Origin of the sequence: Pseudomonas sp. 20P_3.2_Bac5, assembly GCF_025466035.1 — a bacterium.
In the GTDB taxonomy this organism is placed as follows: Bacteria; Pseudomonadota; Gammaproteobacteria; order Pseudomonadales; family Pseudomonadaceae; genus Aquipseudomonas.
This window is the reverse complement of record NZ_JANLOA010000133.1, coordinates 1-54,312: the sequence shown is the minus strand read 5'-3', so window position 1 is coordinate 54,312 and position 54,312 is coordinate 1. Positions and strand designations below refer to the sequence as shown.

General features: G+C 62.5%; 55 protein-coding genes, 5 tRNA genes and 1 pseudogene (1 of these 61 only partly in view). 25 read left to right on the top strand and 36 right to left on the bottom strand.

The window, feature by feature from the left end:
• From lpxK to NTD88_RS26595, 4 genes are all read right to left on the bottom strand, one after another.
• Positions 1-170, bottom strand: the beginning of a protein-coding gene (gene lpxK / locus NTD88_RS26610; protein ID WP_262155422.1) for a tetraacyldisaccharide 4'-kinase. Its footprint begins 838 nt before the window's first position; the window shows 170 of its 1,008 coding nt (coding positions 1-170); it begins with the start codon at positions 168-170; the stop codon falls past the left edge of the window.
• Complete coding sequence (locus NTD88_RS26605; protein ID WP_095155603.1) at positions 170-601, bottom strand: ExbD/TolR family protein; 432 nt, start codon at positions 599-601, stop codon at positions 170-172. The genes lpxK and NTD88_RS26605 overlap by 1 nt, the downstream gene beginning before the upstream one ends.
• On the bottom strand, positions 598-1,236 hold the full coding sequence (locus NTD88_RS26600) for a MotA/TolQ/ExbB proton channel family protein (protein ID WP_175653649.1): 639 nt from the start codon (positions 1,234-1,236) through the stop codon (positions 598-600). Before NTD88_RS26600 ends, NTD88_RS26605 begins: the two co-directional genes overlap by 4 nt.
• A gap of 64 nt (positions 1,237-1,300) precedes the next feature.
• Positions 1,301-3,526, bottom strand: coding sequence for a DNA internalization-related competence protein ComEC/Rec2 (locus tag NTD88_RS26595; protein ID WP_262155423.1), 2,226 nt, complete (start codon positions 3,524-3,526; stop codon positions 1,301-1,303).
• 140 nt (positions 3,527-3,666) lie between these two features.
• Between NTD88_RS26595 and NTD88_RS26590 the strand changes: the two genes are divergently transcribed.
• Positions 3,667-4,206, top strand: coding sequence for a DUF2062 domain-containing protein (locus NTD88_RS26590; protein ID WP_095155600.1), 540 nt, complete (start codon positions 3,667-3,669; stop codon positions 4,204-4,206).
• On the opposite strand, the gene NTD88_RS26585 is transcribed toward NTD88_RS26590, so the two are convergent.
• The 3 genes from NTD88_RS26585 to NTD88_RS26575 form a co-directional block, all read right to left on the bottom strand.
• Complete coding sequence (locus NTD88_RS26585) at positions 4,174-4,953, bottom strand: ABC transporter permease (protein WP_095155599.1); 780 nt, start codon at positions 4,951-4,953, stop codon at positions 4,174-4,176. The two genes, NTD88_RS26590 and NTD88_RS26585, sit on opposite strands and share 33 nt — an antisense overlap.
• Positions 4,950-5,882, bottom strand: coding sequence for an ABC transporter ATP-binding protein (locus tag NTD88_RS26580; RefSeq protein WP_095155598.1), 933 nt, complete (start codon positions 5,880-5,882; stop codon positions 4,950-4,952). The genes NTD88_RS26585 and NTD88_RS26580 overlap by 4 nt, the downstream gene beginning before the upstream one ends.
• A 145-nt stretch (positions 5,883-6,027) precedes the next feature.
• Entirely contained in the window at positions 6,028-6,651 is a 624-nt protein-coding gene (locus NTD88_RS26575) for a glutathione S-transferase family protein (RefSeq protein WP_262128064.1), read from the bottom strand.
• A 186-nt stretch (positions 6,652-6,837) separates the two neighbouring features.
• Between NTD88_RS26575 and NTD88_RS26570 the strand changes: the two genes are divergently transcribed.
• Both NTD88_RS26570 and NTD88_RS26565 read left to right on the top strand, forming a co-directional pair.
• Positions 6,838-9,285, top strand: coding sequence for an acyl-CoA dehydrogenase (locus tag NTD88_RS26570; protein WP_262155424.1), 2,448 nt, complete (start codon positions 6,838-6,840; stop codon positions 9,283-9,285).
• 76 nt (positions 9,286-9,361) lie between these two features.
• A complete protein-coding gene (locus tag NTD88_RS26565) occupies positions 9,362-9,772 on the top strand; it encodes a PA2817 family protein (protein ID WP_095155595.1) in 411 nt (136 codons plus the stop codon).
• A 180-nt stretch (positions 9,773-9,952) separates the two neighbouring features.
• Here NTD88_RS26565 and NTD88_RS26560 read toward each other — a convergent pair.
• The 4 genes from NTD88_RS26560 to NTD88_RS26545 form a co-directional block, all read right to left on the bottom strand.
• Positions 9,953-10,028 (bottom strand) — tRNA-Gly (locus tag NTD88_RS26560).
• A gap of 4 nt (positions 10,029-10,032) precedes the next feature.
• A tRNA-Glu gene (locus NTD88_RS26555) sits at positions 10,033-10,108 on the bottom strand.
• 106 nt (positions 10,109-10,214) lie between these two features.
• A tRNA-Gly gene (locus NTD88_RS26550) sits at positions 10,215-10,290 on the bottom strand.
• 2 nt (positions 10,291-10,292) lie between these two features.
• Positions 10,293-10,368, bottom strand: a tRNA-Glu gene (locus tag NTD88_RS26545).
• A 332-nt stretch (positions 10,369-10,700) separates the two neighbouring features.
• Here NTD88_RS26545 and NTD88_RS26540 point away from each other — a divergent pair.
• A complete protein-coding gene (locus tag NTD88_RS26540; protein WP_095155594.1) occupies positions 10,701-11,468 on the top strand; it encodes a hypothetical protein in 768 nt (255 codons plus the stop codon).
• A 63-nt stretch (positions 11,469-11,531) separates the two neighbouring features.
• Here NTD88_RS26540 and NTD88_RS26535 read toward each other — a convergent pair whose 3' ends face one another.
• Positions 11,532-12,014: a GAF domain-containing protein gene (locus NTD88_RS26535; RefSeq protein WP_262155425.1), complete on the bottom strand. Its 483-nt coding sequence runs from the start codon at positions 12,012-12,014 to the stop codon at positions 11,532-11,534.
• Positions 12,011-12,901, bottom strand: a complete 891-nt coding sequence (locus NTD88_RS26530; RefSeq protein ID WP_262155426.1) for an ATP-binding protein — start codon at positions 12,899-12,901, stop codon at positions 12,011-12,013. Before NTD88_RS26530 ends, NTD88_RS26535 begins: the two co-directional genes overlap by 4 nt.
• Before the next feature lie 124 nt (positions 12,902-13,025).
• Between NTD88_RS26530 and NTD88_RS26525 the strand changes: the two genes are divergently transcribed.
• Positions 13,026-15,344 (top strand): response regulator, encoded by a 2,319-nt coding sequence (locus tag NTD88_RS26525; RefSeq protein ID WP_262155427.1) that lies wholly within the window; start codon positions 13,026-13,028, stop codon positions 15,342-15,344.
• Here the strand turns inward: NTD88_RS26525 and NTD88_RS26520 are convergent.
• Together NTD88_RS26520 and msrB are read right to left on the bottom strand one after the other, a co-directional pair.
• On the bottom strand, positions 15,337-15,822 hold the full coding sequence (locus NTD88_RS26520; protein WP_095155590.1) for a glutathione peroxidase: 486 nt from the start codon (positions 15,820-15,822) through the stop codon (positions 15,337-15,339). The genes NTD88_RS26525 and NTD88_RS26520 overlap by 8 nt on opposite strands.
• Before the next feature lie 32 nt (positions 15,823-15,854).
• Positions 15,855-16,247, bottom strand: coding sequence for a peptide-methionine (R)-S-oxide reductase MsrB (msrB, locus tag NTD88_RS26515; RefSeq protein WP_095155589.1), 393 nt, complete (start codon positions 16,245-16,247; stop codon positions 15,855-15,857).
• A gap of 167 nt (positions 16,248-16,414) precedes the next feature.
• On the opposite strand from msrB, the gene NTD88_RS26510 reads away from it, so the two are divergent.
• On the top strand, positions 16,415-17,626 hold the full coding sequence (locus NTD88_RS26510; protein ID WP_262155428.1) for a pyridoxal phosphate-dependent aminotransferase: 1,212 nt from the start codon (positions 16,415-16,417) through the stop codon (positions 17,624-17,626).
• Between the two features lie 213 nt (positions 17,627-17,839).
• Positions 17,840-18,727 (top strand): protease HtpX, encoded by an 888-nt coding sequence (gene htpX, locus NTD88_RS26505; protein ID WP_095155587.1) that lies wholly within the window; start codon positions 17,840-17,842, stop codon positions 18,725-18,727.
• 56 nt (positions 18,728-18,783) lie between these two features.
• Here the strand turns inward: htpX and NTD88_RS26500 are convergent, their stop codons facing one another.
• Entirely contained in the window at positions 18,784-19,437 is a 654-nt protein-coding gene (locus NTD88_RS26500; protein WP_262155430.1) for a thiopurine S-methyltransferase, read from the bottom strand.
• Positions 19,438-19,541: 104 nt separating this feature from the next.
• On the opposite strand from NTD88_RS26500, the gene NTD88_RS26495 reads away from it, so the two are divergent.
• Positions 19,542-20,309 (top strand): DODA-type extradiol aromatic ring-opening family dioxygenase, encoded by a 768-nt coding sequence (locus tag NTD88_RS26495; RefSeq protein WP_262155431.1) that lies wholly within the window; start codon positions 19,542-19,544, stop codon positions 20,307-20,309.
• Positions 20,310-20,385: 76 nt separating this feature from the next.
• Here NTD88_RS26495 and NTD88_RS26490 read toward each other — a convergent pair.
• Positions 20,386-22,081: pseudogene (locus tag NTD88_RS26490) on the bottom strand (DEAD/DEAH box helicase).
• Between the two features lie 319 nt (positions 22,082-22,400).
• The gene (locus tag NTD88_RS26485; protein WP_095155584.1) at positions 22,401-23,153 is read right to left on the bottom strand and encodes a spermidine synthase; all 753 of its coding nucleotides are present in this window, start codon (positions 23,151-23,153) and stop codon (positions 22,401-22,403) included.
• A 138-nt stretch (positions 23,154-23,291) separates the two neighbouring features.
• Here NTD88_RS26485 and NTD88_RS26480 point away from each other — a divergent pair, with 138 nt between their 5' ends.
• Positions 23,292-24,638 carry a class II 3-deoxy-7-phosphoheptulonate synthase gene (locus NTD88_RS26480; RefSeq protein WP_262155432.1) on the top strand — a complete coding sequence of 449 codons (1,347 nt, stop codon included), beginning with the start codon at positions 23,292-23,294 and terminating at the stop codon, positions 24,636-24,638.
• On the opposite strand, the gene NTD88_RS26475 is transcribed toward NTD88_RS26480, so the two are convergent.
• Positions 24,619-25,860 (bottom strand): winged helix-turn-helix domain-containing protein, encoded by a 1,242-nt coding sequence (locus NTD88_RS26475; RefSeq protein ID WP_262155433.1) that lies wholly within the window; start codon positions 25,858-25,860, stop codon positions 24,619-24,621. The two genes, NTD88_RS26480 and NTD88_RS26475, sit on opposite strands and share 20 nt — an antisense overlap.
• An 80-nt stretch (positions 25,861-25,940) precedes the next feature.
• On the bottom strand, positions 25,941-26,690 hold the full coding sequence (locus NTD88_RS26470) for a sulfite exporter TauE/SafE family protein (protein ID WP_262155434.1): 750 nt from the start codon (positions 26,688-26,690) through the stop codon (positions 25,941-25,943).
• 110 nt (positions 26,691-26,800) lie between these two features.
• Here NTD88_RS26470 and NTD88_RS26465 point away from each other — a divergent pair, with 110 nt between their 5' ends.
• The 3 genes from NTD88_RS26465 (at position 26,801) to NTD88_RS26455 (ending at position 28,861) form a co-directional block, all read left to right on the top strand.
• Positions 26,801-27,763, top strand: a complete 963-nt coding sequence (locus NTD88_RS26465) for a LysR family transcriptional regulator (RefSeq protein ID WP_262155435.1) — start codon at positions 26,801-26,803, stop codon at positions 27,761-27,763.
• Positions 27,764-27,810: 47 nt separating this feature from the next.
• Positions 27,811-28,272 (top strand): MarR family winged helix-turn-helix transcriptional regulator, encoded by a 462-nt coding sequence (locus NTD88_RS26460; protein WP_095155579.1) that lies wholly within the window; start codon positions 27,811-27,813, stop codon positions 28,270-28,272.
• A gap of 169 nt (positions 28,273-28,441) precedes the next feature.
• Positions 28,442-28,861 carry an organic hydroperoxide resistance protein gene (locus NTD88_RS26455; RefSeq protein WP_095155578.1) on the top strand — a complete coding sequence of 140 codons (420 nt, stop codon included), beginning with the start codon at positions 28,442-28,444 and terminating at the stop codon, positions 28,859-28,861.
• A gap of 60 nt (positions 28,862-28,921) precedes the next feature.
• On the opposite strand, the gene NTD88_RS26450 is transcribed toward NTD88_RS26455, so the two are convergent.
• Together NTD88_RS26450 and earP are read right to left on the bottom strand one after the other, a co-directional pair.
• A complete protein-coding gene (locus NTD88_RS26450) occupies positions 28,922-29,491 on the bottom strand; it encodes an elongation factor P (protein ID WP_095155577.1) in 570 nt (189 codons plus the stop codon).
• Positions 29,492-29,539: 48 nt separating this feature from the next.
• Positions 29,540-30,667, bottom strand: coding sequence for an elongation factor P maturation arginine rhamnosyltransferase EarP (earP, locus tag NTD88_RS26445; RefSeq protein ID WP_262155436.1), 1,128 nt, complete (start codon positions 30,665-30,667; stop codon positions 29,540-29,542).
• 136 nt (positions 30,668-30,803) lie between these two features.
• Between earP and NTD88_RS26440 the strand changes: the two genes are divergently transcribed.
• Together NTD88_RS26440 and NTD88_RS26435 are read left to right on the top strand one after the other, a co-directional pair.
• Positions 30,804-31,241, top strand: a complete 438-nt coding sequence (locus tag NTD88_RS26440; RefSeq protein WP_262155437.1) for a hypothetical protein — start codon at positions 30,804-30,806, stop codon at positions 31,239-31,241.
• A gap of 1 nt (position 31,242) precedes the next feature.
• Positions 31,243-31,725, top strand: coding sequence for a GreA/GreB family elongation factor (locus NTD88_RS26435; RefSeq protein ID WP_262128052.1), 483 nt, complete (start codon positions 31,243-31,245; stop codon positions 31,723-31,725).
• 3 nt (positions 31,726-31,728) lie between these two features.
• Here NTD88_RS26435 and NTD88_RS26430 read toward each other — a convergent pair whose 3' ends face one another.
• Positions 31,729-32,655 (bottom strand): LysR family transcriptional regulator, encoded by a 927-nt coding sequence (locus NTD88_RS26430; RefSeq protein WP_262155439.1) that lies wholly within the window; start codon positions 32,653-32,655, stop codon positions 31,729-31,731.
• A 123-nt stretch (positions 32,656-32,778) separates the two neighbouring features.
• On the opposite strand from NTD88_RS26430, the gene NTD88_RS26425 reads away from it, so the two are divergent.
• Complete coding sequence (locus tag NTD88_RS26425) at positions 32,779-33,528, top strand: 3-oxoacyl-ACP reductase family protein (RefSeq protein WP_262155440.1); 750 nt, start codon at positions 32,779-32,781, stop codon at positions 33,526-33,528.
• 4 nt (positions 33,529-33,532) lie between these two features.
• Here the strand turns inward: NTD88_RS26425 and NTD88_RS26420 are convergent, their stop codons facing one another.
• Positions 33,533-34,420, bottom strand: coding sequence for a LysR family transcriptional regulator (locus NTD88_RS26420; protein WP_095155723.1), 888 nt, complete (start codon positions 34,418-34,420; stop codon positions 33,533-33,535).
• Positions 34,421-34,527: 107 nt separating this feature from the next.
• Between NTD88_RS26420 and NTD88_RS26415 the strand changes: the two genes are divergently transcribed.
• The 3 genes from NTD88_RS26415 to NTD88_RS26405 all read left to right on the top strand — a co-directional run bounded on the left by NTD88_RS26415 (position 34,528) and on the right by NTD88_RS26405 (position 38,590).
• Positions 34,528-35,715 (top strand): MFS transporter, encoded by a 1,188-nt coding sequence (locus NTD88_RS26415; RefSeq protein WP_262155441.1) that lies wholly within the window; start codon positions 34,528-34,530, stop codon positions 35,713-35,715.
• Between the two features lie 96 nt (positions 35,716-35,811).
• The gene (locus tag NTD88_RS26410; protein ID WP_110969332.1) at positions 35,812-36,195 is read left to right on the top strand and encodes a hypothetical protein; all 384 of its coding nucleotides are present in this window, start codon (positions 35,812-35,814) and stop codon (positions 36,193-36,195) included.
• A 241-nt stretch (positions 36,196-36,436) separates the two neighbouring features.
• Positions 36,437-38,590 (top strand): TonB-dependent siderophore receptor, encoded by a 2,154-nt coding sequence (locus NTD88_RS26405; protein ID WP_262155442.1) that lies wholly within the window; start codon positions 36,437-36,439, stop codon positions 38,588-38,590.
• Between the two features lie 49 nt (positions 38,591-38,639).
• On the opposite strand, the gene NTD88_RS26400 is transcribed toward NTD88_RS26405, so the two are convergent.
• Entirely contained in the window at positions 38,640-38,993 is a 354-nt protein-coding gene (locus NTD88_RS26400; RefSeq protein WP_095155568.1) for a hypothetical protein, read from the bottom strand.
• A gap of 265 nt (positions 38,994-39,258) precedes the next feature.
• Positions 39,259-39,348 (bottom strand) — tRNA-Ser (locus NTD88_RS26395).
• A gap of 289 nt (positions 39,349-39,637) precedes the next feature.
• Between NTD88_RS26395 and NTD88_RS26390 the strand changes: the two genes are divergently transcribed.
• From NTD88_RS26390 to NTD88_RS26380, 3 genes are all read left to right on the top strand, one after another.
• On the top strand, positions 39,638-40,327 hold the full coding sequence (locus NTD88_RS26390) for a crotonase/enoyl-CoA hydratase family protein (RefSeq protein WP_262128520.1): 690 nt from the start codon (positions 39,638-39,640) through the stop codon (positions 40,325-40,327).
• A 124-nt stretch (positions 40,328-40,451) separates the two neighbouring features.
• Positions 40,452-41,174, top strand: a complete 723-nt coding sequence (locus tag NTD88_RS26385; RefSeq protein WP_262155443.1) for a lysophospholipid acyltransferase family protein — start codon at positions 40,452-40,454, stop codon at positions 41,172-41,174.
• A gap of 66 nt (positions 41,175-41,240) precedes the next feature.
• Entirely contained in the window at positions 41,241-42,212 is a 972-nt protein-coding gene (locus NTD88_RS26380) for a magnesium and cobalt transport protein CorA (protein ID WP_262155444.1), read from the top strand.
• Here NTD88_RS26380 and NTD88_RS26375 read toward each other — a convergent pair.
• On the bottom strand, positions 42,190-42,918 hold the full coding sequence (locus NTD88_RS26375) for an amidotransferase (RefSeq protein WP_262155445.1): 729 nt from the start codon (positions 42,916-42,918) through the stop codon (positions 42,190-42,192). The genes NTD88_RS26380 and NTD88_RS26375 overlap by 23 nt on opposite strands.
• Positions 42,919-43,452: 534 nt before the next feature.
• On the opposite strand from NTD88_RS26375, the gene NTD88_RS26370 reads away from it, so the two are divergent.
• On the top strand, positions 43,453-44,253 hold the full coding sequence (locus tag NTD88_RS26370; RefSeq protein WP_262155446.1) for a cytochrome c: 801 nt from the start codon (positions 43,453-43,455) through the stop codon (positions 44,251-44,253).
• 3 nt (positions 44,254-44,256) lie between these two features.
• Here the strand turns inward: NTD88_RS26370 and NTD88_RS26365 are convergent, their stop codons facing one another.
• The 6 genes from NTD88_RS26365 to NTD88_RS26340 all read right to left on the bottom strand — a co-directional run bounded on the left by NTD88_RS26365 (position 44,257) and on the right by NTD88_RS26340 (position 50,629).
• Complete coding sequence (locus tag NTD88_RS26365; RefSeq protein ID WP_262155447.1) at positions 44,257-45,051, bottom strand: transglutaminase family protein; 795 nt, start codon at positions 45,049-45,051, stop codon at positions 44,257-44,259.
• Positions 45,048-45,998, bottom strand: coding sequence for an alpha-E domain-containing protein (locus NTD88_RS26360; RefSeq protein WP_095155561.1), 951 nt, complete (start codon positions 45,996-45,998; stop codon positions 45,048-45,050). The genes NTD88_RS26365 and NTD88_RS26360 overlap by 4 nt, the downstream gene beginning before the upstream one ends.
• A 3-nt stretch (positions 45,999-46,001) precedes the next feature.
• Positions 46,002-47,411, bottom strand: coding sequence for a circularly permuted type 2 ATP-grasp protein (locus tag NTD88_RS26355; RefSeq protein ID WP_095155560.1), 1,410 nt, complete (start codon positions 47,409-47,411; stop codon positions 46,002-46,004).
• 200 nt (positions 47,412-47,611) lie between these two features.
• Positions 47,612-47,941 (bottom strand): ribonuclease E inhibitor RraB, encoded by a 330-nt coding sequence (locus NTD88_RS26350; RefSeq protein ID WP_095155559.1) that lies wholly within the window; start codon positions 47,939-47,941, stop codon positions 47,612-47,614.
• 207 nt (positions 47,942-48,148) lie between these two features.
• Complete coding sequence (locus tag NTD88_RS26345) at positions 48,149-48,385, bottom strand: hypothetical protein (RefSeq protein WP_095155558.1); 237 nt, start codon at positions 48,383-48,385, stop codon at positions 48,149-48,151.
• A 159-nt stretch (positions 48,386-48,544) separates the two neighbouring features.
• Positions 48,545-50,629: an LTA synthase family protein gene (locus NTD88_RS26340; RefSeq protein ID WP_262155448.1), complete on the bottom strand. Its 2,085-nt coding sequence runs from the start codon at positions 50,627-50,629 to the stop codon at positions 48,545-48,547.
• Positions 50,630-50,841: 212 nt separating this feature from the next.
• Between NTD88_RS26340 and NTD88_RS26335 the strand changes: the two genes are divergently transcribed.
• Entirely contained in the window at positions 50,842-51,315 is a 474-nt protein-coding gene (locus tag NTD88_RS26335) for a methylated-DNA--[protein]-cysteine S-methyltransferase (protein WP_262155449.1), read from the top strand.
• A 6-nt stretch (positions 51,316-51,321) separates the two neighbouring features.
• On the opposite strand, the gene NTD88_RS26330 is transcribed toward NTD88_RS26335, so the two are convergent.
• Positions 51,322-51,513: a PLDc N-terminal domain-containing protein gene (locus NTD88_RS26330; protein WP_262155450.1), complete on the bottom strand. Its 192-nt coding sequence runs from the start codon at positions 51,511-51,513 to the stop codon at positions 51,322-51,324.
• A 126-nt stretch (positions 51,514-51,639) separates the two neighbouring features.
• On the opposite strand from NTD88_RS26330, the gene NTD88_RS26325 reads away from it, so the two are divergent.
• Positions 51,640-52,581 (top strand): ZIP family metal transporter, encoded by a 942-nt coding sequence (locus NTD88_RS26325; protein ID WP_262155451.1) that lies wholly within the window; start codon positions 51,640-51,642, stop codon positions 52,579-52,581.
• Here the strand turns inward: NTD88_RS26325 and NTD88_RS26320 are convergent.
• Positions 52,578-53,108, bottom strand: coding sequence for a hypothetical protein (locus tag NTD88_RS26320; protein WP_262155452.1), 531 nt, complete (start codon positions 53,106-53,108; stop codon positions 52,578-52,580). The two genes, NTD88_RS26325 and NTD88_RS26320, sit on opposite strands and share 4 nt — an antisense overlap.
• A gap of 60 nt (positions 53,109-53,168) precedes the next feature.
• On the bottom strand, positions 53,169-53,690 hold the full coding sequence (locus tag NTD88_RS26315) for an ankyrin repeat domain-containing protein (protein ID WP_262155453.1): 522 nt from the start codon (positions 53,688-53,690) through the stop codon (positions 53,169-53,171).
• A 274-nt stretch (positions 53,691-53,964) separates the two neighbouring features.
• On the opposite strand from NTD88_RS26315, the gene NTD88_RS26310 reads away from it, so the two are divergent.
• A complete protein-coding gene (locus NTD88_RS26310) occupies positions 53,965-54,237 on the top strand; it encodes a DUF3509 domain-containing protein (protein WP_095155551.1) in 273 nt (90 codons plus the stop codon).
• Positions 54,238-54,312 lie beyond the last annotated feature (75 nt).

The window sequence follows — 54,312 nt, the reverse complement described above, 5'->3', positions numbered from 1 at the left end:
CCCACCACCAGCACCGGCACGGGCGCGCGGTAGATATCACCCTGCCCCGCCAGAAAACGCTCGCGCTTGCCGCGCACCACCTTGCGGTATAGCGCTTCCAGCGGGGACAACAGCGCAAGCAGTGGATGGCCTTTATACCAGGCCTCCAGCAGGCGATCGGCGAAAGCCATCAGGGCGTCCCCGGCGCAGCCTCGACCGTGGTCATGCGCAGGTGGCTGAAGCCGAGCTTGCCGGCCGCGTCCATTGCAGTCACCACGGCCTGGTGCGGTGTCTTGCCATCGGCGCTGATCGCCAGCGGCAACTTGGTGTCACCACCCGCTTCTTTTTGCAGCGCTTCGGTCAGGGTTGCCAGGTCGCTCTTGGGCAGCAGGTGGTTGTTCACCGAATAAACGCCTTCGGCGCTGATGGTGATTTCCACCAGCTTCTGCTCGGAGTCCGGCACCGGCGCACCGCTCGCGGCCTCTGGCAGCTCCACGCGCAACTGGGTTTCGCGGGTGAAGGTGGTAGTCACGACGAAGAACAGCAACAGGATGAAGACCACATCGATCAACGAAGCCAGGTTGATATCAACGTTCTCGCGTTGCTTGCGCCGAAATTTCACGCCTTGCTCCCGGCAGCCAGATCAACGTCACGGTCGCCCTGCACCACCTCGACCAGCTTGATCGCTTCCTGCTCCATCCCGACCACCAGTTCATCGATCCGGCGCTGCAGGAAACGGTGGAAGAACACCGCAGGAATACCGACCATCAGGCCCGCAGCCGTGGTGATCAGTGCCTTGGAGATACCGCCAGCGAGAACTGCGGCATTGGTGGTCATGCCGGAGCCCATGAACGAACTGAAGATATCGATCATGCCCAGCACGGTGCCGAGCAGACCCAGCAACGGCGCCATCGCGGCGATGGTGCCGAGGGCGTTGATGTAGCGCTCCAGTTCATGGATGACCCGGGCAGCAGCCTCCTCAATGCACTCTTTCATGATCTCGCGACCATGACGGGAGTTGGCCAGGCCTGCGGCGAGGATCTCGCCCAACGGCGAATCGGCACGCAGCGCCTTGAGCTTTTCAGTGTTGAGCTGCTTGTCCTTGATCCAGCGCCAGACCTGCCCCAGCAGGTGTGGCGGCGTGACGCGACTGGCGCGCAGGGTCCACAGGCGTTCGGCAACGATAGCCATGGCAGCGATGGAACTCAGAATGATCGGCAGCATCATCCAACCACCGGACTTGACCAATTCCCACACTTTAAGGACCCCCTCGGAAAAAGTTCTGCACTCTACCATAGGGGGCCGTGGCTGCCGAAGACTGTCACGTCGGTTCGCGCCAGAAACGGCGCTGCTCGCGCAGGCCATGGGGCGCGCCGAAACTGCCCAGGCGCAGGCGTACCGCACCCAGCAGCGCGCTGTCGTAGGTAGCGATGCCCAAGGCCGCATACCGAGCCATGACCAGCGGCGCGGGATGACCGAAACCGTTGTGACGTCCGCGAGAGATCAGCACGCCGCGAGGCGCCAGGGTTCTGAGGAAGCGCGAGCTGGAAGAACTCTTGCTGCCGTGATGTGGCGACTGCAGCCAGTCCACCGGGCCGGCCTGAAATCCCTCCAGCCACGCCTGCTCGGCATGACGGTCGATATCGCCGGCCAACAGCAAACTTTCACCGCTGGCCTCAACGCGAAGGGTGCAGGAATGCTGGTTGCTGTCAGTGGCCTGCGTCCACTGCCAAAGTGAAAACCGCACGCCATCCCACTCCCATTGCTCTGCGCTGCTGCACGGTTCGGCCTGCAGCGCTTCGGCCATCTCGTCCGGTTCGCCACCGAGCACCCTGCGCACCGGCAAGCCACGCTGCACCGCGAGCGCGCCACCGGCGTGGTCAGCATGGGCGTGACTGAGCACGATCAGGTCCAGGTCCTTCACTCCCAGCTTGTGCAGGGTCGGCAGCACCACCAACTCGCCAAGGTCCACCTCGGCCCGCGTCGGGCCTGCATCAAAGAGCATTGCGTGCTGACGGGTGCGCAAGACGTAAGCTTGCCCCTGTCCGACATCCAGTTGCCAGACCTCCACCTGCCCTTCGGGAATCCCCTCACGTGGAGTGAAACCGGCCAGCAAGAGCAACGGCCAACCAAGCACACGCATCGGCAGCCCGCTGGGCAGCAGCAACAAAAACGCCCCGACAGCCACCAGGAGCCAGCTCCACAGCGGTAATTGCGGGGCGATCCAGGCCGGTTGCCAGGCGGCCAGCCAAGCGAGCAGATCGAAAAGGATGTTGAGCAGTGCACCGGCCAGCCAGAGCAGGCTTTCGCCAATGATTGGCAGCGGCAGAAACAGCGTACCCAGCAGTGCCAGCGGCAACACCAGGATACTGAGCCACGGCACCGCGAACAGATTGGCCAGCGGCGCGCTGAGGCTGACCGGCAGCCCAAGCGCAAGCAACACCGGCAGCAATCCAATCGCGATAAACCACTGCGCCCGCCCCCAGGCCAGCCACGCCGACCAGGCACCGAGGCGGCCGCTGAAAATCAGCAACAGCACCGCCACCGCCGCGAACGACAACCAGAAACCGGGCAACAAACTGGCGAGGGGTTCGAACAACAGCACGCCATTGAGGGCAATCAGCAACGGCCAGGCGATGCCAAGGTGCCGGTAGCGCAAGCGCCACGCCAGCACCACCGCGAGCATGATGCAGGCCCGCTGCACGGGCACCTGGAAACCGGCCAGCAAGCCATAGCCGAGCGCAGCGGCGAAGGCCAGCCCGCAGGCCCACGGCAACCACGGCAGGCGCCGCGGCCACCAGCCCAGTCGCGCCAAACCACTGACCAGCGCGTAGACCAGCCCCGCGAGCAAGCCGATATGCTGCCCGGAAATCACCAACAGATGGACCGTGCCGGTGGCCTGCAAGGTCTTCCAGTCCTCCCGCTCAAGCCCTGCGCCGTCACCGAGCACCAACGCAATCAGTGCGCGTTCGCGGCCATCGGCATCAACCGCCAGCAGGCGCTGGCGAATGCCATCACGCCACGCCGCACTGGCAAGCCCCAGCCGCTCGCCGGCCTTGACCGTCCCCAGCGCGCCGATGCGTCTGGCCAGCAACACCGCCTGCGGATCGGTCGCATGAGGATTGAGCAAACCGTGTGGGCTTTTGAGACTCACCGCCAGGCGCCAGCGCTCACCACTCCTGACCGGCGGCCCCTCCGGCCAGCTCAAACGCAGCAGATGCGGTAGCTCAGCGCGGCGGGATTGCGCCTCGGCCAACTCGAAACGGACACCACGCTCGCCCTGCTCCGGCAGCCCGACCACCTGCCCTTCGAGCCATAGCGTGCGGCCATCCAGATCTCGCGACAGACGATCATTCAGCGCGCTCTGGGCGCACAGACAAGCCCAACACAGGCCAAGCAGGAAAAACGCCAACGGGAAGGTGCGCCGCCAGAGGCAAACCAGCCCCAGCAACGCGAAGATGGCCAGCCAACCGACGGACGGCAGCTCCGGCATGAATCTCAGGCACAACAGCCCGAGCGCGAGCAACAACATCCCTGTGCGCGTCATTTGCACTCCGATTGAACAAAACCCCTCCGCAGGCTTAGATCAACACGGACCAACGCTCACTTATTAATTGTCACAAAGTCTGAATAGTCACTACTTGTAATACGTGCATACTTGCCCACTTCCGACCGCCGAGACCCCACATGCCGCGTCGACTTTTCAAACGCTACATGCCCGATCCGACGAGCATCCGGGAACACAAGTCCTTACGATTCCTCGGTCGGCTGCTGCATGACGCCAACCTCTGGCACCTCAATCGTCATTCGGTGGCCCGGGCCATGGCAGTTGGTATTTTCGCCGCCTTCATTCCGATTCCGATGCAGATGTTGCTGGCTGCCAGCCTGTCGATCCTGGTGCGCGGCAACATGCCGATCGCCGTCAGCCTGGTCTGGCTGACCAATCCGATCACCATGCCGCCGGTGTTCTATTGCACCTATCAGATGGGCGCCTGGTTGATGCAGATTCCGGCCCGCACGCTGCCGGAAGAAATCACCTTCGAATGGATCACCGACCAGTTATCCACATTGTGGCAACCCTTCCTTCTCGGTTCGGTCGTGTGCGGCGTGCTGCTCGGCGCCCTGGCCTACTGCCTGACCATGCTCTACTGGCGCTGGTGGGTAGGCCGGCAGTGGCGCCGGCGCAAGGCGAAATCAGCTGCGCATTCCACGTCCGCTGATCAGTAGGCGAACACACCCGAAATACAGCACCGCGGTGGCGACCAGCATGAAGGTGATGGCAACGCCGATACGGATATCGGACACGCCGAGAATGCCGTAGCGGAACGAGTTGACCATGTGCAGCACCGGGTTGGCCATCGACACGGTCTGCCAGAACGGCGGCAGCAGGTTGATCGAATAGAACACCCCGCCGAGGTAGGTCAGGGGCGTCAGGACGAATGTCGGAATAATCGAGATATCGTCGAAGTTGCGCGCAAAGACCGCGTTGATGAAGCCCAGCAGCGAGAAGATCGTCGCGGTCAACAACACCACCAGCACCGTCACCCCCAGGTGATGCACCTGCAGATGGGTGAAGAACAGCGACAGCAAGGTCACGATCACCCCCACCGCCAGCCCGCGCAGCACGCCGCCAAGGGTGTAGCCGATCAGAATGGTGTGCGGAGAGACCGGCGAAACCATCAGCTCTTCGATGGAGCGCTGGAACTTGCTGCCGAAGAAGCTCGACACCACGTTGCCGTAGGAGTTGGTGATCACCGACATCATGATCAGCCCCGGCACGATGTACTCCATGTAGGTGAAGCCACCCATGTCACCGATCTGCCGGCCGATAAGGTTACCGAAGATGACGAAGTACAGAACCATGGTGATCGCCGGCGGCAGCAGGGTCTGCGGCCAGATCCGGGTGAACCGACGTACTTCGCGGTAAACGATGGTGTTGAGGGCGACCAGATTGGCGCGCAGTTCCGAGCTCATATCGCCACCTTGGAGAGATTCTTTTCAACCAGGGACACGAACAACTCCTCGAGACGATTGGTCTTGTTGCGCAGGCTGATCACTTCGATGTTCTGCAAGGCCAGTTGGCCGAACAGCGCGGTGATGCCCACTTCCTTGTCGACCTGGACTTCCAGGGTGTGCGGATTGATCAGGCGGCAGGGATAACCGGCCAGTTGTGGCGTCTGCGCCAGGTCATGCTTCAGGTCGAGCACGAAGGTTTCGACATGCAGCTTGCCCAGCAGTTGGCGCATGCTGGTGTTTTCGACAATGGTGCCGTGATCGATGATGCCGATGTTGCGGCACAACTGTTCAGCCTCCTCCAGGTAGTGCGTGGTCAGGATGATAGTGATGCCCTGCTGGTTCAGTTCGGTGAGGAAGCCCCACATCGAACGGCGCAGCTCGATATCCACACCCGCCGTCGGCTCGTCGAGGATCAGCAGGCGAGGCTGATGGATCAGCGCGCGGGCGATCATCAACCGGCGCTTCATGCCACCCGACAGCGAGCGCGACGGCACATCGCGCTTGTCCCACAGCCCCAGTTGCGTCAGATATTGCTCGGCGCGCTCGTTGGCCACCTTCGGCGGAATACCGTAGTAGCCGGCCTGGGTGACGACGATGTCGAAGGTCTTTTCGAACTGGTTGAAGTTGAACTCCTGGGGCACCACGCCGATGCTGCGCTTGAGTGCGGCGGGCTGGCGGTCCAGGTCGTGACCGAAGACACTGACGCTGCCGCTGGTCTTGTTCACCAGGGTCGAGAGAATGCCGATGGTTGTGGATTTGCCGGCGCCGTTGGGGCCGAGCAACGCGAAGAAGTCACCTTCGGCGACGTCCAGATCAATGCCCTTGAGGGCCTGGAAGCCGTTGCCGTAGGTCTTGGTTAGCTGCCGAATGGACAGAGCAGAACTCATAGCGGTTTTTTGCACCGTTGGAATTGTTCGTGAGTCAGGCGGCGAACGGGCGCACCCGTCGCATTAATGCGGGCCATGGTGCAAGCCCCGGCCACACAAGTACAGTCAAGCCTATCGATAATAACTATCGCATTGAGCGAAGCTTTCAGGTCAGCGCGGTCATGACCGCCGCCTGGTAGGCCGGACGCTCGCGCAGGCGCTCGTACCAGGCGCGCAGGTGACGCATCTCCGGCCGCTCGATGGGCATCTCGAACCAGGCGTAGGCGAAACAGCCCAGGGGGATATCCCCCATGCCCGGCTCTTGGCCGGAAAGGAAGGGTTGCGACGCCAATGTCTCGTCGGCAATCGACAGCAGTTGCGCGCAGGTCTTGTGCGCGGCATTGATCGCCACCCAGTCACGCTGGTCTTCCGGCGTACGCAGGATGCCCCAGAACAATGGGCGAAATGGCGTCGCCAGCGACGACGTGGTCCAGTCCATCCACTTGTCGGCCTTGGCGCGCTCGACCGGATCCTCCGGATACCAGGCGGTGCCCGGTGCATGTTTCGCGCCCAGATAGCGGACGATGGTATTGGACTCCCAGAGCACCAGGCCATCATCTTCGATCATCGGCACCAGACCATTGGGGTTGAGTGCGCGATAGTGCGGTTCATTGACCTGCCCGAACGCACCACCGGCGTCCACAGACTGGAAATCCAGCCCCAGTTCCTGTGCGCACCACAATACTTTCCTGACGTTGCTGGAATTCTTCCGGCCCCAGATCTTGAGCATGACGACATCCTGATATCTGCAAGGGACGCCCAGTCTACTCCAGCGTGACGCCCAGGCAATCGCCGAGCAGTCCCGGCGAACTCCACCGCCAACAACCTGTCACTGTTCAGACAATGCCGTTCGGCAGAGGCCGGCTACGCTCTGTGGGACGTACTGACACGTGCAAGGTTTCCAGGAGGAAAGACTATGTTGCTGTTGTGGTTAGTGGTGCTCGTGCTGGGCTCGGCCTGGCTGGCGCACCGACGGACACCGGCGTTGCCGGCCCTGGCGCTCATCGCGGCCTACGTGCTGGCGATGGGTATCTTTTCGCGGGCGCCTGGCTGGCTGACCGTCCTGCTCCTGCTGGTGGTGGCCGCTATCGCCGCGCCTCTGCTGCTCCCGGACCTGCGCCGCAAGCTGTTTACCGCGCCGATGTTCAACTGGTTCCAGCGCACCCTGCCGCCCATGTCGACCACCGAGCGCGAAGCGATCGACGCCGGCACCGTGTGGTGGGACGGCGAACTGTTCAGCGGTCGCCCGGACTGGAACACGCTGCTGAGTTATCCAAAGGCCGAACTGAGCGCCGAGGAACAGGCATTCATCGACGGCCCCACCGAAGAACTCTGCGCCATGGTCAGCGACTGGCAAATTGGTCAGGACATGGACCTGCCTGCCGAAGCCTGGGCGCATATCAAGGCAAATGGCTTCTTCGCCCTTATCATCCCCAAGGAGTACGGTGGCAAGGGCTTTTCCGCCTACGCCCACTCGCAGGTAGCAATGAAACTGGCCACCCGCAGCGGCGACCTCGCCTCCACCGTGATGGTGCCCAACTCCCTCGGCCCCGCAGAATTGCTGCTGCACTACGGCACCGATGAGCAACGTAACCACTACCTGCCCCGCCTCGCCCGTGGCGAGGAAATCCCCTGCTTCGCCCTCACGGGCCCCCTCGCCGGGTCCGATGCCGGTGCCATGCCCGACACCGGCATCATTTGCAAAGGACAGTGGCAAGGGCAGGAAGTCCTGGGTCTGCGCCTGAACTGGGAAAAGCGCTACATCACCCTCGGACCGGTCGCAACTCTGCTGGGCCTCGCCTTCAAGGCTTATGACCCCGACCATCTGTTGAGTGACAAGGAAGAGCTGGGAATCAGCCTGGCGCTGATTCCGACCGACACGCCCGGTGTCGACATCGGCAAGCGTCACCACCCGCTGGGCGCGGCATTCATGAACGGCCCCAACGCCGGCAAGGACGTGTTCGTGCCGCTGGACTTCCTGATTGGCGGCCAGGACATGCTCGGCAAAGGCTGGATGATGTTGATGAACTGCCTGTCGGTGGGACGCTCGATTTCCCTGCCTGCGGTAGGCACCGGCGCAGCCAAATTCACCAGCCTGGTCAGCGGCCAATACGCGCAGATTCGTGAACAGTTCAACGTGCCGCTGGCAGCCTTCGAAGGCATCCAGGAATCCCTCGCACGTATCGGCGGCAATGCCTGGCTGATGGACAGCGCGCGAATTCTGACCGCCAAGGCCGTGGACCTTGGCGAGAAGCCGTCGGTACTCTCGGCGATCCTCAAGTACCACCTGACCGAGCGCGGTCGCGAATGCATCCAGCACGCCATGGATATCCATGGCGGCAAGGGCATCATCATGGGCCCGAACAATTACCTGGGGCGCAGTTGGCAAGGCGCGCCGATCTTCATCACGGTCGAGGGCGCGAACATTCTCTCGCGCAACCTGATGATCTTCGGCCAGGGTGCAATTCGCTGCCATCCGTTCGTTCTCAAGGAAATGGCGCTGGCGGGACGGGAAGACCATGAGCAGGCGCTCAAGGAATTCGACACCTTGCTGCTGCGGCATATCGGCTTCGCCGTGGGCAATGCTGCCAGCACGCTGGTGCTCGGGCTTGGGCTGGGGCATTTTGAAAAAGCGCCGGGTGACGCTCTGAGCCAGGGCTATTTCCGCGCACTCAATCGCCAGGCCGCGGCCTTCGCCCTGCTCGCGGATCTGTGCATGATGCTGCTGGGCGGCGAGCTGAAGCGGCGTGAACGGTTGTCCGCACGACTGGGCGATGTCCTCAGTCATCTGTACCTGAGTTCGGCGGCGCTCAAGCGTTATCACGACCTGAATTCACCGGAACACCTGCAACCGCTGTTGCGCTGGGCCATGGAGGAAAGTCTCGGCCAAGCGGAGAAAGCTCTGGACCGCCTGCTTGATAACTTCCCGAGTCGCCTGCTCGGCGGCGCCTTGCGGCTGATCGTGTTCCCCTTCGGCCGGCGCCATACCGGCCCCAGCGATGAACTGGACGCGGAAATCGCCGCACTGATCGGCCGCGCCGCCGGCGATCCGGCCCTGGAAGCCTTGCTCGCCGGCTGTTATCGCCCGACCGATGCGCAGGATCCGGTCGGTGCCCTGCAGCACGCCAGCCAACTGCTTGCCGACAGCGCCGCATTGCACAAACAGTTACGCCACGCCCTGAAAAATGGCGAACTGACCGTGGAGGCCGGCGAACCGTTGATCGACGCGGCCGTGCGAGCGGGCGTCATTGATGCCGAACAAGCCAGTCAGTTGCACGCCGCCGAAACCGCACGCAGACGCGTGATCGACGTCGATGCCTTCACCAAGGAGGAATTGTTGCCTGTCGAAGGCAAGGTGCGCTGAGCACAATCCGACCGGGACATCGGGCGTCGGGAGCCGTATACTCCCGCGCCCGTTTTTGCTTTAGAGGATCGCCAGCATGGCCAATGCACACCTGGACTACCATCTCGCCCTGCTCAACCACCTGCGCAGCATCCTCGTCGCCCTGGGCGAAGCCGAACAAGTGCCGGAAGAAAGTCACGGCCTGTTCCTCGAACGCTTCGACGATCTACTGGAGCAACTGCCCCACGATCCGCTGGAAAGCCAGTACCTGGGCCAGGACCTGATGTGCCAGGTCATTCAACGTTATCCACAGATCGCCCACCTGGTACCGCGCGACCTGTTGTGGTTCTTTGGCGGTGATTGCCTGCATTTCATGCCGGACGACGAACTGGACCTGTACCAGGCCCTGGAAGAACGCCGCTACGATGCCGAACAGAATGAAGAGCCGTTTGACTGGAACCAGGAAAAACAACTGCTGAGCATGTCGCTCAACGACAGCAAGCACTGATAAAGACGCCGCTCATTGAAGCGGCGTTTTTTTTTGCCTGAATGTTTGATGGCGCACAACGACGAAGCCCGCTTTCGGGCCCGCTGGACGTGAATGGATTTTTCCGCAGAAACGAAAAAAGGACCCGAAGGTCCTTTTTTCTTGGCTACAGGACTCGATTGAATCCTGTAGCACCATATTTGGAGCGGGAAACGAGACTCGAACTCGCGACCCCGACCTTGGCAAGGTCGTGCTCTACCAACTGAGCTATTCCCGCATATTGGCGTCCCCTAGGGGACTCGAACCCCTGTTACCGCCGTGAAAGGGCGGTGTCCTAGGCCACTAGACGAAGGGGACTCTGCCCAAAACATGCATCGCATGTTTCAGTGACCAGAGTTTAATCCTGAAGATTGAACCCTGGATTTCTTTACAAGCCCTGCCGTTAAGCAACGCCTTTGTAAACTGGAGCGGGAAACGAGACTCGAACTCGCGACCCCGACCTTGGCAAGGTCGTGCTCTACCAACTGAGCTATTCCCGCATTGGCGTCCCCTAGGGGACTCGAACCCCTGTTACCGCCGTGAAAGGGCGGTGTCCTAGGCCACTAGACGAAGGGGACACGCTACAACTTCACTCCCTGCCGCGTTTCGCTGTGTGCTTTACGCTGCAAGTGGCGCGCATTCTAGGGATGCTTTGAAAGGTCGTCAACCCCCAATTAGAAATTTATTTAAATCAATGACTTCGCCGTGTTTAGGACCGCCTGGGCAAGCCGCCCGCCCTATTCTTCCAGCCGTCGCTGCCGATAGAGGAAAGGACGGTAAAACAATTGCCCAAGTGTGACACAGGGCAAATTGCCATCAATCCTCCTCCGGCTTCCGCCAAACTGCTCTATCCGGGCAATAGGGAAGCCACTACACTCAATCGGTAACCCTGACTGACGAGGCGTGAACGGTGACACCACTATTGATTACCCTGCTTATCGTGGCGGGTATCGCCTTACTCATCGTGATCGGCTATCTGAATAACGTAGTCGAGAACAACAAGCTGGAGCGGGCGCGACTGAAAGTCGAGCTGGCCGAACGCTTGCGGCGTTGTGGCGAGATCACCGAAACGTTCCCGGGCCAGTTGATGACACCGGCGCTCAAGCTGCTGCTGACTCGCCTTGAACTCAACCTCAACCAGCGCCAACTGTCACTGGACAAGCACAACAGCAATATCCAGAGCCGTATCGCCGAGCTGGAAGCCCTGATCGCCCAGGGCGAATCGCTGCCGGTCAGCAACCCGCCCGGCCCGATCCAGACCGAAGCCCGCGCCAAGGATATCCGCTTCCTTCTGGAAGCTCTGCACAGCCAGGTCGTACGCGCCTGCCAGGAAGGCTTCCTGGCCACCAACGAAGCCAAGTACTGGGTCAAGGAAATCCGCCACATCCTGGTCAAGCTGCATATCGAGTTCTTCAATAACCTGGGTCAGGCCGCCTTGCAGCAAAACCAGCCCGGGCACGCCCGCCTCGCTTTCGAACGCGGCGTGCAATACCTGCGCAAGCAGCCGGAGCCCGCGCAGTACCGCGAACAACTGGAATACATGGAAAAGCTTCTGGCCCGCGCCAATGCCATGGTGCTGGACACCATCGAGCCGACCGAGAGCGACGTCAACGCACTGACCGAAGGCCTGAAGACGGACGAAGAAGAAAACTGGAAGAAGAAAGTCATCTACGACTGAGAACATCAGATACAAAGAAAGAGGGGCCGCAATGGCCCCTCTTCTGTCTCCGCCAATCGCCAATCAGCAATCGGTCGCCTGCAGGAAAATCCCCGCCAGATGCTCCAGCCCCGCCTGATCCTCGACGGTAAAGCGTGCGAGCTTCGGACTGTCCAGATCCAGCACGCCAATCAGGCGTCCGTCCTTGACCAGAGGAATCACCAACTCACTGTTCGAGGCACTGTCGCAAGCGATGTGCCCAGGAAACGCATAGACATCCTCGACCCGTTGGGTCTGCAGACTGGCAGCGGCGGCGCCGCACACACCCCGGCCGAAAGCGATTCGCACACAGGCGACCTGACCCTGGAAAGGCCCCAGCACCAGTTCGCCATCGCGATTGAGGTAGAAGCCCGCCCAGTTCAGGTCATCGACCTGGTTATAGAGGAAGGCGGAAAACTGTGCGGCATTGGCGATGAAGTCACGCTCGCCCGAGAGCAAGGCGTCCAGTTGCGCCGCCAGCAGCGCGTAGCCGCCAAGCCCCGCTCCCGCCGCATTCAAGTCGATCATTTGTGTTGCTCCAGCAGTTTGAGTCCGACCCAGTAGCGGGCGAACTGGTAGGCACAGCGGCCATTTCGATTACCGCGACCGGTTGCCCAGCGAATTGCGGCCTTTTCCAGGTCCTCGTCGCGCGCCCAGACCAGACCCGGCCCCTTGGCCAGTTCGCGGATCCAGTGCTCGACCACATTGAGGAAATGCTCCTGGGTAAACGGATAGAACGACAACCACAGGCCGAAACGGTCAGACAAGGCGATCTTGTCTTCTACCGCCTCGCTGGGGTGCAGTTCGCCATCCACCATCTTCCAGTTTTCGTTGTCGCTCTGTTTCTCCGGCACCAGGTGCCGGCGGTTGGAGGTGGCGTACAACAGCACATTATCCGGGGCCTGTTCGAGCGAGCCGTCCAGCACGCTCTTGAGCACCCGGTAATCGCCCTCGCCGGCCTCGAACGACAGGTCGTCGCAGAACAGCACGAAACGCTGCGGCAACGTGTGCAATTGCTCCACCACCCGCGGCAGGTCCGCGAGGTGATCACGCTCGATCTCGATCAGACGCAAACCGGCGTCGGCGTGCTCGGCCAGCAGCGCACGGACCAACGAGGATTTACCGGTGCCACGCGAGCCCCACAGCAGCGCGTGGTTGGCGGGCACGCCATCGAGAAACTGGCGGGTGTTGCGCCCGAGCTGGTCGCGCTGCTGATCGACGCCGATCAGGTCAGACAACCGAATGTCCAGGCTCACTTCCAGCGGCGACAGGTAACCGCTGCGCCCATCGCGCTGCCAACGCGCCGCCAGGCAGCGGCTCCAGTCGATTTCCGGGCGCAGCGCCGGCAACAGCGGTTCGAGGCGGGCCAGGACACTTTCGGCACGTTCGAGAAATGCGGTCAAACGAGGGTCCACGAGAATTCCTCAAGTCATATTCAGGCGAAAAGGAGCAAGCTGAATGTGCGACAGTACATGCCAGCAGCCGGGGTTGATCGGCTATGCTTGCGCAGCGCATGGAATGTGGAACTGGCTCGGGACCATGGATATCAAGTTCACCAATCGCCTGTCGTACAAGCAAGCCCGGTTGACAGTCCTCGTCGGCTTCATCCTGGGGACATTGCTCAGTTTCATCCAGATCGGGATCGATTATGCCAGCGAAGACGCCTCCATCAACCGCGAGATGCAGGCATTGCTGGATATCAGCCACAACACCGCTTCGCGCATCGCCTACAACATCGACGCCGAGCTGGCCCAGGAGCTGACCCTCGGCCTGCTGCAATCACCCGCCATCATCCGCGCCCAACTGGTCGACAACAACGACACGGTCCTCGCCGACATGCAGCGCCCTCGCCAGGAAAGCGCTTACCGCGTTTTCAGCGACTTCCTGTTTGGCAACAACCGCCAGTTCAAGAATCGCCTGTATCTCAGCCACATGCCGGACGAATACCTCGGCACGCTGTACCTGGATGTCGACACCTTCGCCTTCGGCAGCCGCTTCCTCAAACGGGCCGAAGTGACGCTGCTCAACGGCTTCGTGCGCAGCCTGGTGCTGACGGGCATTCTCCTCGCGCTCTTCTATATGATGCTGACCAAGCCATTGGTGCGGGTGATCAGTTCCCTGAGCAGCAGTGACCCGCACGACCCCAACCAGGGCAAGCTGCCCTTCCCCGTCGGCCATGAGCATGATGAGATCGGCGTGCTGGTCAAGGTCGCCAACCAGCAGTTCGTCACCATGGCCACCGAGATCAAGCAGCGGCGCAATGCCGAGAACCGCCTGACCGAATACCTCAATGAGCTGGAAAACATTGTTTCCGCCCGCACCGACGAACTGAAGGCCAGCAACACGCGCCTGAGCCAGTCCAATGAGGAACTGGAAGACGCGCGACGACGCGCGCTGGACATGGCCCAGGCCCGCGCCGCCTTCCTGGCCAATATGAGCCATGAAATCCGCACACCGCTGAACGGCCTGCTCGGCATGATCGCGCTGTCGCTGGACAGCCCGCTCAACGCCGAACAACGTCAACAACTGGCCATCGCCCATGATTCGGGCAAGGTGCTGGTGGAGTTGCTCAACGATATTCTTGATCTGTCCAAGTTCGACGCCGGCCAGCTTGAACTGGAGCGAATCCCCTTCGACCTCGGCGCCCTGGTGGAAGACACCGCTAACCTGCTGTCGCAAAACACCGCGCCCAACGTCGAACTGACGTGCCTGATCGACCCGACATTCCCCGCCATGGTGCTCGGCGACCCGACCCGGGTCAGGCAGATCGTCAGCAACCTGCTGTCCAACGCCCTCAAGTTCACCCGCTTCGGACGGGTGGATGTGCGCCTGAGCACCTACAATGGCGGCGTGCGCATCGATGTCTGTGACACCGGCATCGGCATCGCCCCGGAAGCCCAGACCAGGATTTTCCAGCCCTTCATCCAGGCCGCCGCCGGAATTACCCGCCAATACGGCGGCACAGGCCTGGGCCTGACCCTGACCAACAACCTCTGCGAAGCCATGCAGGGACGCCTGAGCATCAGTTCCGAAAGCGGTTTCGGCAGCCAGTTCAGCGCCGAACTGCCACTGCCGAGCCATACCGGCGCCGTCACCTACGAGCGCCTCCACGGCAACGTGATCGCCCTCAGCAGCGCCAACAGCGGGCTGGCCGAGTTGCTGCAAACCCTGCTGCCGCGCTGGGGCGTGAATTATCAGCGGCACGATCGTATCGACGAGCTTGGCGACAGCAACCCGGACCTGCTGATTACCGACGATCTGGACAGCCTGATGAGCCTGCGCCCGACCCTCAAGGCGCCAATCCTGCTGATCACTGCCTACGGCAATTTCCTGCCCGGCGACCAGGCCACCAGCCTCGCCCCGCTACAGCAACAGGCCCGTCCCCTGGCCCGGAGCGCGTTGTATCAGGCACTGCGCCGGGTGCTTTCGCGCGTCGATGAAGGCGCCCCCACCAAACAAGCCGAAAAACCCGCCAGCGTGCGCCGGGCACGGATCCTGCTGGTCGAGGACAACCCGGTCAACCAGCTGGTGGCCAAGGGCATGCTGGGCAAGCTCGGCTGCGAGGTGAGCGTCGCCGCACACGGCGCCGACGCCCTGGAGCAATTGGAAAACGGGAGTTTTGATCTGGTACTGATGGACTGCAACATGCCGGTGATGGATGGCTACGAAGCCAGCCGGCGCATCCGCCAGAGCGGACGCTGGCCGAACCTGCCGATCGTGGCCCTCACAGCCAACGCCATGCCCGAAGAGCGCGAGCGCTGCCGGGCGGCGGGGATGAACGACTATCTGGCGAAGCCGTTCCGCCGCGAGGAACTGCTGGCCGTGATCGACCATTGGGTGCCGCCGGTCATTATTTGAGCAGCGCCTCGATATCGGCGCTCAGGGCATCAGGCTTGGTGGTGGGCGAATAACGGGAGACGGTGCCGGTTCGCGGATCGAGGAGGAACTTGGTGAAGTTCCACTTGATCCCCTTCGAGCCCAACAGGCCAGGCGCGCGCTTTTTCAACTCGACGAACAGCGGATGGGCATCGGCGCCATTGACGTCGACCTTCCTGAACAGCGGGAAGCTGACCCCGAAGTTCAGCTCGCAGAACTGCGAAATGGCCGTCTCGTCACCCGGCTCCTGCTTGCCGAACTGATTGCAAGGGAAACCCAGCACCACCAGGCCCTGCTCGCGATAGTGTTGCCAAAGCGCTTCGAGCCCCTTGTACTGGGGTGTGAAACCGCATTGGCTGGCGGTATTGACGACCAACACCGCCTTGGCGGGAAAGTCCGCCAGGGTCTTCTGCTCACCCTTGATGGTGGTGCAGGGGATATTCAGCAATTCACCAGCCATTCACATCGCTCCTTAATTGAATGAACGCGTTTTCAGCGCGGTACCAGGTCCAGGCACACCGAGTTGATGCAGTAACGCAGTCCGGTGGGTGGCGGTCCGTCAGGGAATACATGACCCAAATGGGCATCACACTGGGCACAGGTGACTTCGGTACGGATCATCCCGTGGGAGGTATCACGTATCTCGATCATCGCGCTGTCTTCGATCGGCTCGTAGAAGCTCGGCCAGCCACAGCCGGAGTCGAATTTTGCCTTGGAATCGAACAGTGGGGCCTGGCAGCAGATGCAATGGTAGACGCCATCGGTCCGGGTCGCGTTGTACTTGCCGCTGAACGGGCGCTCGGTACCTTTCAGGCGACAAACCTGATACTGATCGGGGTCGAGCATCGCACGCCATTCTTCAAGAGTTTTCTCTAACTTTTGCATGTGCAGGCCTCGGCAAATCAAAAAGCCCGTGCAGCTTCTTTTCGTCTGTACGGGTGGCACGTATTATTGCGCCTCAATTCAGGCGTCAGTCTGGCACCCGCGTTACTCGCATTTCAAACCTTTTCAAAGCGCAGTGCGCGGCGATCTTTTCCAAACGGGATCACATCATGCAGGTCAGCAAATCGAACAAGCTCGCCAACGTCTGCTATGACATTCGCGGCCCGGTGCTCAAGCACGCCAAGCGACTGGAAGAGGAAGGCCATCGCATCCTCAAGCTGAATATCGGCAACCCCGCGCCCTTTGGCTTCGAGGCGCCAGAAGAAATTCTCCAGGATGTGATCCGCAATCTGCCGACCGCCCAGGGCTACAGCGACTCCAAAGGCCTGTTCAGCGCCCGCAAGGCGGTCATGCAGTACTGCCAGCAGAAGCAGATCGACGGTGTCGGCATCGAGGACATCTACCTCGGCAACGGCGTTTCCGAACTGATCGTGATGTCGATGCAGGCCCTGCTCAACAATGGCGACGAAGTGCTGATCCCGGCCCCGGACTACCCGCTGTGGACCGCTGCGGTCAGCCTGGCCGGCGGCCGGCCTGTGCATTACCTGTGCGACGAGCAGGCCGACTGGTTCCCTGACCTGGAAGACATCAAGGCCAAGATCACCCCCAACACCAAGGCCATGGTGATCATCAACCCGAACAACCCCACCGGCTCCGTGTACTCGCGCGAAGTGCTGCTGGGCATGCTTGAACTGGCGCGCCAGCACAACCTGGTGGTGTTCTCCGACGAGATCTACGACAAGATCCTCTACGACGAAGCCGTGCACATCAGCAGCGCATCCCTGGCACCGGACCTGCTCTGCCTGACCTTCAACGGCCTGTCCAAGTCCTACCGCGTGGCCGGTTTCCGCTCCGGCTGGCTGATCATCTCCGGGCCCAAGCAACACGCCCAGAGCTACATCGAAGGCCTCGACATCCTGGCCAACATGCGTTTGTGCGCCAACGTGCCGTCCCAGCACGCCATCCAGACCGCCCTTGGCGGTTACCAGAGCATCAACGACCTGGTCCTACCGCAAGGCCGCCTGCTGGAACAGCGCAACCGTACCTGGGAACTGCTCAACGACATCCCGGGCGTCAGTTGCGTCAAGCCGATGGGTGCGCTTTATGCGTTCCCGCGGATCGACCCGAAAGTCTGTCCGATCCTGAACGACGAGAAATTCGCCCTCGACCTGCTGCTCTCGGAAAAACTGTTGATCGTCCAGGGCACCGCCTTCAACTGGCCGTGGCCAGATCACTTCCGCGTGGTGACCTTGCCGCGCGTCGACGATCTTGAGCAGGCCATCGGTCGCATCGGAAATTTCCTGAAGACTTATCAGCAGTAGCCTACAGTCATACCTGTGTCTGAAAAGGCGCAGGTACTTTCCCCTATCACTTCCCCCTTTCCTACCTGCGGCTCTGGACCGCGGGTTGGATTGGTGTGTCCGTCTCCCTGACATGTACACAGTTTGAAATAGTCGCTCGGTTGAATCCCAAAGGCGCGCACCTTATATACCCGCATACGCTACATATCTATCCGTCAGGAGAACGTAACAACCATGATGCGCATTTTGCTGTTTGTGGCCACTAACCTTGCGGTCGTGTTGGTCGCCAGCATCACCCTGAGCCTGTTCGGCTTCAATGGGTTCATGGCGGCAAACGGGGTTGACCTCAAGCTCGATCAACTGCTGGTGTTCTGTGCGGTGTTCGGCTTCGCCGGCTCGCTGATCTCGCTGCTCATCTCGAAGTGGATGGCGAAGATGAGCACTGGCACCCAGATCATCACCCAGCCGCGCACCGGTCATGAGCAATGGCTGCTGCAGACCGTCGAGGAGCTGTCGCGCAATGCCGGTATCAAGATGCCGGAGGTGGGTGTCTTCCCGGCCTACGAGGCCAACGCCTTCGCTACCGGCTGGAACCGCAACGACGCGCTGGTCGCGGTCAGCCAGGGCTTGCTGGAGCGCTTCTCGCGCGACGAAGTCCGTGCAGTGCTGGCCCACGAGATCGGCCACGTCGCCAATGGCGACATGGTGACCATGGCGCTGGTGCAGGGCGTGGTGAACACCTTCGTGATGTTCTTCGCGCGGATCATCGGCAACTTCGTCGACAAGGTTATCTTCAAGAACGAAGAAGGCCAGGGCATTGCCTACTATGTCGCGACCATCGTTGCCGAACTGATCCTGGGCATCCTCGCCAGCATCATCGTCATGTGGTTCTCGCGCAAACGCGAATACCGCGCCGACGACGCAGGTGCCCGCCTCGCCGGTACTGGCGCGATGATCAGCGCACTGCAGCGCCTGCGCTCGGAACAGGGCATACCGGTGCAGATGCCGAGCACCTTGAATGCCTTCGGCATCAACGGCGGCCTGAAGCAGGGCCTGGCTGGCCTGCTGATGAGCCACCCGCCGCTGGAAGAACGCATCGAAGCACTGCGCCGTCGCGGCTAAGCGACACTGAAACGAAAAAGGGCGACCCGCAATGGTCGCCCTTTTTTCATCCCGCCTCAGCCTCGCAGGACGTAGACCCGCTCCAGCAACCGGCTGACGCCCGCCTGGAGAAACTTCCAGCTCTGGCCGAGAATGTCCTGCTCGTCCTCGGCGAGGATCTGCCAACGCGGCGTGAACAGTCGCCGCACCTCGTCATCGGTGACGGCGAACGGAGGCCCGTCCAGTTGTGACTGATCGTAATCCATGGTCACCAGCACAGCCCCACAGCCTGTAGGCAGGATCACATTCAGATGCGCTGCGTAACGCTCGCGCATCTCCGATGGCAGGGCGATCAGCGCGGCGCGGTCGTACAGGCCGACGCAATCAGCCACATCGGCGGCGCTCAACTGGAAAAAGTCTCCGCACCAGAGCTCGATGCCTTCACTGCGATAGCAAGTGAAGGCGCCATGCTCGAAGCGCTCAGGCTCCAGTTGCTGCTCGGCAAAAAAGCCCTCCACGGCACGCTGCGACAATTCCACCCCCAGCACCCGCAGCCCCTGCCCCGCCAGCCAGGCCAGATCCAGGCTCTTGCCACACAATGGCACCAACACCCGCCCACCAGCGTTGATACCCAGTGACGGCCAGTACTGCGCCAGATAGGAATTGACCTGCTCCTGATGGAAACCGATCTGGTTGCGCTCCCAGCGCTTGTGCCAAAAATCCGCGTGCATGCCGACCTCGAATAATTCGATCAAATACTGCGAAAACTTATATTAGATTTAGATCAATGATCTGCCTGAAGATGGTGGCCATCATAACCCTCAGGACTTCCGAGATGCTCCCCAGCCTGTTCATTTCCCACGGATCTCCCATGCTGGCCCTGGAACCGGGCGAAAGCGGCCCGGCCCTGGCCCGACTGGCTGCCGAACTGCCTCGGCCAAAAGCCATCGTGGTGGTGTCGGCACACTGGGAAAGCCACGACCTCTGGGTGACCAGCGCCCCAAATCCCGCCACCTGGCATGACTTCGGTGGTTTTCCACAAGCGCTGTACGCCGTGCAGTACCCGGCGCCCGGCGACCCCGTACTGGCTGAGCGCCTGGTCGCGATGCTTGCAGACGCCGGCCTGCCCACCGGCCTCGATCCAAAGCGCCCGTTCGACCACGGTGCCTGGGTCCCGCTGTCGCTGATGTACCCGGCGGCCGATATTCCGGTGGTGCAGGTTTCCCTGCCCAGCCTGCTCGGCCCGGCCTTCCAGGAGCGCGTGGGTCGTGCCCTGGCCCCGCTGCGGAAAGAAGGCGTGTTGTTGATCGGCTCCGGCAGCATCACTCACAACCTGGGCGAGCTGGACTGGCGCGCCAGGGATAACGGCGCCGCGCCCTGGGCCCTGTCGTTTCGTGACTGGATGGTGGAAAAACTGACAGCCAATGATAGCGCCGCTCTGCTCGACTATCGGCGCCAGGCGCCCTTCGCCGTGCGCAACCATCCAAGCGATGAGCACTTGTTGCCGTTGTACTTCGCCCGGGCCGCTGGTGAACGATTCGGCATCGAACACCAGGGCTTTACGCTAGGTGCGCTGGGAATGGACATCTACCGCTTCGATTGACCTTGCCCAACCTTCCGTCATCTCACAGGCAAAAAAAATCCCCGAACCAGTCGGGGATTTTTTATTTACTCGCGGATCAGTCTTCGCGATAACGGCGCAGTTTCAGCTGCTTACCGGCAACGCGGGTGTCCTTGAGCTTGGTCAGCAGACGCTCCAGACCATCTTCCGGCAGTTCAACCAGGCTGAAGCTGTCGCGCACCTGGATGCGACCGATAGCTTCACGGGCCAAGCCGCCTTCGTTGAGGATCGCGCCCAGCAGGTTTTTCGCGGCGATACCATCGCGAGCACCCAGAGCGGTACGGCAACGCGCACGGCCTTCACCCAGCGGGATCGGCGCACGACGCTCACGCTCGCCACGCTCCGAACGCTCACCGGTACGCTCGCGCGGAGCGGAGGTCGGAACCAGCGGCTGCTCTTTCTCTACAGCTTCCAGGGTCAGGGCCTGACCGTTGGTGGCCTTGCGCAGCAGCGCAGCGGCCAAGGCACGTGGGCTGCAACCGATATCGGCGGTCAGGCGATCCAGCAGATCACCATGGGTCGATTCAGCGTCAGCAACCAGCGGCGCCAGGCTGTTGGTCAGTTTCTTGATGCGGGCATCAAGAACGGCCTGACCGTTCGGCAGGCGAACTTCGGCAACTTTCTGACCGGTAACACGCTCGATCACCTGCAGCATGCGGCGCTCACGTGGAGTGACCAGCAGCAGGGCACGGCCTTCGCGACCGGCACGGCCAGTACGGCCAATACGGTGAACGTAGGATTCCGGGTCGTACGGCATGTCAACGTTGAACACGTGAGTGATGCGCGGTACGTCCAGACCACGGGCAGCGACGTCGGTAGCGACGACGATGTCCAGGCGACCATCCTTGAGCGAGTCGATAACGCGCTCACGCTGGTTCTGGGCGATGTCACCGTTCAGTGCAGCAGCCTTGTAGCCTTTGGCTTCAAGAGCGCTCGCCAGATCCAGGGTGGCCTGCTTGGTGCGCACGAAAGCGATCAGCGCGTCGAATTCCTCGACTTCCAGCAGACGCAGGACGGCGGAAACCTTCTGGTCGGCGTGGACCATCAGGTGAGCCTGCTCGATGGCAGTTACGGTCTGGGTCTTGGTCTGGATCTTGACGTGCTTCGGCTCGCGCAGGTGGCGCTCGGCGATGGCACGGATCGAGGCAGGCAGGGTGGCCGAGAACAGAACGGTCTGACGGCTTTCCGGCATGGCCTTGAAGATGACTTCCAGGTCATCCATGAAGCCCAGTTTCAGCATTTCGTCGGCTTCGTCGAGAACCAGGTGGTTCACGGTAGCCAGGACTTTCTCGTCGCGACGCAGGTGGTCGCACAGACGGCCAGGGGTAGCGACGACGATTTGCGCGCCGTTGCGGATTGCTTTGAGTTGTGGGCCCATCGGGGCACCACCATATACAGCCACCACGGTAACGCCCGGCATCTGCTTGGCGTAGGTTTCAAAAGCGGTGGCTACTTGCAGCGCCAACTCACGGGTTGGCGCCAGGATCAGGGCTTGCGGCTCGCGCTTGCTCGGGTCGATACGATTCAGGATGGGCAGAGCGAAAGCGGCGGTTTTGCCGGTACCGGTCTGCGCCTGGCCGATCATGTCATGACCGGCGAGAATGATCGGGATGGATTGTTGCTGAATGGCCGAAGGCTCTTCGTAGCCAGTAGCGATTACGGCGGCAACAATACTTGGGTGAAGATTGAGAGCGGCGAAGCCGCCGATTTCCTGGGTCATGGGTCTGCCTCTAAGTGCATCCGCAAAGACCCATGCTCCAAAGCTGCACATGCCTTGTAAGACCCGAAGGTCACCCTGGCAGCTTTGTCGGCGGGGATTTGCGAAAACGATTGAAGATAAAAGAACGTCCAAGAAGAGTCCGCGATGCGGACGCGCAGCCGAAGCTGACTTCGGGAATTGCACGACTTGAACGAGGTCCGTTGAAAGACCGGCGCGCACTATACCCGATTTTGTCGCCTCCGTGAGACCTTTTTTCGGAAAACGACGAGCGCAAGCCTTGGAACGACAAGCCTTGCCGAACTCCAAGGCCCCAGGAGTGCCTGACACTGGGGCTGATAGCTGAAACGTTTTATTCAGGATGCCGGACGAATCACCTCGATCAACGGTTGCAGCGAGTAGCCCAGGCGCGGCGCCAGGGCCTCGGCGCGGGCCCGCAGGCCGGCCTGGTCAAGGGTCTGGTCGAGGTCGGCCGGCACCAGCAGGATCACATTGCCCTCCTTCACCGGCAGCTCCCAGTAATGACGATGGTAGAGCCCGCGCAGGAGTGCCGCGCCCAGTGGCTTGCCGTCATCGCCGGCCCACTGGTTGATCACCAGCCAGCCGCCCGGATTCAGATGTTTCTGACAGTTTTCCAGGAAGCTCCAGGCCAGATGCGCAACGCCCGGGCCGTGGTCGGTGTAGAGATCGACGAAAATCAGGTCAGCCATTTCCGCAGTTGGCAGCAGTTCCATCGCATCACCGACGCGGATATACAGACGCGGGTCGTCATCCAGACCGAGGTATTCGATGGCGAGGCGCGGCACGTCGGGACGCAGCTCGATGGCCTCGACGTCCTCCAGCGGCAGGAACTTCAGGCAGGCCTGGGTCAGCGTGCCGGCACCGAGGCCGAGAAACAGCGCGCTTTCCGGCAGCTCATGGCACAGCGCGCCAATGAACATGGCGCGGGTGTAGTCGTATTCCAGCCAGCTCGGGTCAGCGGTAAAGACGCAGCTTTGCTCGATCGCTTCGCCGAATTCGAGAAAGCGGTAGTCCTCGACCTCGAACACACTGATGGTGCCGAATTGATCGTGGACCTGCGCCAGCAGCCGCTCTTCCCGGTCTGTCATGCTGTCTCCCGGCAACCTGCGTGCCCAAGCAAAAGGCGCCATTGTCCGCCAATGTGTCCAGTGCAACAAGGCGTGTGCCTGGTGATAGCATGGCGGCAGACCTTTCCGCTTCTTTGCGATAACAAGACAGAGCCTGTGATGAGCCAACCCTGGAGTCCCGATAGCTGGCGCGCCTTGCCGATCCAGCAACAACCGACCTACCCCGACGCCGCGCGCCTGCTCAAGGTCGAACAGACCCTGGCCAGCTACCCGCCGCTGGTCTTCGCCGGGGAAGCCCGCGAGCTGCGCCGGCAGTTCGCCGAAGTCACCCAGGGCCGGGCCTTCCTGCTGCAAGGCGGTGACTGCGCGGAGAGTTTTGCCGAGTTTTCGGCGGCGAAAATCCGCGACACCTTCAAGGTGCTGCTGCAGATGGCGATCGTCATGACCTTCGCCGCCGGCTGCCCGGTGGTGAAAGTCGGGCGCATGGCCGGACAGTTCGCCAAGCCGCGCTCGGCCAATGACGAAACCATCAACGGCATCACCCTGCCCGCCTACCGCGGCGACATCGTCAACGGCATCGCCTTCGACGAGCCGAGCCGGGTGCCCGACCCCGAGCGTCTGCTGCAGGCCTACCACCAGGCCACCGCCACCCTCAACCTGCTGCGCGCTTTCGCCCAGGGCGGTTTCGCCGACCTGCACCAGGTGCACAAGTGGAACCTGGACTTCATCGCCAACTCGGCCCTTGCCGAGAAATACAGCCAACTGGCCGACCGCATCGACGAAACCCTGGCGTTCATGCGCGCCTGCGGCATGGACAGCTCGCCGCAACTGCGCGAGACCAGCTTCTTCACCGCCCACGAAGCGCTGCTGCTGAATTACGAAGAAGCCTTCGTGCGCCAGGACAGCCTCACCGGTGACTGGTTCGACTGCTCGGCGCACATGCTCTGGATCGGCGATCGCACGCGCCAGCTGGACGGCGCCCATGTCGAATTCCTGCGCGGGGTGAACAACCCGATCGGGGTCAAGGTCGGCCCGAGCATGAATACCGAAGACCTGATCCGCCTGATCGACATTCTCAACCCGACCAACGATCCGGGCAGGCTGAACCTGATCGTGCGCATGGGCGCGGAGAAGGTCGGCGATCACCTGCCGGGGCTGATCCGCAGTGTCGAGCGCGAAGGTCGCCAGGTGCTGTGGAGCTCGGACCCAATGCACGGCAACACGATCAAGGCCAGCAGCGGCTACAAGACCCGCGACTTCGCGCAGATTCTCAGCGAGGTGAAGCAGTTCTTCCAGGTGCACCAGGCCGAGGGCACCCATGCTGGCGGCATCCACATCGAGATGACCGGGCAGAACGTCACCGAATGCATCGGTGGCGCCCGGCCGATCACCGAAGACGCCCTGTCCGACCGCTACCACACCCATTGCGACCCGCGGATGAACGCCGATCAGTCGCTGGAGCTGGCATTCCTCATCGCCGAAACCCTCAAGCAGGTTCGCCGCTGAGTTCGACCCGGGCCAGCGCTGCGCGCAAACGCGCGGTGCCGGCCCGGGCACAATTGATCTGCACCCGCTCCAGGCCCAGCCAGCCCGCCAGTCGCCAGAGACTGACGGCCAGGGCCTCTATCCCCTGCTCATCCAGCCCCTGTTGTTCCTCGTGCAACGCGTACACAGCCAGACGCTGGTGCGCACGTTCGGCGCGCAAATCGACCCGCGCGGCAATCCGTTCGTGGTGCAGGAACGGCAACACGTAATAGCCGTAAACGCGCTTGTGCGCCGGGGTGTAGATTTCCAGCCGGTAGCGGAAATCGAATAGCCGTTCGGTGCGGTCACGCTCCCACACCAACGAGTCGAAAGGCGACAGCAAGGCACTGGTTTCGACCTTGCGCGGTATGCGCGGGCGATCGAGGCAGTAAGCCGGCTGGGACCAGCCCTGAACCTGGCAACGCTGCAAGCGACCGTCCTCGACCAACTCGGGCAAGCGCTGACGGCTGTCGGCGGGCGAAAGGCGGAAGTAGTCACGCAGGTCTTTCTCGGTCGCCACGCCCAGCGCCTGTGCCGCGTGCAACAGCAAACCGCGCTGGGCCTCGGCTTCATCGGGAACCGGCTGCGCGAGCAACGACGCCGGCAGCACCCGTTCCGGCAGATCGTAAAGCCGCTCGAAGCCGCGACGGCCGGCGACGGTGACCTCGCCAGCGGCGAACAGCCATTCCAGCGCGAGCTTTTCAGCGCTCCAGTCCCACCACGGCCCGGCGCGCTCCTGGCGAGTCGAGAGGCTGCCGGCGCCCAGCGCGCCCTGCTCGGTTACCGCGGCGAGCACCCGAGCAATAGTCGCCTGCTGTTCGAGACCGAATTCCGCCAGTTGCCGATAGATGCCTTGGCCCTGCCGCGAGCGCTGCATGCGCCAGCGCAGCAGCGGATACAGTTCCAGCGGCAGCAACGACGCTTCATGCCCCCAATACTCGAACAGCTTGCGCTGACGGCCACGGCCCCAGGCCAATTGATCGAAGGTTTCAGAGGAATAATCGCCCAGACGGGAAAACAGCGGCAGGTAGTGGGAGCGCACCAGCGCGTTGACCGAATCGATCTGTACCACACCCAAACGCCGCAGCATGCGCGCCAGTTGCGCGGTGCCCGGCGGTTGGCCGAGCGGCGGGCGGGAGAATCCCTGGGCGGTGAGTGCCAGGCGTCGCGCCTGGCTCAGCGAAAAGGACTGCGCGGTGGGCATGCCTGACTCCTTGTGAACAGGCCCACTACAGTAGCCGCGGAACACCGGGGCGGCGACTCATTTTCTTGCAGCAGCAGCGATCAGATCTTGAACCCCAGCATCAACGCGCAGACCACCAGGAAGCCGCAAAACAGCGAGCGCAGAACTTTTTCCGGCATGGCGTGGGCCAGTTTCACGCCCCAACTGATGCTGAGCAGGCCGCCGGCTGCCAGCGGAATGCCCATGGCCCAGTCGACATGCTGGTGCACGCCGTAGGTGAACAGGGTCACGGCGGTACTGGGCAGTGCCAGCGCCAGCGACAGGCCTTGAGCGACCACCTGAGTAGTGCCGAAAACGCTGGTCAGCACCGGAGTCGCCACCACTGCGCCACCCACGCCGAACAGACCGCCCATCACCCCGGAAAAACTGCCGAGCACGCCCAGCCATGGCCACGGATGGCGCAGTTCACTGGACGCTGGCTTGCTGCGCAGGAACATCCGCAACAGATTCCAGGCTGCCAGCGCGACCAGAAACGCCACGAAACCAATGCGCATCGCCCTCGCGTCCAGCCCCACCGCCCCGATCGACCCGAGCCAGGCGAAGACAAAACCGGCGGCGGCCAGCGGCAACGCATGGCGCAACTCAATGCGGTTGCGCTGGTGATAGCGCCACAGCGCCAGCATCACATTGGGCACCACCATCACCAACGCCGTGCCTTGGGCGAGTTGCTGATCCAGGCCGAACAACACGCCCAACGCCGGAATCGCGATCAGACCACCACCAATGCCGAACAACCCTCCCACCGTGCCCAAGGCTGCGCCCAGGACGATATACATCAACCACTCGATCATGCCGGCCTCGATTCAATAACCAATCGCGGCATGCTACCGGGACCGGTCTAGCGGGGAAACGCACAGCAACGCACAATGGCTTTGCCGATTTCGCATAAGCGAGCCCACTGATGAATCCCGATGCCCTGACCGAACAGCTCACTCTGTTCCTCGATGTGCTGGAAACCAGCAGCTTTTCCGCCGCCTCCCGCCGCCATCCATTGACGCCGTCGGCAGTAGCGCGACGCATCGACAATCTGGAAAACGCGGTCGGTAGCCGCCTGTTCGTGCGCAGCACCCACGCGGTACGCCCGACCCCGGCCGGCGTCGCCTTCGCCGAGCGGGCCCGGCGCATCGTCGAAGAACTGCGGCTGGCCCGGGCGGAAGCGGTGTCGCTCAGCAATGCGCCGGAAGGCCTGATCCGCATGGACGCCCCCGCAGCCTTCGGGCGCCGGCACCTGGCGCCGGCGATCGCCGATTTCCTGGTCGCCTACCCGGGCCTGGACGTGCAGTTACGCCTGATCGACAGTTTCGTCGACATGCACGGCTCCCACTTGGGCGAGGTAGATCTGGTGTTGCGCGCCGGCCCGCTGGCCGACACCCGGCTGGTGGCCACGCCATTGGCGTACATGGTGCGCATCGCCTGCGCCAGTCCGGCCTACCTGCGTCAACGCGGCGTGCCGGCCAGCCCGGTCGAACTGGTACAACACGACGGCCTGGACTGGGACGGCCTGGCCCCGCCATTTGCCTGGCGCTTCGAGGTGGACGGACAGATGCGGGTGTTCCGCCCCTCGCGCATGCGCATGACCGCCAACAACGCGGAAACCCTGTTGTTCGGCGCCCTCGCCGGCCTCGGCATCGCCCACTTGCCCACCTGGCTGGTCAGCGAGTACCTGCTGCGCGGCGAATTGCTGCCGCTGTTCTGCGAAAACGGCCTGCCGCAAGCCGAAACCAGTGGCATCTACGCACTGCGCCTGGAACATGAAACGAACTCTCGGAGCCGTTTGCTGCTCGAATTCCTCAAGAGCCGCTTCAGCCCGGTTCCGCCCTGGGATCTGGCCCTACAGAGCGAACTGAGCTGGCGATCGCACTAAAATCTTGCGTGCTAACATCCAAGGGTCCACCGAAGAAAAGGATTTGCATGAACGCTGACACCAAAGCCTCCGACAACTGCGACGAGTTGCTGCTCGACAATCAGGTGTGCTTCGCCCTGCACTCCACCTCTTTGTTGATGACCAAGGTCTACAAGCCACTGCTGAACGAGCTGGGACTGACTTATCCACAGTACCTGGCCATGTTGGTGCTGTGGGAACAGGACGCGTTGACCGTCGGCGAGATCAGCCATCGCCTGCTCACCGATCCCGGCTCCCTCACCCCGCTGCTCAAGCGCCTGGAAGCCGAGGGCCTGCTCAAGCGCACCCGCAGCCGCGAAGACGAGCGCGTGGTGATCGTCGAACTCACCGATGCCGGGCGCGCCTTGCAGGAACAGGCCCGCCGCGTGCCGCATTGCATTCTCGGCGCCAGCGGCCAGTCGGTTGAACGCCTCAAGGCCCTGCAGGCGCAATTGCTGGAGCTGCGCGACAACCTGCAAAAAAGTCTCTGACCGCTCTGCGAAGGGGTTTCTGGCCTGATGACCAGCCCCGTCGCAACGACCGTTGGGAAAAATTCGGAAATTTATCTTGCGCACTAAATATTTGTGAACTAACTTTATCTCCGTACCCAGACGGCGCCACACACGACGCCACACACGATCAACGTTAGAGGACACCTCCATGAAATCGCTCTACATCGCACACGTAACCTCCACCGGTGGCCGCGACGGCCGTGCCGTTTCCAACGACGGTATCCTCGACGTGAAACTGGCTACGCCCAAGGAACTCGGCGGTGCCGGCGGCGCAGCAACCAACCCCGAGCAACTGTTTGCCGCCGGTTATTCGGCCTGCTTCATCGGCGCGCTGAAGTTCGTTGCAGCACAAGGCAAACGCCAACTGCCAGCAGATGCTGCGATCACTGCAGAAGTAGGCATCGGCCAGATCGAAGGCGGGTTCGGTCTCGACATCGACCTGCGTATCAGCCTGCCTGGCCTGGAACACGCTGACGCCCAGGCTCTGGTGGACGCCGCACACAAGGTGTGCCCGTACTCCAACGCCACTCGCGGCAACGTCGATGTGCGCTTGCACGTCAGTGTCTGAAGCGTTTTCCAGGCATAAAAAAACCCGGCCAAGGCCGGGTTTTTTGCGAAGCCGCCAGTCTTACTTGGCGCGGCCCTTGTAGGAACCACCTTCGCGGGTGTCGATCTCGATCAGGTCGCCGATTTCGATGAAATCAGCAACGCTCAATTCGGTACCGTTCTTCAGCTTGGCAGGTTTCATGACCTTGCCGGAGGTGTCGCCACGGGCGGAACCTTCGGTGTAGTCAACCTGGCGAACGATAGTGGTCGGCAGTTCAACCGAAACCAGACGGTCTTCGAAGAACACGGCTTCGCAGACGTCGGTCATGCCTTCTTCGATGAACGGCAGAACGGCCTCGATGTCTTCGGCGTTCAGCTCGTACATGGTGTAGTCGGTGGTGTCCATGAAGGTGTAGGTGTCACCGCTGATGAACGACAGGGTCGCTTCTTTGCGATCCAGGATCACGTCGTCCAGCTTGTCATCGGCAGAGTAGACGGTTTCAGTCTTGTAGCCGGTCAGCAGGTTCTTCAGCTTGGTCTTCATGATCGCGCTGTTACGACCCGATTTGGTGAACTCAGCTTTTTGCACCAGCCACGGGTCGTTGTCGATCCGCAGTACGGTACCGGGTTTCAGCTCTTTACCAGTTTTCATTACGAAGTATCCGAATTTGGATGGATTTATAAAAATCGAGGCCGCGTATCATATCCAATTTCGGTAAAACTGTACCAGCGTCGTGGCAAGGTCCGGTCCAGCGGCCTGTTCCGAGCACCATTTACGGGCATGAGCGGCCAGTTCGTCCCAGTGTTGCAACAGCGCTTTCCACGCCTCGCCCATATCGCGATCCATGTTCCAGGCGCGCCACAACTCGACCAGCGCCACCGCTGCGGGCGCCGACAAACCCGGCGTGTAGAGATCGAGAAATGCTTCGAGCTTCTCCCAATGCGCGTACTCCTCCTGCACATAGATATGCCAGAGCAGCGGCCGCCCCGCCCATTGCGCACGGACGAAGGAGTCCTCGCCCCGCACCGCGTTGAAGTCGCAGCTCCAGAGCAGCCGGTCGTAGTCGTCCTGGCGGACGAACGGCAGGATCTGCACCGTCAGCGCCCCGCGCCGATGCACCTCGCCAACCCCCAGTTCGTCCAGCCCCAGCCAGCTGCGCACATCGCCAAGCACCCGCCCCTCCGGCACCAGCACATGGTTGGGCCGGCTGTCCTCGGACAGCACCTGCAGCCAGCTCGCCAGCCCCGGATTCTCATAAGCGAACAGCGACAGCAGCCGCGCTCCGGGCTCAGGCGCGATGCCCAGCCGTTGCAGAAACGCCTCGCGCTCGCCCCGCTCGAACGCCTCGCGCCGCTCCAGCAAGCCGGCTTCGCGCAGCAGGCCGCCGGTGCGCGGCGTAAAACCGGGGAAGAAGAACACCTTGCGCAAGCCGTTCGCCTGAGGTGACGGCAGACCATGACAGCCTTCGACCCAGTCCTCGGCACTGAGGTAATCAAGGTTCAGCCACAACGCGGGCGTTTCCCGCTGGACCATCGCATCGATATAAGGCTGCGGAATCTGACAGGCGAACGCCCCGATCACCACATCGGCCACCGCCACCGGCTGCCACTCGGCATCCCAGCGACAAACCTCCACGCCCTCCCAATACTGCCGCTCCGCCTGCGGATCGGCTTCCGGACACAGGCGAGCGAACGCGTTCAACTCATCGACCCACAGCCGCACATTCAGCCCATGCTCGGCCACCAGTTGTCGGGCCAGGCGCCAGGTGACGCCGATGTCACCATAGTTGTCGACGACGCAGCAGAAGATATCCCAGCTCGGCTTCATATCAGGCACCTCTTGCACCGCAAACGAATAATCGCCGATTGTCCTGATATTCGAGCGCAGACAAAAGTGTTGCCGGCAACGGAAACCAGCTTCTGTCGTGCGACAATCCCGTCCCTGTCCTGGCCAGGAGGCTGCAATGTCCTACCGAGCGCGTCGTCGCGAATTGAAAATTTCCCACAAGATCCTGCCGCTTGCCCTCGGCGTGGCACTGGGCCTGTGGCTCGGCGTTGTCGCTATCGGCCTGACGTTGTGGGCCGCCTGGCAATTTGTGCCGTCCCTGCATGAGCCGCTGGCCGCAGTGATCAGCCAGCCCGCAACACCACCACCCGCCGCGCCAGCCCGCTTGCCAGCACCGGCCCGTCTGCCGGGCGCGCAGGAACAATCGCCGGAACAGAACCAGATGTTCGACCAGTACCAGCAAGCCCTGCGTACCCAGCAGATCGATGATGCGCAGAGGCATGCCGAGGAAAATCCGCGCAACCTGTCCAACCCCAGGTGCCAGTTCTGGCTGCAACAAGACCGCACCGCTCCTAACGAGAAAAGCCGGGCCAATGTCCTTGAGTTCTGCCACTGAAATGAACAAGACCGATTTGCTGAAAGCCATCATCGAGCGCCTGGAGATTGACCTGGACATGATCCAGCGCGCTGCCCAGACCGCCTATGAAACGGCCACGGCGGAAGAAAACATCGCCGAGAACAAGTACGACACCCTGAGCCTGGAAGCCTCCTACCTTGCCACCGGCCAGGCCCGACGCATGGAAGAGATTCGTCAGGCGTGCAAGGCGTATCAGCAACTGACGATGCGTGATTACGACCCCGAGCGTGGCATCCAGATCAGCAATCTGGTGCAACTGGAAGACGCTCAAGGCCATCAGCAGTTGCTGTTTCTCGGGCCGGAAGCGGCCGGCCTGCAGATCGGCACGGGGCCATCGAAAGTCACCGTGATCACCCCGCGCTCGCCACTGGGCCAGCAACTGCTGGGCAAATTCGAAGGTGATGAAATCACCCTGGTGCTGGGCAATGGCCGGCAGGTTCAGGAAGTCGTCAGCGCCTGGTAACACTCAGGCCAACGCGTCGAACCGCCGCGCCAGCCCCTGTTCGGAAAACTGCTCCAGGATGAAATCGACAAACGCCCGGGTCTTGCCCGGCAGCAGTTTGTGCTGGGCGTAATACAGCGAAATATTGCCGTCATCCACGTACCAGTCAGGCAGCACCCGCAGCAGGCTGCCGCGCTGCAGGTAGGGCACGGCGAACGGCATGCTCACCAAGGCGATACCCAACCCCTGCTCGGCCGCAGCGCAGGCCGCTTCGGAGTCGGTCATGGTCATGCGCGGGCGCAGGGTCAGCGGCGAGTGATCCTGCTCGCGACTGGTCAGCGGCCAGGAACGCACGCGGCCGGTCTGCGGCGAGCGGATCAGGATGCCGTCCGCCTTGTTCAGATCATCCGGCTGGCGAACGGCCCCGCACTTGTCCAGATAATCGGCGGACGCCACCAGCACCCGGTGCGCGGGTGCCAGCTTGCGGGCCACCACGCCCGGCGGCAGGTCGAAGCCGCCGCCGATGGCCGCATCGAAGCCCTGGGCAATCAGATCGATCTGACGATTATCAAAGTGCCAATCCGGCGTGATTGCCGGAAATCGCCGGAGGAATTCTCCCAGCAGCGGCAAGATGTACAAACGCCCGAACACCGTGCCCATGCTGACTTTCAAGGTGCCCGCCGGCTGCCCCTCGGCACTGGCCAGGTTGGCCACGGCGTGCTGGATGGTCTGGAAGCTGTCGCGTACCTCGGCGAGAAAACGCTGGCCGGACTCGGTCAGGGTCAGGCTGCGGGTGCTGCGCTGAAACAGACGAACCCCGAGCCGGGCCTCCAGGCCGGCGACGTTCTTGCCCACCGCGGCAGGCGTCAGGCTCAGGCGGCGGGCGGCTTCGGCGAAGCTGCCGACCTCGGCGCTGCGAATGAAGCATTCAATACTGGTGAAGGTTTCCATGGCGCACTCTAAACCCGTGGTTTATTCAGACTATAGCGATTAGTGGATTATCAGAGGGTAATCCAGCGCCGATACTGAGCCCATCAACAAGGCACTCGGCCTTGTCCTTTCGGGAGCATCACCATGTCGAATCAATCCAGCCTCAGCGGCAAAGTAGCACTGGTCCAGGGCGGCTCACGCGGTATCGGCGCAGCCATCGTCAAGCGCCTGGCCGAACAGGGCGCCGCAGTCGCCTTCACCTACGTCAGTTCGCAGGCCGTGGCCGACGACCTGCAACAGCAGATACGCAACAATGGCGGTCAGGCCCTCGCACTCAAGGCCGACAGCGCCGACGCGGCGGCGGTGCAACAGGCCGTGGCGCTGACCGTCGAGCAGTTCGGACGCATCGATATCCTGGTCAACAATGCCGGCGTGCTGGCGGTCGGCCCGCTGGACGACTTCAGCCTGGAAGACTTCGATCGCACCCTCGCCGTGAACGTGCGCAGCGTGTTCGTCGCCACCCAGGCCGCGGCCCGGCACATGGGTGAAGGTGGCCGGATCATCAATATCGGCAGCACCAACGCCGAGCGCATGCCTTTCGCCGGCGGCGGCCCCTACGCCATGAGCAAGGCGGCGCTGGTCGGCCTGACCCGCGGTCTCGCCCGGGACCTGGGCCCGCGCGGCATCACCATCAACAACGTTCAACCGGGCCCGGTGGACACCGACATGAACCCCGCCGAAGGCAAGTTCGCCGAGAGCCTGATGGGCCTGATGGCGGTGGGCCGTTATGGCCGGGTGGAGGAAATCGCCAGCTTCGTCGCCTATCTCGCCGGCCCGGAAGCGACCTACATCACCGGTGCCAGCTTGACCATCGACGGTGGCTTTGCCGCCTGATACCTCAGTCGGCAGCTCGGGCGGCCAGGGTTTGTTCCAGCAACTGGATGAACGCACTGGCGGCCGGGGTCGGCGATTTCGACCAGATGGCATACAGATGACGAATCGGCGCATCGCTGACCGGCAAGGCCACGACGGCCTGAAAGCCGGCAGCGATCCGCGCGGGCACCAGGCCAACGGCCAGCCCGCGCTGGACGAAGCGCTCAATCAGGCTGGTGGTACCCACCTCGAACTGCACCCGATGGCGCAAACCGGCAGCGGCAAACGCCTCGTCGGTTTGCCGGCGGGCCCCGGTTCCGGCCTGGAAGTCGGCCAGCGGCTGGTCTTCCAGTTGCGCCAGGGACAAGCGTTCGTCAGCCGCCAGCGGATGATCGGGCGGCAGCACCGCCACCAGCTCTTCCTTCGCCAGCAGGCGCCACTCCACCCCCTCCAGCGATTCCCCCGGCCACACCCCGATAAACGCCACATCCAGGCGACGCTCGCGGACATCGGCAATCATCAATTCGCTCTTGCCCATCAGCCAGCGGATATCCACCCGCGGGTACTGGTGGTGGAAGCCGGCGAGCAGGTCCACCAGGTCCAGTTCGGTCAGCGAACTGATCTCGCCGATGGACAAGCGCCCGCGCACTTCGCCACACGCCGCAGCCACCTCGTCGCCAATCCGCCGCGCCGCCTCCAGCGCGGTGCGGGCACTCGGCACGAACGCTTCTCCGGCCGGCGTCAGGCGCACCCAGCGCGAGGTCCGCTCGAACAGTTGCGCGCCCAGTTGTTCTTCCAGCCGGGCGATCTGATGGCTCAACGCCGACTGCACCACGTGACAGCGTTCGGCCGCGCGGGTGAAGCTGCCGGTGTCGGCTACCGCCAAGGCGTATTCGATCTGTTTAAGGTTCATGCTCATCTATCTGATTTCAAGATTGATCGAATGAAAACGATACATTGGCGTCATGCTAGCGCATTTTCGATACTGCTCACCTTCACCTACGGATAGCGAGACGGTCCATGACCTCCACAGCCCCACTCAGTCGTGCACTGATCCTGCTGATGGCGACCGCCACCGGCCTGGCGGTCGCCAGCAACTATTACGCGCAGCCGCTGCTGCACAGCATTGCCGAGCATTTCGGTCTGAGCACGGCCAGTGCTGGCGGCATCGTCATTGCCGCGCAACTGAGCTATGGCGCCGGCTTGCTGCTGTTGGCACCGCTCGGCGACCTGTTCGAACAGCGGCGGCTGATCGTCAGCATGATCGCCATCAGCACCCTCGGCCTGTTGATAAGTGCCTTTTCCCCCAGTCTGCCGTGGCTGTTGGTGGGTACCACGCTGACCGGCCTGTTCTCGGTGGTGGCGCAAGTACTGGTGCCGATGGCCGCCGGCCTGAGCGAGCCGGGTGAACGCGGTAGGGTGGTGGGCACGTTGATGGGCGGCCTGCTGCTGGGCATCCTGCTGGCGCGTACCGCTGCCGGGTTCATGGCCACCCTCGGTGACTGGCGCAGCATTTACCTGCTCGCCGCCGGCTTGATGGCCGTCAGCGCCATCGCCCTCGCCCGCGCATTACCGCAGCGCCGACAACATGCCGGGCTCGCCTACCCGGCGCTTATCGCCTCGGTATTCCGCCTGTTCGCCGACGAGCCGGTGCTGCGCCTTCGCTCGTTGCTCGGCGCCTTTTCCTTCTGCCTGTTCGCCTTGTTCTGGACGCCGCTGGCGTTTCTGCTGAAGGCCGAGCCTTATCAGTATCCCGATGGCGTCATCGGACTTTTCGGCCTGGCAGGCGCTGCCGGCGCACTTGCCGCCAACCTGGGCGGACGCCTGGCCGACAAGGGCAAGGGCGCGCAAGGCACGACCTTCGGCCTGCTTGTCCAGTTGCTGTCATGGGTGCCACTGGCGTTTGCGCCGACTTCGCTGGCGGCGCTGCTGGCCGGTGTGCTGTTGCTCGACCTTGCGGTGCAACTGGTGCACGTCAGTAACCAGAACGCCGTGATCGCCCTGCGCCCGGAAGCCCGCAACCGCTTGAACGCCGGTTACATCACCTGCTACTTCATTGGCGGGGCCATCGGCTCGCTGCTTGGCACCCAATTGTTCCAGGCCTACGGCTGGAACGGCATCGTCACCGCCGGGCTGGGCATTGGTGGGCTGGCACTGCTGGTATGGGGTATTGCGGGACGTCGGGTGATGCACGTCAGTACTGTCTGACAGATGCATTACCCTCCGTCGCCTGACGATTGACTTGGCGGTAGCCGGGGCGCTCAGTAGGGATTGGTCAACAGCCCTCTCAACCTGGATACCCCTATGACAAGACTCACGGTTCAGTCCGGCGATTTCTTGCAAGGTGAAGGCGAGTACCGCAATGGATCGCTCACACTCAAGACCGCCACAAGCCCCTCACCGGGTGAAAAAATCGCACTCTCGCGCATCAAGGACATGCAAGTCGCCAATCAGGAGTCCAGCCGCAATATCGGCAGCGCCATCGGCTGGGGCATGGCCGGTGCACTGGTGGCTGGCCCCTTCGGTCTGCTCGCCGGGCTCTGGCTTGGCGGCAAGGATGAGGAGGTGACCTTCCTGGCCACCTTCAAGGATGGGCGCAAGCTGTTGGCCGTCACCGACAGCAAGACCTGGTCGAAACTGGACGGGACCTGGCGCCGCCAGCACACGCAACCGCCCGCCCGCCACTGAATAAATCCCTTCTCCATACGTTTTCCACAGTAGAAGACTCACGGCAATTCGGGGCACCGCAACGCGGTCGCCCCTGCTAAGATTGCGCCCGCGCTCCGGCGCCCACTGGCGCAACGCCAGTAGCCTTTCGCACTTGCGCGCCCTTTTTGCGCCTTCCTGTCGCCGTACCGGGCTTTCAGTCTTCGGTAGTCGCCGAGTCATAACGGCGCGCCCGCTGCCGGCCCTCAAGGAGTTTTGCCGCATGTCCCTGCAACGCCCCCGCCTGCCCCTCAGCCTGCTGAGCCTCAGCCTGGCCCTGAGCACCTCGACTGTCCTCGCCCAAGACAATGTGACCCTCGCCCCGGTGAACATTTCCGACACCCAGAACGATGGCTATCAGCCGCGTCAGGCTCAGGTTGCCGGCTTCTCGTCGGCGCCGCTGCTGGACACCCCGGCCTCGGTGTCGGTGTTCACCGAGCAACTGCTCAAGGACCGCCAGGTGCGCCTGCTCAGCGAAGTGCTGCAAAGCGACGCCTCGGTGGGCGAAAGCTACGCACCGATCGGCTACTACGAAAACTTCACGGTGCGCGGCTTCAGCCTGGACGCGGCGCACAGCTACACGATCAACGGCCAGACCATTGCCGGCGAACAGAACGTGGCGCTGGAGAACAAGCAGCAGGTCGAACTGCTCAAGGGGCTGTCGGGCCTGCAAAGCGGCGTATCCGAGCCCGGCGGCGTGATCAACTATGTGACCAAGCGGCCCGAGGACGTGCGCTCGGTGACGGTGTCGAGCAACGAGCAAGGCGAACGCTATATCGCCACCGACCTTGGTGGCTGGTTCGGCAGCGAGCGGCAGTTCGGCCTGCGCGCCAACCTGGCCCATGAGGACATCCGCAGCTACGTCGACCATGCCGACGGCAAGCGCGACTTCGCCTCCCTGGCCTTCGACTGGCAGATGAACCCCGATGCGCTGCTGCAACTGGACGTCGAATATCAGACCCGCGAGCAATACTCGGTGCCGGGTTACCAGTTGCTGGGCAACACCAGTCTGCCTCACGGCATCGACCCGAAAGACCGCCTGGCCTGGCAGGACTGGGCCAAGCCGGTGAAGAGCGACTCGCTGAACCTCGGCGGGCGCTTTGAATACCGCTTCAACGAGGCCTGGACCGGGGCGCTCAGCGCGTCGCACAGCCGGGTGGTGATCGATGACTACAGTTCGTTTGCCTGGGGTTGCTACGGCTCGGCCAGTTGCGCCGCCGACGCCGTGCCCAACTATTTCAGCGCGGAAGGCGACTACGACATCTATGACTTCCGCAGCCCTGACGACACCCGCCGCACCGATGAAGCGCAGGCAACGTTGACCGGTCGCTTCGCCGCGCTCGGCGTTGACCATGAACTGACCGTCGGCAGCAGCGCGCAAAGGCGCACCGTCGATCAGCGTCCGACCTTCAACGAGTGGGTCGGCACCGGCAACATCTATCAGGACACCCCCGCCGTCGATCCAGCGCCAGGCACCCCGGGCCACAGCGAACGCCGCCTCGACAGCCGCCAGTACGGCGTGTTCTTCAGCGACCGGATCACCTTCGACGAACACTGGCAGACCGTACTCGGCTCCCGCGTGGTGCGCCTGGACGAAAAAGCCTTCGGCGAAGACGGCGAACTGCGTCGGCAAACCCGCCAGTACGAACTGCTGCCCAACGCGGCGCTGATCTACAAGCCGCGGTCGGATATCTCGCTGTACGCCAGCTACAGCAAAGGCCTGTCGTCCGGCGGCACGGCGCCGTGGTTCGCGCTCAATAACGAAGACATCCTCGCCCCGACCACCTCGCACCAGATCGAACTCGGCATCAAGCGCGACTGGCAGCGCATGAGCTTCGGCGCCGCGCTGTTCCAGTTGCGCCAGGCTTACCAGTACGCGAAACCGGACGGCGGCGATTTTGTCTACGTGCAACAGGGCCAGCAGAAGAACATCGGCCTGGAACTGTCCGCCAGCGGCTGGCTGACCTCGGATCTGCAGATCAACGCCAGCGCCGCGGCGATCCGCGCCCGGGTCAAGGGCAGCGGCACCGAGGCCTACGACGATCATCAGGCCCTTAACGTGCCGCGGCTGCGCGCCTCGCTGCAGGCCGACTACAGCCTGCCGGTTCCCGGCCTGGCCCTGCTCGGCGGCATGCGCTACAGCGCCAGCAAGTACGCCAACTACGCGGGCACGGTGGAAGCCGGGGGTTATACGGTGTTCGATGTGGGGACGCGCTACCGCACGCGAATCGCTGGCTACGACACCACGCTGCGACTGACGGTGGATAACCTGTTCGACCGCCGCTACTGGCGGGATGTCGGCGAGTACCTGGGGGACAACTACCTGTTCCAGGGCGCGCCACGGACAGCGCGGGTCTCGGCGTCGGTGAACTTCTGATCGCACTGATCGCGGGCCGGAGGCGGCCCGCGATCGACTGCCGGGGCAGTTATCGCGAACCCAGGTAGAACAAGCCGCCGATGAAAATAACGAAATACAGCGGCCCACGGAAGGCGACCGGGATTTTCCAGACCCCCAGGCCCCACAACCCCCAACTGCCCACCAGCAGCAGGAGCATCTGGAAGGCCATGAACATCCTGTCCTGGGAGAGCGCCTTGGGAATGCCAATGAATATCCCCATCGAGAGAATCAGCAGCCCGAGGACGATGAAAATGTCGGCACGGCACAGATTGCCTTCGTTGAGTTTTTCCTCCTCCCGCACATAGGAGGAGTTAGCGTTCTGGGCATTCTGCTCACTGTTGTGCAACTTGCCACGCTGGTCTCGATACTTGTTGTCGAACACGCGAAGTACTCCTGTAAGTTCATGCCGCCGGTCCCATCCGTTTGAATGTAGCCGATTATGGCAATACGCCATAATTCTAACGAAGGCATACAAAGACTGCGCTTTTGGAGATGAGTTCAGGCTGACCAGAAAAAATCGACGCCACGCTGACCAGGACGGTCGGGAGATAAAACGCAGGCAATAAAAAACGGCGATTTGCGGGGTTAACCTACAAATCGCCGTTCTTTGCGCTTGGCAAGTCAATGACTTGCGAGGCGTTTGAAAGTGGCGGTGAAGAAGGGATTCGAACCCTTGATACAGTTTCCTGTATACACACTTTCCAGGCGTGCTCCTTCAGCCACTCGGACACTTCACCGGATCTCTTCAAGCAGTTCAGCCTGTCGAGGCGCGCTAATGTAGTCGAAAGGTTTATCGATGGCAAAGGTTTTTTTCAGATTTTTCATGCGTTTAAGCCAATCCGCGAAAAATGGCGGGTGGCAATGGCAATTTGGCCAATCTGTGGTGTGCTTTGCCAGTCCTGGTCAGGCGAGCCCCGTCGAGCAAGGACGGCAGGCGATACGGTGACCCACCGGTCAGTCATCGTGCTTTACCTGACTGCGGCGGCTGGGTAACGTCTTTGCCACTTCTTATAAAGGAACACCGCCATGAGTGAGCTGATTACCTACCAACTGGACGACGGTATCGCGACCCTGACCCTGAACAACGGCAAGGTCAACGCCATTTCGCCCGATGTGATCGCCGCCTTCAATCAGGCGCTGGACCGCGCTACCCAGGACCGGGCGGTGGTAATCGTCACCGGCCAGCCGGGCATTCTCTCCGGCGGCTACGACCTCAAGGTAATGACCGCCAGCCCGCAGGCCGCCGTGTCCCTGGTCACCGCCGGCTCGACCCTGGCCCGGCGCATGCTCTCCCACCCCTTCCCGATCATCGTCGCCTGCCCCGGCCATGCCGTGGCCAAGGGCGCGTTCCTGCTGCTGTCGGCCGACTACCGGATCGGCGTCGAAGGGCCGTTCAGCATCGGCCTGAATGAAGTCCAGATCGGCATGACCATGCACCACGCCGGTATCGAGCTGGCCCGCGATCGCCTGCGCCGTGCGGCGTTCCACCGTTCGGTAATCAACGCCGAGATGTTCGACCCGGTCAGCGCCGTGGACGCCGGCTTCCTCGACAAGGTGGTGCCTGCCGAGCAACTGACCGAGGCGGCCCTGGCCGCGGCGCAACAGTTGAAGAAGATCAACATGAACGCCCACAAGCACACCAAGCTCAAGGTGCGCAAAGCACTGCTGGATCTGCTCGACGACGCAATCATCCGCGACCAGGAACACCTCGGCTGAATCCAGCCACCGGGCCAGGCGCAGCCGCGTCTGGCCCTTGTCCATTTGCCCGGTAACACAGGACGTTTGCCGCCATCAGTGCACGACCGTACACTGGCCCGTGTTTTATCGAGTGAGTCGTACGATGCTTTTCCTTCCTCGCATGCTCCTGCTGGGTGTCCATTTCATCCTGGCGGGCGTGATCGGCGTGATCATTGGCCTGTGCCGTCCCTTCAATCCCGATAACAGCCGGCTTTATGCCCGCGTATACGCCTGGCCGTCGAGCTGGCTGCTGCGGCTGAAGATCGAGGCGGAAGTCGGGCCGCTGTTCGACCAGCCGCCCGGCTGCGTGATCATTGCCAACCACCAGTCCAACTTCGACCTGTTCGTGCTCGGCAACGTAGTGCCGCCACGCACCGTGTGCATCGGCAAGAAGAGCCTGGGCTGGATCCCGCTGTTCGGTCAGTTGTTCTGGCTCGGCGGCAACGTTCTGGTCGATCGCGGCAATGCCTTCCAGGCCCGCCGCGCCATCCAGACCACCACCCGCACCCTGCGGGAAAACCACACCTCGATCTGGGTGTTCCCGGAAGGCACGCGTAACCCGGGCGATCAGTTGCGCCCCTTCAAGAAAGGCGCCTTCCACATGGCCATCGACGCCGGCGTGCCCATCGTTCCGGTGTGTGTCAGCCGCTATGCGCGGCGCTTGAGCATCAATGGCTGGCGCCGCCAACGGGTGATCATCCGCTCGCTGCCGCCCATCGCCACCGCCGGCCTGAGCCAGCAGGACGTCGCGGCCCTGGTGGAGCAATGCCGTACGCAGATGCAAAACTGCATCGATCTGATGGAGCGCGAGGTCGGACGCGGCTGAGCATTTGCCGATTCGCCAGGGTCAGACCAAGCTGTCAGTCACGTTAACGCAGAGAAATGGACAACCATGGGTCGAGTCGTTGCAGCGGCGGTGTACAGCGCCGGCAGGAAAGTCACCAATATCAGCCTCGACGAAGGCGCGGAATGGGCGAGAAAGCCGGGGCACTTCGTCTGGATCGGTCTGGAAGAGCCCAACGCCCAGGAACTGGCCAACCTGCAACGGCAGTTCAACCTGCACGAGCTGGCCATCGAAGACGCCCTGGAAAAGCACAGCCGGCCCAAGCTGGAAACCTTCGGCGACGCGCTGTTCATCGTCACTTACTCGCCGGTGCGCCAGGAAGGCAAGCTGGAGTTCATCGAAACCCACATCTTCGCCGGCAATGGCTACATCATCACCTGCCGCAATGGTCACTCTAAGTCCTACGCGCTCGTCCGTCAGCGCTGTGAGGCGCGGCCGCTGCTGCTGGAACACGGTGAAGACTTCGTGCTGTACGCCCTGCTCGACTTCGTCACCGAAAACTACCAGCCGGTCAGCGAAGCCATTCATGGCGAGATCGAAGAGCTGGAACAGAGCGTGCTCAGCGGCTCGCTGAACGAACAAGACATCCGCCGCATCCACGGCCTGCGCCGCGACATCCTGCGCCTGCGCCGCTATGTGGCGCCGATGGTCGAGGTCAGCGAGGAATTGCAGCGCCTGGCCTTCCCCTTCATCGACAAGAACATGCGCCCGTACTTCCGCGACGTGCAGATCCACGTCACGCGGCAGATGGAGGACCTCGCCGGCATCCGCGACATCGCCAGCCAGACCATCGAGATCGGCATGCTGCTGGAGTCGTCACGGCAGAGCATCGTGCAACGCAAGTTCGCCGCCTGGGCGGCGATCCTGGCGTTTCCTACAGCGGTGGCGGGCATCTACGGCATGAACTTTCAGAACATGCCGGAGCTGAGCTGGCACTACGGCTACTTCGCCGTACTGGGGGTGATCGTGGTGGGTTGCACCGCGCTTTATGGCAGTTTCAAGCGTTCGGGCTGGCTTTAGGCTGCGCCACAAACCGCATCATCCACTCCGCGACAGTCTGGCCCTGGTGATCCACGCCCAGGCTGTCGACGCCCTTGCGGTACACCTCCTGCCCCAGATGCTCCTGACGGAGTTCCAGCAGTGCGCGGGAATAATCGTGGATAAATTCCGGGTGGCCCTGGAAACACAGCACCTGGTCGCCGATGTGATACGCCGCGTAAGGGCAGAAGTCACTGGAGGCAATCACGGTGGCATTTTCCGGTAGCGCGGTGACCTGATCCTGGTGGCTGATCAGCAAGGTCAGCTCTTCAACCTGCGGACTCATCCATGGCGCCTTGGCGGCCATCACATAGCGGTGGGTACCGACGCCCCAGCCCTGGGTGGCGCGCTCGCTCTTGCCGCCCAGCAGCAGCGCCAGCAACTGATGGCCAAAGCACACGCCCAGCAGCTTGTCGCCGCGGCGGTAGCGCTCCAGCAGGAAGGTCTTGAGCGTCTGGATCCACGGATCGTCGCCGAAGGAGTCGGCCTTGCTGCCCGTCACGAGGTAGGCATCAAAGACCTCGTCATCAGGCGGGTACTCACCGTTCATCACGTTGTAGACCGTGAATTCGGCGGCGATCGGCTGGCGGGTAAACAGTTGCTCGAACATCCGTCCATAGCCCTGATACTGCTCGACCAGCTCAGGTCGCAGGACGTCGGTTTCCAGGATGCAGATGCGTAACGACATAGACTTGGCCCTGAACGACAGTGGTGAAAAAAGACCGGTAGAGCCTGCCGCGAATATGGGCGACAGGCAAGCGTTGCCTCGGACGAACGGTCATTTCATTGCAAGGCGTGTGTGTATCCCGCGCACGCGTCTAGTCGGGCACGTCTTACGCATATGGCATAAAGCCTCATAAGAAAAAACGTTAACAACACTAAAGTCGAGACGAAACCGATCTAAAACAGCGGTAACGTTGCCCCTAAGGTTGGTTGTATACCGATATCCAGCAGGTTTGTAGCCGGTACGGGAAATCCCGTGCATTTCGTGGCCAGCGGACCCTGGAAAAGGATGTCTCTCGCTCTCAGGAATAACAACAAGAAGGCAGTCAGCCATGTTCAAACAACACAAAGTACGTCAGGCCGGACTCATTCTGTTCGCCACCACACTGCTGCTGATCCTGCCGAACCTCACGCGCCTGTTCGGCTGATCGCGCCCGGTATTCTCAGCGTTCCTGCGCTCTGGTATATGCTGCCGACCCTCACTGGTTGGAGACCGTCCATGCGCCTTCGCTTCGCCCTCCTGCTCAGCGTGCTGAGCCTGCCGTTGCACGCGGCGCAATTGACCCTCCAACTGGGCGACAGCGACAAGCAATGGCAAACCGCGGAGTTGCTCCAGCACCCGCAGGCCCGGGACATCCGTATCGAGCAGGATGTGTCGTACAAGAAGCCCATGACGTATCGCGCGGTGCCTTTGGCGGTCCTGCTGGAAGGGATCAAGCCGGATGACCATCTGCAGGCCGTGGCCCTCGATGGCTTCGCGGCCGAAATGCCCGCCGCCGCGTTGCTCAAGCAGGGGCCGGCACAAGCCTGGCTGGCGGTGGAAGACCCGGCTCACCCGTGGCCGCCACTGGCCAAGGACAAACCTGGCGCCGGTCCCTTCTATCTGGTCTGGACGCACCCCGAGGCCGGCAATATCAGCCCCGAGCAATGGCCCTTCCAGGTGGCCAGCATCCGTCGCCTGTCGCCGGTGGCCGAGCGTTTTCCCGCCCTGCTCCCGGCACCCGGCCTGGCCGCGAATGACCCGGTGAACCGCGGCTTCGCCCTGTTCCAGAAGCACTGCCTGGCCTGCCACCGCCTCAACGGCGCCGGCGATGCCCAGTTCGGTCCGGACCTGAACCTGCCCTACAACCCCACCGAATACTTCCGCCCCGAGTTTCTCCGCCGCTATATCCGCGACCCGCAGAGTCTGCGCCAGTGGCCGCAAGCGCGGATGCCCGGCTTCAGCGCAAGCATACTGCCGGACGCCGACCTCGACGCCCTGCTCGCCTACCTCGGCCATATGGCCAAACGCAAACCCTGACGCTTACTGCTGCGCCGAGAGCCCGGATGTCACCAGCACGTTGGCGTGCATCTGCTCGTACCCGCCGCCCCGGCGCATGCCGCGCACCGGACACGCATCAAGGTAATCCAGGCCCACCGCCAGCTTCAGATGGCGCTCGGGCACCGCAAGCTGGTTGGTCACATCGAAGCTGTACCAGGCGCCGTCCAGCCAGGCCTCGGCCCAGGCGTGGCTTGCCATGTGCTGGCTGTCGTTGTCGAACAGGTAGCCGGACACATAACGCGCCGGCACCAGCAGGCTGCGGGCGCAGGCGATAAAGGCGTGGGCGTGGTCCTGGCAGACGCCCGCACCGCCGGCGAAGGCCTGGGCGGCGCTGGTGTCTACTGCGGTGGCACCAGGGCGATAGACCATACGCTCGTGCAGCGCCCCCATCATCTCGATCAGCGCGCTGCGATCACGGCGTTGCCCGCACTGCTGGCCGGCAAACCCACGCAGCGCCTCGTCGGCCTCGGTCAGGCGGGTGAAGCGCAGGAACGGCAAGGGTGACTGCGATTCGTGTTCGGCTTCGCGAGTCGGATCGATCTCGACTTCACCGCGCGCGGCGATCAGCAGGTCGGCATGCGGTTCTTCCAGGCTGAGCACATGCAGGATGTTGCCGAACGGATCGCGCCGGGCCTGCGCGGGACGCGGCAGGTCCAGTTCCCATTGCAGCACCTGCTGGCGCTCGTTGTCCGGGGGCGTCAGGCGCAGGTACTGGATGCTGGTTCGCACCTGGTCTTCGTAGTGGTAGGCGGTTTCGTGGCTAATGGTCAGTCTCATACGACCTCCAGGTAAGCGCTGTGAATGGCGTTGCCCAACTCACGCACCAGCGGAATGTAGTGGTTCAACCAGGGATGCAGCCCTTGCGAGAGGATTTCGTCGATGCCGGTATAGCGCAGACGGGCATCCACTTCCGCCGCCAGGCGCTGGGCCGGACGGCCGTTGGCGCCGGGCAGGCTGGCGAGGATCTGGTCGATTTCTTCCGTGCAGGCACGCAGGGAACGGGGGACATCGGCACGCAGGAGCAAGAGTTCGGCAACATGGCGCCCCGTGGGAGCGTCGCGGTAGATCTCGGTATAGGCCTCGAACGAGGACAGCGCGCGGAGCAAGGCGCTCCACTGGTAATAACCGCGGGCAGAGCTGTCGCTGACGGTTTCGGCGTCCTCACCGAACATCTCGTAACGGGCGTCGAGCAGGCGCAGGGTGTTGTCGGCCCGCTCGATGAAGGTGCCCAGGCGAATGAAGCGGAAAGCGTCGTTGCGCATGATGGTGCCGTAGGTGGCACCGCGGAACAGGTGCGAGCGCTCCTTGATCCACTCGCAGAAACGGCTCATGCCATAGCGCCCCAGGCCCTGCTCGGCGATGCCGCGAATCTCCAGCCAGGTGGCGTTGATGTTTTCCCACATGTCCGCGGTAATCCGCCCACGCACCGCATGGGCGCTGGCCCGCGCGGCGCCCAGGCAACTGTAGATGCTGGCCGGGTTTTCCGGGTCGAGGGCAAAAAAGTGCAACAGACGCTCGGCGTGCAGTTGCCCATGCCGGCCCAGGTAGTCATCCAGGGTGCCGGTGATGCGCAGCGCCAGCGCCATTTCGTCCAGGCCGTCGCCGCGACCGTCCTGCGGCATCAGCGACAGCGAATAACTGACATCGAGCATCCGTGCGAGGTTTTCCGCCCGCTCCAGATAACGCGACATCCAATACAGGTCCGAAGCCGTTCTACTGAGCATGATTCAATCCTCGACCACCCAGGTGTCCTTGGTACCGCCCCCCTGGGACGAGTTCACCACCAGCGAGCCCTCGCGCAGCGCCACCCGCGTCAGGCCGCCGGGCACCACGCGGGTCTCCCGGCCGGCCAGGACGAACGGGCGCAGGTCGATGTGCCGCGGCGCAATGCCGTTCTCGACGAAGGTCGGGCAGGTCGACAGCGACAGGGTCGGCTGGGCGATATAGGCCGCCGGGCGGGCCTTGATGCGTTCGGCGAAAGCGGCGATTTCCGCCTTCGTCGACGCCGGCCCCACCAGCATGCCGTAGCCGCCGGAGCCCTGGGTTTCCTTGACCACCAGGTCCGGCAGGTTGGCCAGCACGTGGGAAAGCTCTTCCGGCTTGCGGCATTGCCAGGTAGGCACGTTCTTCAGGATCGGTTCTTCGTCCAGGTAGAAACGGATCATCTCGGTGACGTAGGGATAGACCGACTTGTCATCGGCCACCCCGGTGCCGATGGCGTTGGCCAGCACCACGTTGCCGCAGCGATAGGCCGACAGCAGGCCGGGCACGCCGAGCATGGAGTCGGGGTTGAATGCCAGCGGATCGAGGAAGGCGTCGTCCAGCCGGCGATAGATCACGTCGACCGGCTTGGGGCCGTCGGTGGTGCGCATGAATACCCGCTCGTCGCGAACGAACAGGTCCGCCCCTTCCACCAGTTCCACACCCATCTCGCGAGCGAGAAAGGCGTGTTCGAAGAACGCGCTGTTGAACCGCCCCGGGGTCAGCACCACGACGCTGGGGTTATCCAGCGGACTGGAGCTTTTCAGGGTGTCGAGCAACAGGTTCGGGTAGTGGTCGATCGGCGCGATGCGCTGGGCGGCGAACAGCTCGGGGAACAGCCGCATCATCATCTTGCGGTCTTCGAGCATGTAGCTGACACCGCTGGGCGTGCGCAGGTTGTCTTCGAGGACGTAATAGCTGCCGTCGCTGTCGCGAACCAGGTCGACCCCGGAAATGTGCGCGTAGATGTCGCGGTGCAGGTTCAGGCCCTGCATCGCCAGTTGGTATTGATCGTTGGCCAGAACCTGCTCGGCGGGAATGATCCCCGCGCGGAGGATGCGCTGGTCATGGTAGAGGTCGGCGAGAAACATGTTCAGCGCCTTCACGCGCTGGATACAGCCGCGCTCTACCACCCGCCATTCGCTGGCCGGGATGGCCCGCGGAATGGTGTCGAAGGGGATCAGGCGCTCAGTGCCCTGCTCGTCCCCGTACAGCGTGAAGGTGATGCCGGCGCGGTGGAACAGCAGGTCCGCCTCGCGGCGGCGCTGCGCCACTTGCTCAGGCGGCGTCTGCGCCAGCCAGCGGGCGAATTCCCGATAATGCGGACGGAGCTGACCGTCGGCGGCGTACATCTCATCATAGAACGTGCGAATCATGCCGAACTCCTTGTCACCCGTGCACAGGCACTGTCGCAAAGCCCGTGCCAGCGGAATTAATCCTTTTCAATCAACGGGTTGGGGAAATTCAGAAAAGACGCCGCACCAGACTTGTGCAGCCAGCCCCACGCGAATGGGGCACGCGCTTCATTGCGAAGCGTGTGGGTTCCCGGGATGGCCAGGCCGCCCCGGGGTGCATTTCAGGTTACCGCGCGCTCCTGCTTCACTCCCCAGCCCTGGGCTTCACCGCCCAGTGGCACGACCACGGCTTCGAAATCCTGTTCGAATTCGCCGATGCCACCATAGGTGGCGTACATGATCTTGCTCAGTTCCAGTTGCCAGCCGTCGTCACTTTCATGCACCTGGGCACACAACGACTCACCCCGGAACTTTCCTGCAGCCCTGCGCGCCCGTTCCTCGTCCGGGAATACCGCATAGAACTCGATTGGATGGATTTGTGCGAAGTTGAAACCGCCTTCTTTCATGCGGCGCAATACCGTGCTGCTGATGTCCTCGTACAAGTTGCTCATGAATCGTCCTCCTCAATCACGATGGATAGACTTTCAGTGCTTGCGCACTTACCCCTGGCGCGGGACGCGGGTGGGGTTCTCGAGCGAATGCAGCAATGTTGCGGTAATGAATGTAGCGGTAATGGAAGACCAGGGCCGTCGCCATAACCGACGGCCCTGCATGCAGCGTAGCGGCTGGTGAGGCACAACGCCAGCCAGCCTGTGGATTCAGGTCCGTTCAGTGATGTCGGTGATCTCCACCCCGTTCTGTTCCTTCAGCCACTTCGCGGTCGGACAGTCGGCACGGTCCTGGAAATCATTGAGGTCGAGTTCATCCATGACCGGGAACAGGTGGCCCCTGATCCGCCGCGCTGCGTCTTCAATGCTCGGGCGGTCCGCGGCGGCAAGCAACAACGAAGTGCGTTCGCCCTTCTGGTCCACAAAAGTGATTTCCCACTCTTTCATCTGGCGTGTCCTCGATGGCAGGTACAGGAGTGTTTCCAGCCTGTCTTCCGTTGACCCTCGCCTGCGGACATTGTTCAAGTCGGTTGGCCCGGCGGCGCACCCATAAAAAACCCCGGCCAGGCCGGGGTCTTGTGCAACGAACGGATTACGCCAGAGCGATCAATCCGGGATGCCGTGGACAACACCGGCGGTATTGTCCAGCAGGCTCTTGGTTGCGGTCTGGATGAAGGACTCGAGTTTCTTGAGCATGGCGTCCTGCTCCGGATGCTCGATCAACTCGGCCTTGAACTCGCTGCCCAACTGATAACGGTACAGGCGCGGCGACATGTCCTTGGACTCGATCAACACGCGATCACCCTGGATCAGGCCAACGATCTGCTCGCTGCCCGAAGGCTTGATCATGCCGATGCCCTGATCGCCTTCCGGCAGGTTGAGCAGGTCGCGTCCCCAGCACTGGTGACGGGTTTCGCCACCCAGGCGGCCCATGACGGTCGGCACGATGTCGATCTGGGTGCCAACGGTGTGGTTGCGCTTGCCGAACTTGTCCTGGATGCCCGGAGCGATCAGCAACAGCGGCACGTTGAAACGGCCCAGGTCCAGCTCAGTGACCTGCTGGTTATTGCCGAAGCCATGGTCACCGACGATGACGAACAGGGTTTCCTTGAAGTACGGCTCCTTGCGCGCCTTCTCGAAGAACTGGCCCAGGGCCCAGTCGGAATAACGCATGGCGGTCAGGTGTTCGTCCAGGCGACCATGACCGGTCACCGGCTCAACCGGCAGGTCTTTCGGCAGGGCATACGGGGTGTGGTTGGACAGGGTCTGGAGCAAGGCATAGAACGGCTTCTTGCCATAGTTGTTCGCCAACTCCTGGTTACCGCGGTCGAACATGTCCTGGTCGGACACGCCCCAGGTCGGGTCGGAAAACACCGGATTGACGAAGTCATTACGGCCGATGAAGGTGGTCATGCCCTGGTTGCCGAAGAAACCGGACTGGTTGTCCCAGGCGAAATCACCGTTGTAGACGTAGACGTCGTCGTAGTCCCGGGCGCTGAGCAGCGCGGGCAGGCCCGACAGTTTGTGGCCGCCTTCCGGGGTCTGCATCAGGTATTCGAAGCCCGGCAGGTTGGGGAAGCAGGCCATGGTGGCGAACATGCCTTGGTGGGTATGGGTGCCGTTGGAGAAGAAGCGGTCGAACAGCAGGCCTTCCTCGGCCAGCTTGTCGAAGTACGGGGTGATGTTGCCCGAAGCCCCCAGCGCGCCGACGGAATGGCCGGCGAAACTCTCCATCAGGATGACCACGACGTTCTTGATCGGCAGGGTGTTCTCGGCCGGCGGCGTGAAGTCACGGCGAATCGCGGCGCTGTCGGCGTCGACCAGCTTGTCGCTCGGCGTCAGCAGCATCTGGCGCACCGTGTCCTGGGCGACCTTCTGATCGAGGGTCGACTTCCAGATGTTGTCGCGGTCCTCGGACATGCGGCTCTTGGCCGCGTCGATCAAGGTCAGGGTGCCGTTGAGGCCCAACTGGTTGACGAAGTTCGAGTCGGTGGTGAAGGCATCACCCCAACGCATGGGCGGGCCCTGGCGCAGGGTGCCACGGGCGGCAATCACGGCCACCAGCAGGATCATGAAGAACACCACGCCGCGCACGTACCACGGCGCCACGCTGCGAGCACCGGCGAGGTTGCTCTGGTACTCGCCACGGGGCCGGGTCAGACGGTCGATGCCTTTGAACGCCAGGCTCATCACGATCGTGCCGCCGACCCACGCCAGCAGGTAGCGCACCACCGGGAAGCCGTACCACAGCATGCTGCCGACGGTCTTCGGGTCTTCCTTGATGTACTGGAATACCAGGCCGTTGAGGCGCTGGTGGAACTCGCGGTAGAAGTCCATCTCCACCAGGCCGAGGAACAGCACGATGCTGGAGGTCAGGGTCAGCCACAGGCGGAAGAAACCGCGCGCCGCCATCGCCCGCGCACTGAGGATCGCCAGCAGCAGCGGAATGCTCAGGTACACCACCACCCGCAGGTCGAAACGCAGGCCGTTGAGGAAACCTTCCACGACAGTGGACGACGGCGTATCGCCAACCATGTCGCTGTTGTAGGCCAGCAACGCGAGCCGCACCAGGCTGAGCATCGCCATGATCGCCAGGCCGCACAGCAGGGTGTAGAGCAGGTGTGATTTGACCGTTGGTTGCAACAGGCGCGAAGCAGCCCGCTGTTGACTCAAGGCGTCCGTATTAGCCATGAATTGGAAGATCCCTGGGATTCGGTTGTGGAAGGCATTGACGCGAAGCGGCGGCAGCGGCTCGGGTTATACCCGAAAAGTGCCGAACCATTAGGCGAATGGATAATTGCGCGCGCGGATTGTCTGCAATCGATTGTGAAAATTTCGTTGAGAACACCGGGGCCGCGGATCAGGCTATCTTTATTGCCCTCTCAAGCAAAGAGCCCGCCCACATGCACTATCGCTATCACCCCAGCCCCATTGGCCAGTTACTGCTGGCGGGCGACGAACAAGGCCTGCACCTGTTGCACATGGACAGCGCCCATCCCTGGGAACTGGATGCCACCTGGCGCCAGGCCGACAGCCAGCTCGACGACGTGGCGCGGCAGCTGGACGAGTATTTCGCCCACAAGCGCGAGCGCTTCGAACTGCGCCTGGCTGCCCGCGGGACGCCGTTTCAACAGGACGTCTGGCGAGCACTGGTGAACATCCCCTACGGCACCACCACCAGCTACGCCGAACTGGCCCGCACCATCGACCGGCCCAAGGCGATCCGGGCCGTCGGCACGGCCAATGGCGCCAACCCCATCGCGGTGATCGTGCCCTGCCACCGGGTGATCGGCAGCGATGGCAGCCTCACCGGATTTGCCGGCGGCCTTGAACGCAAGCAAATGCTGCTGCAACTGGAAGGCGCGTGGCTGATCTGAAGCGCCCTACAGCCGCACATCGCCTCGCGGTCCGGCGATGGCCCAGATGATCAGACCGAGCACCGGCAATAGCAGGATCAGCAAGATCCACAGCACCTTGGCGCCAACCCCGGCGCTGCTCTTGATCACGTTGATGATCGCCCAGATATCCAGGGCAAAGATGATCAGGCCAACCAGCCCGTTGAACGCGGAACCCATGATGAAGCTCCCATGTATGAGTGAGCCTTCAGGATAGCTGGCTATTGGCCTGATAGACGCGTTTGCTTCGGCTCCGCCCTGCCGCTGTGCTTACACTCGCGCCATTGCCTTTCGGAGAAATGCGTTATGCCCTCGACGTCCAGCCACAGCCACTCCGCCCCCGTGCCGCTCTACACTGCGTGGCTGCAACAGGCGCAATCCTCGCCCTGGATGAGTGCCGGCCTGGGTCTGAGCCTGCTGGCGGTGCTCTGGCTGATGGGCGCCAGCGCCTGGAACGCCATTCACGGTGACCACCAGGAAAACATGCACATGGCCCTGCTCGGCGGGCTGGCCGGTTTCTCCGCCACCGCCCTGGGCGCATTGCTGGCCATCGTGCTGCGCGATGTCAGCAGCCGGATGCAGGACGTGATGCTCGGCTTCGCCGCCGGGATGATGCTCGCCGCCAGCTCGTTTTCATTGATTCTGCCGGGCCTCGACGCCGCCCGGGAGATTACCGGCAGCGGCCCCTACGCGGCCCTGACGGTAGTGGTCGGCATGGGCCTGGGCGTGTTGCTGATGCTTGGCCTCGACCGCTTCACCCCGCACGAACACGAAAGTACCGGCCCTTGCGGCCCGCAGGCCGAGCGGATCAATCGGGTCTGGCTGTTCGTGCTGGCGATCACCTTGCACAACCTCCCCGAAGGCATGGCCATCGGCGTGAGCTTTACCACGGGTGACCTGAGTGTCGGTCTACCGCTGACCAGCGCCATCGCCATTCAGGACATCCCCGAAGGCCTGGCGGTGGCCCTGGCGCTGCGCGCCACGGGGCTGTCGACGTTGAAGGCGGCGCTGGTGGCGGTCGGCTCGGGCCTGATGGAACCGATTGGCGCGGTGATCGGCCTGGGAATTTCCAGCGGCTTCGCCATCGCCTACCCGGTGAGCATGGGCCTGGCGGCGGGCGCGATGATCTTCGTGGTGTCCCATGAAGTCATCCCGGAAACCCACCGCAATGGCCATCAGACCTCGGCGACCCTCGGCCTGATGGGCGGCTTCGCGGTGATGATGTTCCTCGATACCGCGCTGGGTTAAACGTGCAGCGCCACCCGCAGCGCTTCCAGGGCGGGCGCTGCGGTGATGTTCAGTTCGGCGCACAGTTCCAGCACCCGCGGCAGGTCATTGCCGCACACCAGCACCATCTGCAACTCGTCGTCCAGCAACTGGCTGAAGTTCATCAGCACATAGCCGCCGGCTTCCTTGTTCATGCTGCCCATCTGGATCTGGATGCGGTTGAGCGCGGTCAGCGCCTCGACCTTGGCCAGTTGCTTGGGTTTGATATTGAACGGGACGCTCTGGTCAAACGAATCGGTGATCTGCGCGAGCAGGTCCTGGTAGCTGTCGGCCTGGAACAGCACGGTGTCCGGCAGGCTGCCCACCACCACCCATTCACCCAGCGGGATCGGGAAGGTGCCGTCGTAGTTGATATCAGGATTGGCGGCGAGGAAGCCGTCGGGGTCGGCGTAGGCTTGTGTCGCTTCGTCGGCGATCCGCTCGATATCCTGCTCGGTCATGCAGCCGGAGCTGATTTTGCCAAGGAGTTCGACCAGTTGGTTTTTCATGAGAGGCCCTGCGACGCTGGAAAAAAGTCGCCAAGGATAGCCGCAAAAGCCTCCCGCCGGTTAGGCCAGCGCTTGCAACTGCTGCGTGGTGTCAGCAGCGCCCATGGCCTGGGCGGCGCCGAGGGCATCGATGCCACGGGCGTCGCGGCGCTTGGGGTCGGCGCCTCGCTCCAGCAGGTAGTCGACGATCGCCGTGCGATTGAACATCGCCGCCATCATCAGCGCCGTGCGCCCGTCGCCTGCGGCCGCATCCGGCTCGGCGCCCTGCTCCACCAGCAACTGGACCATTTCCAGGTTTCCCTTGAACGCCGCGCCCGCCAACGGCTGTTGGTTATTGTCGTTGGCGATGGACGGATCGGCGCCATGCTGCAACAACACCCGCGCCGCCTCCAGATGACCGTGATAGCTGGCGAGCATCAGCAAGGTGTCGCCCTTCTGGTTGCGCAAATTGGCTGGCAGACCGTTCTCCAGCAGGCGGGCGAGCATCGGCGCATCGCCCTGGCGGGCCCGGTCGAAGACTTGCGCGGCAAAGGCGGCGGCTTCATCGGCGTCCATGGTGACGGGCTGACGTTGATCGGACATACGGAACCTCCTGACGGGGATAAAGCCCAAGTCTTGTGAGGATTGGTCCCGGAATGGCGGTGGATAATTCCATGGCGTCGGCAGAAAAAACGCGAGGGGCGGAACACCCTTGCAAAATGCACTGTGCAAAATGCACGACCTTGCACAATGCACGGCGGCCTTATTGCCAAAAAACCATAAGGCACTGATTTATAAAGTATTTTTAATTACCAGAAAGCTGGCACAGTCGCTGCACCCATCACTCCATGTCTGCCACCCACAGCCAGGAGCTGATATGGACCTCATTCAGGAAAAATTCGCCTCGGTATTCTCCGCCTACCAAGTGGCCACTCAAGCCCGCCCTGATGGCGGCATCCTGCTGACGCTGCGTGCTGCCGACGGCACACAGGTCAAACGCTCGATTTCCTACGCTCAACTGCACAGCGCCGAACAACTGTCGTGGGCCATCAGTGCCATTCGCCGTGACCTGGCCGAGCAAGCCAGCGAGTTGCCGGTGATTTCGATGTTGCAGAGCCAGCAGCGCTTTGCTTTGCCGACTTATCGCTGAGCGGTGACGCCATCGCGAGCAAGCTCGCTCCTACAGGGTGTAGGAGCGAGCTTGCTCGCGATGCGGCAACCGAAA

Coding starts and splice junctions, on each gene's coding strand:
- NTD88_RS26335 (WP_262155449.1), top strand. CDS start 50,842: ATGCACTATCGCTATCACCCCAGCCCCATTGGCCAGTTACTGCTGGCG.
- NTD88_RS26340 (WP_262155448.1), bottom strand. CDS start 50,629: ATGGCTAATACGGACGCCTTGAGTCAACAGCGGGCTGCTTCGCGCCTG.
- NTD88_RS26320 (WP_262155452.1), bottom strand. CDS start 53,108: ATGAAAAACCAACTGGTCGAACTCCTTGGCAAAATCAGCTCCGGCTGC.
- NTD88_RS26420 (WP_095155723.1), bottom strand. CDS start 34,420: ATGAACCTTAAACAGATCGAATACGCCTTGGCGGTAGCCGACACCGGC.
- NTD88_RS26365 (WP_262155447.1), bottom strand. CDS start 45,051: ATGAGACTGACCATTAGCCACGAAACCGCCTACCACTACGAAGACCAG.
- NTD88_RS26360 (WP_095155561.1), bottom strand. CDS start 45,998: ATGCTCAGTAGAACGGCTTCGGACCTGTATTGGATGTCGCGTTATCTG.
- NTD88_RS26350 (WP_095155559.1), bottom strand. CDS start 47,941: ATGAGCAACTTGTACGAGGACATCAGCAGCACGGTATTGCGCCGCATG.
- NTD88_RS26435 (WP_262128052.1), top strand. CDS start 31,243: ATGAACAAGACCGATTTGCTGAAAGCCATCATCGAGCGCCTGGAGATT.
- NTD88_RS26390 (WP_262128520.1), top strand. CDS start 39,638: ATGAGTGAGCTGATTACCTACCAACTGGACGACGGTATCGCGACCCTG.
- NTD88_RS26465 (WP_262155435.1), top strand. CDS start 26,801: ATGAATCCCGATGCCCTGACCGAACAGCTCACTCTGTTCCTCGATGTG.
- NTD88_RS26415 (WP_262155441.1), top strand. CDS start 34,528: ATGACCTCCACAGCCCCACTCAGTCGTGCACTGATCCTGCTGATGGCG.
- NTD88_RS26460 (WP_095155579.1), top strand. CDS start 27,811: ATGAACGCTGACACCAAAGCCTCCGACAACTGCGACGAGTTGCTGCTC.
- NTD88_RS26455 (WP_095155578.1), top strand. CDS start 28,442: ATGAAATCGCTCTACATCGCACACGTAACCTCCACCGGTGGCCGCGAC.
- NTD88_RS26345 (WP_095155558.1), bottom strand. CDS start 48,385: ATGAAAGAGTGGGAAATCACTTTTGTGGACCAGAAGGGCGAACGCACT.
- NTD88_RS26330 (WP_262155450.1), bottom strand. CDS start 51,513: ATGGGTTCCGCGTTCAACGGGCTGGTTGGCCTGATCATCTTTGCCCTG.
- NTD88_RS26510 (WP_262155428.1), top strand. CDS start 16,415: ATGCAGGTCAGCAAATCGAACAAGCTCGCCAACGTCTGCTATGACATT.
- NTD88_RS26485 (WP_095155584.1), bottom strand. CDS start 23,153: ATGACAGACCGGGAAGAGCGGCTGCTGGCGCAGGTCCACGATCAATTC.
- NTD88_RS26470 (WP_262155434.1), bottom strand. CDS start 26,690: ATGATCGAGTGGTTGATGTATATCGTCCTGGGCGCAGCCTTGGGCACG.
- NTD88_RS26575 (WP_262128064.1), bottom strand. CDS start 6,651: ATGCTCAAGATCTGGGGCCGGAAGAATTCCAGCAACGTCAGGAAAGTA.
- NTD88_RS26475 (WP_262155433.1), bottom strand. CDS start 25,860: ATGCCCACCGCGCAGTCCTTTTCGCTGAGCCAGGCGCGACGCCTGGCA.
- NTD88_RS26405 (WP_262155442.1), top strand. CDS start 36,437: ATGTCCCTGCAACGCCCCCGCCTGCCCCTCAGCCTGCTGAGCCTCAGC.
- NTD88_RS26570 (WP_262155424.1), top strand. CDS start 6,838: ATGTTGCTGTTGTGGTTAGTGGTGCTCGTGCTGGGCTCGGCCTGGCTG.
- NTD88_RS26310 (WP_095155551.1), top strand. CDS start 53,965: ATGGACCTCATTCAGGAAAAATTCGCCTCGGTATTCTCCGCCTACCAA.
- NTD88_RS26590 (WP_095155600.1), top strand. CDS start 3,667: ATGCCGCGTCGACTTTTCAAACGCTACATGCCCGATCCGACGAGCATC.
- NTD88_RS26430 (WP_262155439.1), bottom strand. CDS start 32,655: ATGGAAACCTTCACCAGTATTGAATGCTTCATTCGCAGCGCCGAGGTC.
- NTD88_RS26450 (WP_095155577.1), bottom strand. CDS start 29,491: ATGAAAACTGGTAAAGAGCTGAAACCCGGTACCGTACTGCGGATCGAC.
- NTD88_RS26315 (WP_262155453.1), bottom strand. CDS start 53,690: ATGTCCGATCAACGTCAGCCCGTCACCATGGACGCCGATGAAGCCGCC.
- NTD88_RS26325 (WP_262155451.1), top strand. CDS start 51,640: ATGCCCTCGACGTCCAGCCACAGCCACTCCGCCCCCGTGCCGCTCTAC.
- NTD88_RS26370 (WP_262155446.1), top strand. CDS start 43,453: ATGCGCCTTCGCTTCGCCCTCCTGCTCAGCGTGCTGAGCCTGCCGTTG.
- NTD88_RS26585 (WP_095155599.1), bottom strand. CDS start 4,953: ATGAGCTCGGAACTGCGCGCCAATCTGGTCGCCCTCAACACCATCGTT.
- NTD88_RS26495 (WP_262155431.1), top strand. CDS start 19,542: ATGCTCCCCAGCCTGTTCATTTCCCACGGATCTCCCATGCTGGCCCTG.
- NTD88_RS26410 (WP_110969332.1), top strand. CDS start 35,812: ATGACAAGACTCACGGTTCAGTCCGGCGATTTCTTGCAAGGTGAAGGC.
- NTD88_RS26525 (WP_262155427.1), top strand. CDS start 13,026: ATGGATATCAAGTTCACCAATCGCCTGTCGTACAAGCAAGCCCGGTTG.
- NTD88_RS26480 (WP_262155432.1), top strand. CDS start 23,292: ATGAGCCAACCCTGGAGTCCCGATAGCTGGCGCGCCTTGCCGATCCAG.
- NTD88_RS26385 (WP_262155443.1), top strand. CDS start 40,452: ATGCTTTTCCTTCCTCGCATGCTCCTGCTGGGTGTCCATTTCATCCTG.
- NTD88_RS26500 (WP_262155430.1), bottom strand. CDS start 19,437: ATGCACGCGGATTTTTGGCACAAGCGCTGGGAGCGCAACCAGATCGGT.
- NTD88_RS26425 (WP_262155440.1), top strand. CDS start 32,779: ATGTCGAATCAATCCAGCCTCAGCGGCAAAGTAGCACTGGTCCAGGGC.
- NTD88_RS26520 (WP_095155590.1), bottom strand. CDS start 15,822: ATGGCTGGTGAATTGCTGAATATCCCCTGCACCACCATCAAGGGTGAG.
- NTD88_RS26375 (WP_262155445.1), bottom strand. CDS start 42,918: ATGTCGTTACGCATCTGCATCCTGGAAACCGACGTCCTGCGACCTGAG.
- NTD88_RS26565 (WP_095155595.1), top strand. CDS start 9,362: ATGGCCAATGCACACCTGGACTACCATCTCGCCCTGCTCAACCACCTG.
- NTD88_RS26535 (WP_262155425.1), bottom strand. CDS start 12,014: ATGATCGACTTGAATGCGGCGGGAGCGGGGCTTGGCGGCTACGCGCTG.
- NTD88_RS26380 (WP_262155444.1), top strand. CDS start 41,241: ATGGGTCGAGTCGTTGCAGCGGCGGTGTACAGCGCCGGCAGGAAAGTC.
- NTD88_RS26440 (WP_262155437.1), top strand. CDS start 30,804: ATGTCCTACCGAGCGCGTCGTCGCGAATTGAAAATTTCCCACAAGATC.
- htpX (WP_095155587.1), top strand. CDS start 17,840: ATGATGCGCATTTTGCTGTTTGTGGCCACTAACCTTGCGGTCGTGTTG.
- NTD88_RS26355 (WP_095155560.1), bottom strand. CDS start 47,411: ATGATTCGCACGTTCTATGATGAGATGTACGCCGCCGACGGTCAGCTC.
- earP (WP_262155436.1), bottom strand. CDS start 30,667: ATGAAGCCGAGCTGGGATATCTTCTGCTGCGTCGTCGACAACTATGGT.
- NTD88_RS26580 (WP_095155598.1), bottom strand. CDS start 5,882: ATGAGTTCTGCTCTGTCCATTCGGCAGCTAACCAAGACCTACGGCAAC.
- NTD88_RS26595 (WP_262155423.1), bottom strand. CDS start 3,526: ATGACGCGCACAGGGATGTTGTTGCTCGCGCTCGGGCTGTTGTGCCTG.
- msrB (WP_095155589.1), bottom strand. CDS start 16,247: ATGCAAAAGTTAGAGAAAACTCTTGAAGAATGGCGTGCGATGCTCGAC.